At 52.7% G+C, this 57,671-nt stretch carries 57 protein-coding genes and 1 pseudogene (1 of these 58 running past the window's edge); 37 read left to right on the forward strand and 21 right to left on the reverse strand.

Translation table 11 applies throughout. From position 1 onward, the window contains the following. From APU11_RS16460 to APU11_RS16475, 4 genes are all read left to right on the forward strand, one after another. Positions 1-296 (forward strand): 4Fe-4S dicluster domain-containing protein (locus APU11_RS16460; RefSeq protein WP_342669403.1); only part of this gene is annotated, 296 nt, incomplete at its 5' end. Position 297: 1 nt separating this feature from the next. Further along, positions 298-1,161 carry a dimethyl sulfoxide reductase anchor subunit family protein gene (locus tag APU11_RS16465; protein ID WP_058651188.1) on the forward strand — a complete coding sequence of 288 codons (864 nt, stop codon included), beginning with the start codon at positions 298-300 and terminating at the stop codon, positions 1,159-1,161. A gap of 274 nt (positions 1,162-1,435) precedes the next feature. Continuing rightward, entirely contained in the window at positions 1,436-2,584 is a 1,149-nt protein-coding gene (locus APU11_RS16470) for an MFS transporter (protein ID WP_038981312.1), read from the forward strand. Between the two features lie 123 nt (positions 2,585-2,707). Beyond that, positions 2,708-3,235, forward strand: a complete 528-nt coding sequence (locus tag APU11_RS16475) for an anti-virulence regulator CigR family protein (RefSeq protein ID WP_058651189.1) — start codon at positions 2,708-2,710, stop codon at positions 3,233-3,235. Positions 3,236-3,271: 36 nt separating this feature from the next. Here APU11_RS16475 and pflA read toward each other — a convergent pair whose 3' ends face one another. The 4 genes from pflA to ycaO all read right to left on the reverse strand — a co-directional run bounded on the left by pflA (position 3,272) and on the right by ycaO (position 9,569). After that, the gene (gene pflA, locus APU11_RS16480) at positions 3,272-4,012 is read right to left on the reverse strand and encodes a pyruvate formate lyase 1-activating protein (protein WP_014831281.1); all 741 of its coding nucleotides are present in this window, start codon (positions 4,010-4,012) and stop codon (positions 3,272-3,274) included. 198 nt (positions 4,013-4,210) lie between these two features. Beyond that, positions 4,211-6,493, reverse strand: a complete 2,283-nt coding sequence (pflB, locus tag APU11_RS16485) for a formate C-acetyltransferase (RefSeq protein WP_013097311.1) — start codon at positions 6,491-6,493, stop codon at positions 4,211-4,213. A 51-nt stretch (positions 6,494-6,544) separates the two neighbouring features. Beyond that, a complete protein-coding gene (gene focA / locus APU11_RS28115) occupies positions 6,545-7,402 on the reverse strand; it encodes a formate transporter FocA (protein ID WP_013097310.1) in 858 nt (285 codons plus the stop codon). Between the two features lie 406 nt (positions 7,403-7,808). Continuing rightward, positions 7,809-9,569, reverse strand: coding sequence for a 30S ribosomal protein S12 methylthiotransferase accessory factor YcaO (ycaO, locus tag APU11_RS16495; protein WP_038981416.1), 1,761 nt, complete (start codon positions 9,567-9,569; stop codon positions 7,809-7,811). A 127-nt stretch (positions 9,570-9,696) separates the two neighbouring features. Between ycaO and APU11_RS16500 the strand changes: the two genes are divergently transcribed. The 13 genes from APU11_RS16500 (at position 9,697) to APU11_RS16560 (ending at position 24,623) form a co-directional block, all read left to right on the forward strand. Beyond that, positions 9,697-10,389 carry a DUF421 domain-containing protein gene (locus tag APU11_RS16500; protein WP_013097308.1) on the forward strand — a complete coding sequence of 231 codons (693 nt, stop codon included), beginning with the start codon at positions 9,697-9,699 and terminating at the stop codon, positions 10,387-10,389. A 162-nt stretch (positions 10,390-10,551) separates the two neighbouring features. Beyond that, a complete protein-coding gene (gene serC / locus APU11_RS16505) occupies positions 10,552-11,640 on the forward strand; it encodes a 3-phosphoserine/phosphohydroxythreonine transaminase (RefSeq protein WP_028028021.1) in 1,089 nt (362 codons plus the stop codon). A gap of 68 nt (positions 11,641-11,708) precedes the next feature. Then, the gene (gene aroA / locus APU11_RS16510) at positions 11,709-12,992 is read left to right on the forward strand and encodes a 3-phosphoshikimate 1-carboxyvinyltransferase (RefSeq protein ID WP_029882988.1); all 1,284 of its coding nucleotides are present in this window, start codon (positions 11,709-11,711) and stop codon (positions 12,990-12,992) included. Positions 12,993-13,177: 185 nt separating this feature from the next. After that, the gene (gene cmk / locus APU11_RS16515; RefSeq protein WP_013097305.1) at positions 13,178-13,861 is read left to right on the forward strand and encodes a (d)CMP kinase; all 684 of its coding nucleotides are present in this window, start codon (positions 13,178-13,180) and stop codon (positions 13,859-13,861) included. Positions 13,862-13,972: 111 nt separating this feature from the next. After that, complete coding sequence (rpsA, locus tag APU11_RS16520; RefSeq protein WP_008499966.1) at positions 13,973-15,646, forward strand: 30S ribosomal protein S1; 1,674 nt, start codon at positions 13,973-13,975, stop codon at positions 15,644-15,646. 170 nt (positions 15,647-15,816) lie between these two features. After that, positions 15,817-16,104: an integration host factor subunit beta gene (gene ihfB, locus APU11_RS16525; RefSeq protein ID WP_003858233.1), complete on the forward strand. Its 288-nt coding sequence runs from the start codon at positions 15,817-15,819 to the stop codon at positions 16,102-16,104. Between the two features lie 214 nt (positions 16,105-16,318). Further along, positions 16,319-18,583 carry a ComEC family protein gene (locus APU11_RS16530; protein ID WP_058651190.1) on the forward strand — a complete coding sequence of 755 codons (2,265 nt, stop codon included), beginning with the start codon at positions 16,319-16,321 and terminating at the stop codon, positions 18,581-18,583. A 36-nt stretch (positions 18,584-18,619) separates the two neighbouring features. Beyond that, positions 18,620-20,368, forward strand: coding sequence for a lipid A ABC transporter ATP-binding protein/permease MsbA (gene msbA, locus APU11_RS16535; RefSeq protein ID WP_058651191.1), 1,749 nt, complete (start codon positions 18,620-18,622; stop codon positions 20,366-20,368). Further along, complete coding sequence (lpxK, locus tag APU11_RS16540; protein WP_058651192.1) at positions 20,365-21,342, forward strand: tetraacyldisaccharide 4'-kinase; 978 nt, start codon at positions 20,365-20,367, stop codon at positions 21,340-21,342. Before msbA ends, lpxK begins: the two co-directional genes overlap by 4 nt. A 44-nt stretch (positions 21,343-21,386) precedes the next feature. Then, positions 21,387-22,616, forward strand: a complete 1,230-nt coding sequence (locus APU11_RS16545; protein WP_058651193.1) for a winged helix-turn-helix domain-containing protein — start codon at positions 21,387-21,389, stop codon at positions 22,614-22,616. Positions 22,617-22,661: 45 nt separating this feature from the next. Continuing rightward, a complete protein-coding gene (gene ycaR / locus APU11_RS16550) occupies positions 22,662-22,844 on the forward strand; it encodes a protein YcaR (RefSeq protein WP_013097300.1) in 183 nt (60 codons plus the stop codon). Further along, positions 22,841-23,587 carry a 3-deoxy-manno-octulosonate cytidylyltransferase gene (gene kdsB, locus APU11_RS16555; protein ID WP_013097299.1) on the forward strand — a complete coding sequence of 249 codons (747 nt, stop codon included), beginning with the start codon at positions 22,841-22,843 and terminating at the stop codon, positions 23,585-23,587. Before ycaR ends, kdsB begins: the two co-directional genes overlap by 4 nt. Positions 23,588-23,729: 142 nt before the next feature. Next, complete coding sequence (locus APU11_RS16560; protein WP_013097298.1) at positions 23,730-24,623, forward strand: YcbJ family phosphotransferase; 894 nt, start codon at positions 23,730-23,732, stop codon at positions 24,621-24,623. On the opposite strand, the gene elyC is transcribed toward APU11_RS16560, so the two are convergent. Further along, positions 24,600-25,379 carry an envelope biogenesis factor ElyC gene (gene elyC, locus APU11_RS16565; protein ID WP_013097297.1) on the reverse strand — a complete coding sequence of 260 codons (780 nt, stop codon included), beginning with the start codon at positions 25,377-25,379 and terminating at the stop codon, positions 24,600-24,602. The genes APU11_RS16560 and elyC overlap by 24 nt on opposite strands. A 124-nt stretch (positions 25,380-25,503) precedes the next feature. On the opposite strand from elyC, the gene cmoM reads away from it, so the two are divergent. The 7 genes from cmoM to APU11_RS16600 all read left to right on the forward strand — a co-directional run bounded on the left by cmoM (position 25,504) and on the right by APU11_RS16600 (position 36,139). Further along, on the forward strand, positions 25,504-26,283 hold the full coding sequence (gene cmoM / locus APU11_RS16570; RefSeq protein ID WP_013097296.1) for a tRNA uridine 5-oxyacetic acid(34) methyltransferase CmoM: 780 nt from the start codon (positions 25,504-25,506) through the stop codon (positions 26,281-26,283). Positions 26,284-26,286: 3 nt separating this feature from the next. After that, a complete protein-coding gene (gene mukF / locus APU11_RS16575; RefSeq protein WP_013097295.1) occupies positions 26,287-27,609 on the forward strand; it encodes a chromosome partition protein MukF in 1,323 nt (440 codons plus the stop codon). After that, positions 27,590-28,294 carry a chromosome partition protein MukE gene (mukE, locus tag APU11_RS16580; RefSeq protein ID WP_013097294.1) on the forward strand — a complete coding sequence of 235 codons (705 nt, stop codon included), beginning with the start codon at positions 27,590-27,592 and terminating at the stop codon, positions 28,292-28,294. The genes mukF and mukE overlap by 20 nt, the downstream gene beginning before the upstream one ends. Next, a complete protein-coding gene (gene mukB, locus APU11_RS16585) occupies positions 28,294-32,742 on the forward strand; it encodes a chromosome partition protein MukB (RefSeq protein WP_020689707.1) in 4,449 nt (1,482 codons plus the stop codon). Before mukE ends, mukB begins: the two co-directional genes overlap by 1 nt. Before the next feature lie 179 nt (positions 32,743-32,921). Continuing rightward, positions 32,922-34,745 (forward strand): L,D-transpeptidase, encoded by a 1,824-nt coding sequence (gene ldtD, locus APU11_RS16590; RefSeq protein WP_013097291.1) that lies wholly within the window; start codon positions 32,922-32,924, stop codon positions 34,743-34,745. Between the two features lie 174 nt (positions 34,746-34,919). Beyond that, positions 34,920-35,471, forward strand: coding sequence for a YcbK family protein (locus APU11_RS16595; RefSeq protein WP_013097290.1), 552 nt, complete (start codon positions 34,920-34,922; stop codon positions 35,469-35,471). A gap of 20 nt (positions 35,472-35,491) precedes the next feature. Continuing rightward, complete coding sequence (locus APU11_RS16600) at positions 35,492-36,139, forward strand: MBL fold metallo-hydrolase (RefSeq protein WP_013097289.1); 648 nt, start codon at positions 35,492-35,494, stop codon at positions 36,137-36,139. Positions 36,140-36,196: 57 nt separating this feature from the next. Here APU11_RS16600 and APU11_RS16605 read toward each other — a convergent pair whose 3' ends face one another. From APU11_RS16605 to APU11_RS16680, 16 genes and pseudogenes are all read right to left on the reverse strand, one after another. Further along, complete coding sequence (locus APU11_RS16605; protein WP_029882979.1) at positions 36,197-37,387, reverse strand: amino acid aminotransferase; 1,191 nt, start codon at positions 37,385-37,387, stop codon at positions 36,197-36,199. Positions 37,388-37,571: 184 nt separating this feature from the next. After that, positions 37,572-38,662, reverse strand: a pseudogene (locus APU11_RS16610) (porin). Positions 38,663-39,268: 606 nt separating this feature from the next. After that, positions 39,269-40,669 (reverse strand): asparagine--tRNA ligase, encoded by a 1,401-nt coding sequence (gene asnS / locus APU11_RS16615; RefSeq protein WP_029882977.1) that lies wholly within the window; start codon positions 40,667-40,669, stop codon positions 39,269-39,271. A 165-nt stretch (positions 40,670-40,834) separates the two neighbouring features. Next, entirely contained in the window at positions 40,835-42,037 is a 1,203-nt protein-coding gene (gene pncB / locus APU11_RS16620; RefSeq protein WP_029882976.1) for a nicotinate phosphoribosyltransferase, read from the reverse strand. Positions 42,038-42,221: 184 nt separating this feature from the next. Next, on the reverse strand, positions 42,222-43,514 hold the full coding sequence (locus tag APU11_RS16625; RefSeq protein ID WP_058679236.1) for a site-specific integrase: 1,293 nt from the start codon (positions 43,512-43,514) through the stop codon (positions 42,222-42,224). A gap of 44 nt (positions 43,515-43,558) precedes the next feature. Continuing rightward, complete coding sequence (locus APU11_RS16630; protein ID WP_058657756.1) at positions 43,559-43,816, reverse strand: excisionase family protein; 258 nt, start codon at positions 43,814-43,816, stop codon at positions 43,559-43,561. Beyond that, positions 43,800-44,171: a hypothetical protein gene (locus APU11_RS16635; RefSeq protein WP_063926589.1), complete on the reverse strand. Its 372-nt coding sequence runs from the start codon at positions 44,169-44,171 to the stop codon at positions 43,800-43,802. Before APU11_RS16635 ends, APU11_RS16630 begins: the two co-directional genes overlap by 17 nt. A gap of 2 nt (positions 44,172-44,173) precedes the next feature. After that, entirely contained in the window at positions 44,174-44,923 is a 750-nt protein-coding gene (locus APU11_RS16640; protein ID WP_058679238.1) for an ORF6N domain-containing protein, read from the reverse strand. A 45-nt stretch (positions 44,924-44,968) separates the two neighbouring features. Next, the gene (locus tag APU11_RS16645) at positions 44,969-45,796 is read right to left on the reverse strand and encodes an SPFH domain-containing protein (protein ID WP_042889584.1); all 828 of its coding nucleotides are present in this window, start codon (positions 45,794-45,796) and stop codon (positions 44,969-44,971) included. Then, a complete protein-coding gene (locus APU11_RS16650) occupies positions 45,793-45,987 on the reverse strand; it encodes a hypothetical protein (protein ID WP_032635101.1) in 195 nt (64 codons plus the stop codon). Before APU11_RS16650 ends, APU11_RS16645 begins: the two co-directional genes overlap by 4 nt. Then, positions 45,987-46,394, reverse strand: a complete 408-nt coding sequence (locus tag APU11_RS16655) for a hypothetical protein (protein WP_032635102.1) — start codon at positions 46,392-46,394, stop codon at positions 45,987-45,989. Before APU11_RS16655 ends, APU11_RS16650 begins: the two co-directional genes overlap by 1 nt. Before the next feature lie 189 nt (positions 46,395-46,583). Next, on the reverse strand, positions 46,584-46,991 hold the full coding sequence (locus tag APU11_RS16660) for a hypothetical protein (protein ID WP_060578649.1): 408 nt from the start codon (positions 46,989-46,991) through the stop codon (positions 46,584-46,586). Next, entirely contained in the window at positions 46,984-47,208 is a 225-nt protein-coding gene (locus APU11_RS16665; protein ID WP_006811079.1) for a hypothetical protein, read from the reverse strand. The genes APU11_RS16660 and APU11_RS16665 overlap by 8 nt, the downstream gene beginning before the upstream one ends. A 106-nt stretch (positions 47,209-47,314) precedes the next feature. Beyond that, on the reverse strand, positions 47,315-47,701 hold the full coding sequence (locus APU11_RS16670) for a S24 family peptidase (protein ID WP_044158724.1): 387 nt from the start codon (positions 47,699-47,701) through the stop codon (positions 47,315-47,317). A gap of 66 nt (positions 47,702-47,767) precedes the next feature. Then, positions 47,768-48,199 carry a helix-turn-helix domain-containing protein gene (locus APU11_RS16675; RefSeq protein WP_060578650.1) on the reverse strand — a complete coding sequence of 144 codons (432 nt, stop codon included), beginning with the start codon at positions 48,197-48,199 and terminating at the stop codon, positions 47,768-47,770. Positions 48,200-48,374: 175 nt separating this feature from the next. Then, positions 48,375-49,160: a S24 family peptidase gene (locus APU11_RS16680; RefSeq protein ID WP_102135191.1), complete on the reverse strand. Its 786-nt coding sequence runs from the start codon at positions 49,158-49,160 to the stop codon at positions 48,375-48,377. Positions 49,161-49,209: 49 nt separating this feature from the next. Here APU11_RS16680 and APU11_RS27070 point away from each other — a divergent pair, with 49 nt between their 5' ends. The 13 genes from APU11_RS27070 to APU11_RS16735 all read left to right on the forward strand — a co-directional run. Next, entirely contained in the window at positions 49,210-49,440 is a 231-nt protein-coding gene (locus tag APU11_RS27070) for a transcriptional regulator (RefSeq protein WP_072200443.1), read from the forward strand. 78 nt (positions 49,441-49,518) lie between these two features. Next, positions 49,519-50,394 carry a helix-turn-helix domain-containing protein gene (locus APU11_RS27075; protein WP_072200444.1) on the forward strand — a complete coding sequence of 292 codons (876 nt, stop codon included), beginning with the start codon at positions 49,519-49,521 and terminating at the stop codon, positions 50,392-50,394. Positions 50,395-50,409: 15 nt separating this feature from the next. Next, positions 50,410-51,291 carry an ATP-binding protein gene (locus APU11_RS16685; RefSeq protein WP_060578651.1) on the forward strand — a complete coding sequence of 294 codons (882 nt, stop codon included), beginning with the start codon at positions 50,410-50,412 and terminating at the stop codon, positions 51,289-51,291. Then, entirely contained in the window at positions 51,288-52,667 is a 1,380-nt protein-coding gene (locus APU11_RS16690) for a replicative DNA helicase (RefSeq protein ID WP_060578652.1), read from the forward strand. The genes APU11_RS16685 and APU11_RS16690 overlap by 4 nt, the downstream gene beginning before the upstream one ends. Before the next feature lie 27 nt (positions 52,668-52,694). Continuing rightward, complete coding sequence (locus APU11_RS16695) at positions 52,695-53,477, forward strand: antitermination protein (RefSeq protein ID WP_060578653.1); 783 nt, start codon at positions 52,695-52,697, stop codon at positions 53,475-53,477. Positions 53,478-54,126: 649 nt separating this feature from the next. After that, positions 54,127-54,516 (forward strand): phage holin family protein, encoded by a 390-nt coding sequence (locus tag APU11_RS16700; protein WP_060578654.1) that lies wholly within the window; start codon positions 54,127-54,129, stop codon positions 54,514-54,516. Further along, positions 54,506-54,784 carry a phage holin family protein gene (locus APU11_RS16705; protein WP_060578655.1) on the forward strand — a complete coding sequence of 93 codons (279 nt, stop codon included), beginning with the start codon at positions 54,506-54,508 and terminating at the stop codon, positions 54,782-54,784. Before APU11_RS16700 ends, APU11_RS16705 begins: the two co-directional genes overlap by 11 nt. Beyond that, positions 54,784-55,413 (forward strand): glycoside hydrolase family 19 protein, encoded by a 630-nt coding sequence (locus tag APU11_RS16710; protein WP_060578656.1) that lies wholly within the window; start codon positions 54,784-54,786, stop codon positions 55,411-55,413. Before APU11_RS16705 ends, APU11_RS16710 begins: the two co-directional genes overlap by 1 nt. Before the next feature lie 7 nt (positions 55,414-55,420). Further along, positions 55,421-55,696: a hypothetical protein gene (locus APU11_RS16715; RefSeq protein WP_060578657.1), complete on the forward strand. Its 276-nt coding sequence runs from the start codon at positions 55,421-55,423 to the stop codon at positions 55,694-55,696. After that, a complete protein-coding gene (locus APU11_RS28935) occupies positions 55,647-55,838 on the forward strand; it encodes a hypothetical protein (RefSeq protein ID WP_060578658.1) in 192 nt (63 codons plus the stop codon). The genes APU11_RS16715 and APU11_RS28935 overlap by 50 nt, the downstream gene beginning before the upstream one ends. A 28-nt stretch (positions 55,839-55,866) precedes the next feature. Next, the gene (locus APU11_RS16725) at positions 55,867-56,064 is read left to right on the forward strand and encodes a hypothetical protein (protein WP_060578659.1); all 198 of its coding nucleotides are present in this window, start codon (positions 55,867-55,869) and stop codon (positions 56,062-56,064) included. 246 nt (positions 56,065-56,310) lie between these two features. Beyond that, on the forward strand, positions 56,311-56,871 hold the full coding sequence (locus APU11_RS16730; protein ID WP_082646702.1) for an HNH endonuclease signature motif containing protein: 561 nt from the start codon (positions 56,311-56,313) through the stop codon (positions 56,869-56,871). Beyond that, a protein-coding gene (locus tag APU11_RS16735; protein WP_060578661.1) for a glycosyltransferase family 2 protein crosses the window boundary here: on the forward strand, positions 56,871-57,671 show its 5' portion. The gene runs 660 nt beyond the window's last position; the window shows 801 of its 1,461 coding nt (coding positions 1-801); it begins with the start codon at positions 56,871-56,873; its stop codon lies beyond the right edge, outside the window. The genes APU11_RS16730 and APU11_RS16735 overlap by 1 nt, the downstream gene beginning before the upstream one ends.

Here is a 57,671-nt window from a genome sequence, read left to right on the forward strand (position 1 = left end):
CCTGTCCGTACGGTGCGCCGCAGTACAACGCCGCCAAAGGCCACATGACCAAGTGCGACGGCTGCCATGACCGCGTCGCAGAGGGCAAAAAGCCGATTTGCGTGGAGTCCTGTCCGCTGCGCGCGCTGGACTTCGGCCCGATTGACGAGCTGCGTAAAAAACACGGCCAGCTTGCGGCTGTCGCGCCACTGCCGTCCGCGCACTTCACCAAGCCGAGCATTGTGATTAAACCTAACGCCAACAGCCGCCCGACGGGAGATACCACCGGCTATCTGGCAAACCCGAAGGAGGTGTGAGATGGGAAGTGGATGGCATGAATGGCCGCTGATGATCTTCACGGTCTTTGGGCAGTGCGTGGCGGGTGGCTTTATTGTGCTCGCGCTGGCGTTACTGAAAGGCGATTTGAAAGCTGAACAGCAGCAGCGCGTGGTGCTGAGTATGTTTGGTCTGTGGGTGTTGATGGGGATCGGTTTTATTGCCTCTACGCTGCACCTCGGCTCGCCAATGCGCGCGTTCAACTCTCTCAATCGCGTGGGGGCATCCTCACTGAGTAACGAAATTGCCAGCGGGGCGATCTTCTTTGCCGTCGGTGGGCTGGGGTGGCTGCTGGCAGCCCTGAAAAAGCTTCCTGCGGGGCTGCGCAACGTGTGGCTGATCGTGACAATGGTGCTGGGCGTAGTCTTCGTGTGGATGATGGTGCGGGTTTATAACACCATCGATACCGTTCCCACCTGGTATAGCGTCTGGACGCCAATGAGTTTCTTCCTGACGATGTTTATCGGCGGGCCGCTGCTGGGCTACCTGCTGCTGCGCGTGGCGGGTGTGGACGGCTGGGCGATGCGTCTGCTCCCTGCCGTTTCGCTGTTGGCGCTGGTGGTAAGCACGATGGTTGCGCTGATGCAGGGCGCTGAGCTGGCAACCATTCACAGCTCCATTCAGCAGGCCTCAGCCCTGGTGCCAGAGTACGGTTCTCTGATGGCCTGGCGTGTGGTGTTGCTGGCTGTTGCGCTGGTGTGCTGGATTGCCCCTCAGCTTAAAGGTTATCAGCCCGCACTGCCGTTACTGTCAGTGGCCTTTGTGCTGGTGCTGGCAGGGGAGTTGATCGGTCGCGGTGTGTTTTACGGCCTGCATATGACGGTAGGCATGGCTATCGCCAGCTGATTTGATTTTTCGTTATAAAAAGCCGGGACATAGCGCCCGGCTTTTCTTTTTTCCATCATGAAATTTTTCGACTGATGTTTGGTATTAAAAATCCCCTGAAATAAATAAAAACAACCAGATAATTAATATCAGTAGCAGACTTTGCATTAGCAGGATGAGTTTTTTAAATCGACATGGCACATATCGTGCGTGACGCCTGAATCGGTGGATTGACTTTGTTTTTGCCAGTGGCATGATGCGCACGAAATCTGAACTTCCTCACGGTTTTTAATCCATGACCATCTATACCCGGCCAGTGCTCCTGTTGCTCTGTGGCCTGCTTTTGTTGACCCTGGCGATCGCAGTGTTGAATACGCTCGTCCCGCTATGGCTTGCCCATGAAAACTTACCAACCTGGCAGGTGGGTATGGTCAGCTCGTCCTTTTTCACGGGGAACCTGCTGGGCACTCTGATGACGGGGAGCCTGATTAAACGCGTTGGCTTTAACCGCAGCTATTATCTGGCCTCGCTGATTTTCGCTGCCGGCTGTGCCGGGCTGGGCCTGATGGTCGGCTTCTGGAGCTGGATGATCTGGCGCTTTATCGCTGGTGCAGGCTGCGCGATGATTTGGGTCGTGGTGGAAAGTGCGCTGATGTGCAGCGGTACCTCGCGCAACCGGGGACGTCTGCTGGCAGCGTATATGATGGTCTATTACGTGGGAACCGTGCTTGGGCAATTAATGGTCAGCAAACTGCCGACCGACCTGATGAGCGTTCTGCCGTGGGTAACGGGCATGGTCCTGGCGGCGATCCTGCCGCTGCTCTTTACACGCATTGTGAATCAGAACAGTGAGCATCAGGAAGCGACCCACGTCTGGCCGATGCTGAGACTGCGGCAGGCGCGTCTGGGCGTGAACGGCTGCATCATCTCCGGGATTGTTCTGGGGTCGCTTTATGGTCTGATGCCGCTCTACCTGAACCATCAGGGCGTCAGTGATTCCGGGATCGGCTTCTGGATGGCGGTAATGGTCAGCGCGGGCATCGTCGGACAGTGGCCGATTGGCCGTCTGGCAGACCGTTTTGGGCGTCTGCTGGTGTTGCGCGTTCAGGTCTTCGTGGTGATCATGGGTTGCCTTGCCATGCTCAGCAATGCCGCGATGGCGCCAGCGCTGTTTATTCTGGGGGCTGCAGGCTTCACACTTTATCCGGTCGCGATGGCCTGGGCCTGTGAAAAAGTTGAACATCACCAGCTGGTGGCGATGAACCAGGCGCTGTTATTAAGCTATACCATTGGCAGTTTGCTGGGGCCGACATTCACCGCGATGCTGATGCAGAATTATTCCGACAATTTGCTGTTTATCATGATTGCCAGCGTGTCGTTTATTTATCTCTTAATGCTGCTGCGCAAAGCGGGCGAACATCCCACGCCAGTGGCGCATGCCTGATGAATTAAAAGCCAGTCATTGACTGGCTTTTTTGTCCCCATCACATATAAGAATTTTACGCATTGTTTGTTTATCACGCCAGGCGATAATTCAGGTGAGTTCTAACACTAAAAGGCAGCAATCATGGCTACACGTCGTTTAACCACTACCGCACTGGCAGTAGTGTTGTCTTTAACGTTTGCTACAGCACCGGTCATGGCTAACCCTGGAAACGGGAATGGCGGTGGTGGTCACGGTAACAGTGGCGGACAAGGTAATGGCGGTAATCACGGCAACGGGAATTCCGGCAATCATGGCAACGGTAAGTCCGATACCCATGGCAATAAAAAAAGTGGTCAGGACAACCCGGGTAAATCGAATAAAAGCGTTAGCGATGATGTCGATGCCCGCGTGAGCTTCGATCATGCTCGTCATCTGGCATTGAACTATGGATTAACGGGGTATGAATCGCTGCCTCCGGGCATTGCTAAAAACCTCGCACGTGGTAAACCACTGCCTCCAGGTATTGCGAAGAAAACCGTGCCAGCCTCCATGCTGGGCCAGCTCCCTAACTATCCTGGCTATGAATGGCGCGTGGTCGGTGACGATCTGGTCCTGGTTGCGCTGAGTACTGCGATTGTGACTTCCATTATTAATGGTGTCTTTAAATAAAATACAAAAAGGCCCGGTTCTCACCGGGCCTCTTCTTTAATACATGACCTTGTGTCCGTATTGTTCCAGAATACCTTTCACGCGCTCCATCGTCTCTTTCTTCGGCGGCTTAACGCCATCAAGCTTATATTCTTCACCCATCGCCACCCATTTATGTTTACCCAGCTCATGGTAGGGCAGAAGCTCAATTTTCTCGACGTTGCCCATATCGCGGGTAAATTCGCCCAGGCGATGTGCGGAATCATCATCATCAGACCAGCCTGGAACGACGACATAGCGGATCCAGGTTTTGATGCCCTTGGCTGAAATATATTTGGCGAACTCCAGCGTACGGTGGTTGGATACGCCAACCAGGTTCTGGTGGATCTCATCATTCATCTGTTTGAGATCGAGCATGACCAGGTCGGTGACTTCAAGCAATTCATCGATGACCGGATCGTAGCGGCGCACAAACCCGTTCGTGTCGAGGCAGGTGTGTATGCCTTCTTTGTGGCAGGCGCGGAACCAGTCGCGCACAAATTCCGCCTGAAGAATGGCTTCACCACCGGATGCGGTGACGCCCCCGCCGGACGCGTTCATAAAGTGGCGGTAAGTCACCACCTCTTTCATCAGATCTTCAACGGTCACTTCTTTGCCGCCGTGCGTATCCCATGTGTCACGGTTGTGGCAGTACAGGCAGCGCATCAGGCAGCCCTGGAAAAAGGTGATAAAACGGATGCCCGGGCCATCAACAGTGCCACAGGATTCAAAGGAGTGAATGCGACCAATAATTGACATTGCGGTGATATCTCCGAATTTGGCCCATCCCGGGGCCTGTGTTGATGCACAGCTCAAAGGCTATGTCGAGTCTGTTTTGGCTGTTATCCATTCAGTATAGATAGCGGCCAAAAGAGACTGGGGTGGGGAAGAAAAAGGCCCCACTGACGTGGAGCCTTTATTGTACGCTTTTTAACGCGTGATTTCAGTCAATTCCAGTTACATGGACTGAGTGAAAGTACGGGTGATAACGTCCTGCTGCTGTTCTTTAGTCAGGGAGTTAAAGCGTACTGCGTAGCCAGATACACGGATGGTCAGCTGAGGATATTTCTCAGGGTGTTCCATCGCGTCGAGCAGCATTTCACGGTTCATGACGTTCACGTTCAGGTGCTGACCACCTTCGATGGACGCTTCGTGGTGGAAGTAACCATCCATCAGACCCGCGAGGTTGGTTTTACGCACTTCGTCGTCTTTACCCAGCGCGTTTGGCACGATAGAGAAGGTGTAAGAGATACCATCTTTCGCGTAAGCAAACGGCAGTTTTGCAACGGAAGTCAGAGAGGCAACCGCACCTTTCTGGTCACGACCGTGCATTGGGTTAGCACCTGGGCCAAATGGCGCGCCAGCACGACGACCGTCTGGGGTGTTACCGGTTTTCTTACCATACACAACGTTAGAGGTGATGGTCAGAACAGACTGAGTCGGGATAGCGTTACGGTAAGTGGTCAGTTTCTGAATTTTCTTCATGAAACGTTCAACCAGGTCAACCGCCATGTCATCAACGCGAGCGTCGTTGTTACCAAACTGCGGATATTCGCCTTCGATTTCGAAGTCGATAGCCAGACCGTCTTCGTCACGAATTGGTTTAACTTTCGCATATTTGATAGCAGACAGGGAGTCAGCAGCAACGGACAGACCTGCGATACCACACGCCATGGTACGGATAACGTCACGGTCATGCAGCGCCATCAGAGAGGCTTCGTAGCTGTACTTGTCGTGCATGTAGTGGATAACGTTCAGTGCAGTAACGTACTGTTTCGCCAGCCAGTCCATGAAGTGATCCATGCGATCCATGACTTCGTCATAGTTCAGCACATCGCCTTTGATTGGTTCAGACTTAGGACCAACCTGCATTTTCAGTTTTTCATCAACGCCGCCGTTGATAGCGTACAGCATGGTTTTCGCCAGGTTTGCACGCGCACCGAAGAACTGCATTTGTTTACCAACAACCATTGGGCTTACGCAGCATGCGATAGCGTAGTCGTCGTTGTTGAAGTCCGGACGCATCAGGTCATCGTTCTCATACTGTAGAGAAGAGGTGTCGATGGACACTTTAGCGGCGAATTTCTTGAAGTTCAGAGGCAGTTTTTCAGACCACAGAACAGTGATGTTTGGCTCCGGAGAAGGACCCATGGTGTACAGGGTGTTCAGGAAGCGGAAGCTGTTTTTGGTGACCAGAGTACGGCCATCTACGCCCATACCACCGATAGATTCGGTTGCCCAGATTGGGTCACCAGAGAACAGTTCATCATACTCTGGGGTACGCAGGAAGCGAACCATACGCAGTTTCATGACCAGGTGGTCAATCATTTCCTGAGCGTCTTGCTCGGTGATTTTACCTGCTTTCAGGTCACGTTCGATGTACGCGTCCAGGAAGGTGGATACACGACCGAAGGACATTGCTGCACCGTTCTGAGACTTAACTGCGGCCAGGTAGCCGAAGTAGGTCCACTGGATAGCTTCCTGAGCGTTAGTTGCAGGACCAGAGATATCGCAGCCATATTTAGCAGCCATCTCTTTGATCTGACCCAGCGCACGGTGCTGTTCAGCGATCTCTTCACGCAGACGGATAGTCGCTTCCAGGTTTACGCCGTTTTCCAGATCGGACTGCAGGGAAACGAACTGCGCGTATTTGTCTTTCATCAGGAAGTCGATACCGTACAGCGCAACGCGACGGTAGTCACCGATGATACGGCCACGGCCGTAGGCATCTGGCAGACCAGTCAGAACACCGGATTTACGGCAGTTCAGAATGTCTTTGGTGTAAACATCGAATACACCCTGGTTGTGGGTTTTACGGTATTCGGTGAAGATTTTTTTCAGCATTGGGTCCAGCTCGCGGTTGTACGCTTTGCAGGAACCTTCAACCATTTTGATACCACCGAACGGGATGATCGCACGTTTCAGTGGTGCTTCAGTCTGCAGACCAACGATTTTCTCAAGGGCTTTGTTGATGTAACCAGCATCGTGAGAAGTGATGGTGGAAGCAACGGAGGTGTCAAAATCAACTGGCGCGTGAGTGCGGTTTTCCAGTTTTACGCCTTCCATTACGCTGTCCCACAGCTTGGTGGTCGCTTCAGTTGCGCCAGCCAGGAAGGATTCGTCACCTTCATACGGGGTATAGTTTTTCTGAATGAAGTCACGTACGTTTACTTCATTCTGCCAGTCACCTTTTGCAAAACCTTCCCAGGCTGTGGCTAACTTTTCATTAAGCTCGGACATGTAACACCTACCTTCTTAAGTGGATTTTTTATTTACTGCCTGAGATAACCATCAATGATGATCGTCGCCACGCAGGTAAATGACCCAGTATGTCAACCCAACTAACAGACCCCCACCGATAATGTTCCCGATAGTGACAGGGATCAGGTTATCAGTAATGAAATTCATAATAGTCAGGTGAGAGAAACTTTCCGGGGTTGAACCAACTGCAGTCCAGAACTCCGGGCTCGCAAAGTTGCGGATTACAATACCCATTGGGATCATAAACATGTTCGCGATACTGTGCTCGAAGCCGCTGGCAACAAACATCGCAACCGGCAGAACCATAATCATGGCTTTGTCCATCAGGCTACGGCCGGAGTAACTCATCCATACCGCCAGACAGACCATCAGGTTCGCGAGGATGCCAAGTGCAACCGCTTCGATAAATGTGTGGTGCATTTTGTGGTCCGCGGTCTGCAGGACGTTCAGTCCCCAGCCACCGTTGGCGGTCATATACTCGCCAGAGAGCCACATCAACAAAACAAAGAGCAGACAGCCAATCAGGTTACCAACATAGACGTTAAGCCAGTTGCGCGCCAGTTGACCCCAGGTAATTCTTCCGCTGGCTTTTGCTACGACAATCAGCACCGTTGAGGTGAAGAGGTCGGCGCCGCAGATAACGCACAGAATCAGACCCAGTGAGAAGCAAATGCCGCCAATCAGTTTGGCCATGCCGTAAGGCATCGCGGCAGTACCGGTGGTGGCAGTGATGTAGAAGACGAACGCGATAGAGATGAACACACCAGCCGTGATCGCCAGATAGAACGTCTTCATCGGGTGTTTCGTTGCTTTATAGACACCTGCTTCTTCGGCCACTTTGGCCATCGCAGCAGGGAGTAAAAGATCAAAAGGGTTGTCAGCTTTCACACTAACTCTCTCTTTATTAAGTCGGCGACGAGATACTAACAAAGCATTATAGAAGAGAAATTGATATAGATCATATCTCGCCTGGCTTATAGGCCCGCAGTGTGTATGGTTTTACGACAAATGCGGTGTAAGTTTTTGATTATCCGTATAAAAATAAATTTTAAAAGTTATGAAAAGAGTTGAATTTTTTCGGTCGGCCACCTCTGAAACAGTTAATTAATATGGAGTATTTGCCATAAAAAGTAACAGTAAAGCCCAGGTAAATATTATTATATTTACCCATATTTAACTTTATTATTACATTCACCGTTCATTGCCGAAAAAAATAAAAAACGGGGCAATGAAATTGCCCCGTAATATAGCCCAGACGATTAAATACGCCTACTGCTGATAATGTTATATGCGCTTATTTTGACCAGTAAGCGGCTTTTGCTTTCTGCAGTTTTTCATAGGCCTTCAACAGCGACTGATGCGCAGGGAAGGCTTTCAGATCGCTGTCGACCGCCTGCAGTCCGTAGAATGGCGCTTCGCCGCTCAGGGCCGCGCTGGCGGCTTCTACCGCCTCGGCTCCGTACATGCGCACGAAGGCATTAAGGTACTGCAGTGGCTCACGATCCTCTTCCTGCGCAAGAAGCAGGAGGGTTTGCAGGCAGCGGTAGTAGTTGGTGCGCTCGGCAGAGAACACTGACTGGTTGAATTCCATGGTCCACTCGGTCCAGGCCAGGGCCTGATCCAGATCGCCGCCAGCCAGCGCCAGCATCGCTTTCAGCTCGCCGATGCGCAGGGTATACCAGCCGTTGTCTTTACCGGTAGCCAGACCCAGCAGTTCACGTACGCGCGTGAAGTCATCATGGCCTTCGTCGTCCAGCTGGGCGATCAGGTTCAGATAATCCTCTTTTTCCCACTCGCTGCCCGGCAGGGCCAGCAGCGTTTCACGCAGGTGCGCACCCATGCTGTTGTTTGCCAGCCACAGATCTTCAGCCGGATAGATATCGGACATGCCCGGCACCAGAATACGGCAGGCGTAAACACCCAGGTGTTCGTAGTCAGCAATGTAGACTTCTTTATCTTCCGCGTTGAAGATGGCCATCAGGGTAGCGAACTCTTCTTCGGTCGTACCGGCAAAGCTCCAGTCGACGAATGGATAGTCTGCGTCCTGCTTGAACATATCCCAGGAGATCAAACCGCTGGAGTCGATGAAGTGGGTTTCGAGGTTGGTATGCTCGGCCACTTCTTCGTCGTCAAAGGTTGGTGGAGTAAATACATCGAGATCTTTCAGGCTACGGCCCTGCAGCAACTCGGTGACGGTACGCTCCAGCGCCACGCCAAAGTCAGGATGCGCGCCGAAGGAGGCGAAGCAGGTGCCGTTCGTCGGGTTAAACAGCACAACGCAGATAACCGGGTATTTACCGCCCAGCGAGCCATCATACGCAAAGATAGGGAAGCCTTCTGCCTCCAGCTTAGCAATGGATTCCACCACGCCCGGATAGCGCGCCAGCACGTCGGCCGGAATTTCAGGCAGACTGATGGATTCAGCAATGATGCGGTTTTTAATGTGGCGCTCAAACACTTCTGACAGCCCCTGCACACGCGCTTCATTGCGGGTATTACCGGCGGACATGCCGTTAGAGACATACAGGTTACCGACAATGTTCATCGGGATGTACACGGTCTGTTCATCAGACTGACGGGTGAACGGCAGGGCGCAGATCCCACGCTCTTCATTACCCGACTGCAGATCGATCAGCATGCTGGCGGTCAGTTCATTTTCCGGATCGTAGAACGCACGCAGACGCGCATCCAGAATGCCTTCCGGCAGTTCATCGTCTTCGGTCAGCGGGAACCATTTTTCATTGGGATAGTGAACGAACGGGCCGTTAGCGATGGTTTCACCCAGCCAGAAATCGGCGAAGAAGTAGTTGGTCGACAGACGTTCAAAATACTCACCCAGCGCAGAAGCCAGCGCCGCTTTTTTCGTCGCGCCTTTACCGTTGGTAAAGCACAGTGCACAGTCTTTATCGCGAATATGCACGGACCAGACGTGAGGCACTGGATTAAGCCAGGAGGCTTCTTCGATATTAAAGCCCAGGTCGGTCAGTTTCTGCTGGAAGCGAGCGATGGAATCTTCCAGGGCGGCGTCTTTGCCGGGGATAAACGTTTGAGTCATGGCGTTCACTTTTATCGTACGTAAAGCGCGCAATGATACGGGTTTTGCGTGACGGGTGCTATCTCCGGCGAAAATAAAAGACTGGGCTATGCTTACTGTCAGTAACTGACTGTTAAGGCATAAAAAAATGAAAGCATTCGATCTGCAAAGGATGGCGTTTGATAAAGTCCCACCTGAATTTTTAGGCGAAGTGGCGCTGCGTAGTCTGTATACCTTCGTCCTGGTCTTCCTGTTTCTTAAAATCACCGGTCGGCGTGGCGTACGGCAGATGTCGCTGTTTGAGGTGCTGATCATTCTGACGCTGGGTTCAGCGGCGGGGGATGTCGCTTTTTACGATGATGTGCCAATGGTGCCGGTGTTTATTGTCTTCGTCACGCTGGCGCTGCTTTACCGGCTGGTCATGTGGCTGATGTCGAAAAGCGAAAAGCTGGAAGACATGCTTGAAGGGAAACCCGTCGTTATCGTTGAGAACGGACAGCTGGCCTGGGAAAATGTCCAAAGCGCCAATATGACCGAATTTGAGTTCTTTATGGAGCTGCGGCTGAACAGCGTGGAGCAGCTTGGGCAAGTGCGTCTGGCGATAATGGAAACGAATGGGCAAATCAGCGTGTATTACTATCCTGACGACGAGGTTAAGCCAGGGCTCTGTATTCTGCCGGATATGTTGATCGAGCGGTTTAAAACGGTACCGGAATCCGGCGAATATGCCTGTGTAAGATGTAGCCATGTCGTTGCCATGCACGTGGGCGATCATCAATTATGTCCCCGCTGTACAAATCCGGAATGGTCGAAGGTTAGCCGGGCCAAACGCCTTGTCTGACAGCCATTTTGTCGGTTTTGTGACAGCGAGGCGACAGATTGTATTGTGTGACGAAGGGCACATTTCACCGGTCATAAGTTTTAGACATTGCGGCGCGTGTCACTGAATGATAAAACCGATATCCACAGTTATAACTTATTGCTTTTAGCGTGGTGAGGGGAAATGGCTCAAGTCTTTAATTTCAGTTCAGGTCCGGCAATGTTACCGGCAGACGTGCTTAAACAGGCTCAACAGGAACTTTGTGACTGGAACGGTCTGGGTACGTCGGTGATGGAAATCAGCCACCGAGGTAAAGAGTTTATTCAGGTGGCGGAAGAGGCAGAAAAGGATTTTCGCGATCTGCTGAACATTCCCTCGAACTACAAAGTATTGTTCTGCCACGGTGGTGGACGCGGCCAGTTTGCTGGCGTACCGCTGAATATTCTGGGTGACAAAACCACGGCAGACTATGTAGACGCTGGCTACTGGGCTGCCAGCGCGGTGAAGGAGGCGCACAAGTATTGCACGCCAAACGTCATCGACGCCAAAGTGACCGTTGATGGCCTGCGTGCCGTTAAGCCAATGAGCGAGTGGCAGCTCTCTGACAACGCTGCGTATCTGCACTACTGCCCGAACGAAACCATTGACGGGATTGCCATCGACGAGACGCCGAACTTCGGTAAAGACGTGGTGGTTGCCGCTGACTTCTCCTCCACCATTCTCTCTGCGCCGATTGACGTCAGCCGCTACGGTGTCATCTATGCGGGTGCGCAGAAAAATATCGGCCCTGCAGGCCTGACTATCGTCATCGTACGTGACGATCTGCTGGGTAAAGCGCATAAATCCTGCCCGTCGATTCTTGATTACACTGTGCTGAACGATAACGACTCCATGTTCAACACCCCACCGACGTTTGCCTGGTATCTCTCCGGCCTGGTCTTTAAATGGCTGAAGCAAAACGGCGGCGTGGCGCAGATGGACAAGATCAATCAGCAGAAAGCTGAACTGCTGTACGGCGTCATTGATAAGAGTGATTTCTATCGTAACGATGTGGCGAAAGCCAACCGTTCCCGCATGAACGTGCCGTTCCAGCTGGCGGACAGCAACCTGGATAAAGTTTTCCTGGAAGAGTCCTTCGCCGCAGGTCTGCATGCGCTGAAAGGTCACCGTGTGGTAGGCGGCATGCGCGCCTCCATCTATAACGCCATGCCGCTGGAAGGCGTTAAAGCCCTGACCGATTTCATGATTGACTTCGAACGTCGCCACGGTTGATTACGCTGTTTTCACCCCCGTAGCCCTGCTGCAGGGTTTTTATTATGTTGAGTTGAGAGTTGAGTTTCATGGAATCCCTGACGTTACAACCTATCGCGCGGGTAGATGGCACCATCAATCTGCCTGGTTCAAAAAGTGTCTCGAACCGCGCTCTGCTGCTGGCAGCTCTGGCAAACGGCACCACCGTCCTCACGAACCTGCTGGACAGCGATGACGTGCGCCATATGCTCAATGCGCTGAAAGCGTTGGGAGTTCACTACACGCTGTCTGACGACCGTACCCGCTGTGAAGTGACGGGGAACGGCGGTGCGCTACGTTCAGCCGAGGAACTGGAGCTGTTTCTGGGTAACGCGGGAACCGCCATGCGCCCACTGGCGGCAGCTCTGTGCCTGGGCAGCAACAATATTGTTCTGACCGGCGAGCCGCGCATGAAAGAGCGTCCGATCGGTCATCTGGTGGATGCCCTTCGTCAGGGCGGTGCCCAGATTGACTATCTGGAGCAAGAAAATTACCCACCACTGCGCCTTCGCGGTGGCTTTACCGGCGGCAACGTCGAGGTGGACGGCAGCGTCTCCAGCCAGTTCCTGACGGCACTGCTGATGACTGCACCGCTGGCACCGCAGGATACGGTCATCACCATCAAGGGCGACCTGGTGTCTAAGCCGTACATTGATATCACCCTGCATCTGATGAAAACCTTCGGTGTGGAGGTGGAAAACCACGCGTATCAGCGCTTCGTGGTTCGCGGTGCGCAGCAGTATCAGTCTCCGGGTAACTATCTGGTTGAAGGTGACGCCTCATCTGCGTCTTACTTCCTGGCGGCAGGTGCTATTAAAGGCGGTACGGTGAAAGTGACCGGTATTGGCCGTAACAGCGTGCAGGGCGATATTCGTTTTGCTGATGTGCTGGAGAAAATGGGTGCGGTAGTGACCTGGGGGGAGGATTTCATCGCCTGTACACGTGGTGAACTCAACGCCATCGATATGGACATGAACCACATTCCTGACGCGGCAATGACCATTGCCACCGCTGCGCTCTTTGCAAAAGGCACCACGACGCTGCGTAACATCTACAACTGGCGCGTAAAAGAGACTGACCGTCTGTTCGCGATGGCCACCGAGTTGCGTAAAGTGGGTGCCGAAGTGGAAGAGGGCGAAGACTACATTCGCGTAACGCCTCCGGCAAAACTGCAGTTCGCGGAAATCGGAACTTACAACGATCACCGTATGGCGATGTGCTTCTCGCTGGTGGCGTTGTCCGATACACCTGTCACGATCCTCGATCCGAAATGTACGGCGAAAACCTTCCCGGACTATTTCGAACAGCTGGCCCGCATCAGTACATTAGCCTGATGACAAGATGCCGCATCACCCGATGCGGCATTTCCTTACGTTTTCTGACGTTTGTTCCCGCACATTTCTTCTACACTCTGCTTCATTAATTCCGTAATTTGCACGCAAAGGTAACAGTTGCGCACGTTGGCGCGTATAATGCGCGGCGTTCATGTTAACGGTATGCCTTTATTAAGGAGAAAAAGATGACGGCAGTTGCCCCGGTAATCACCATTGATGGGCCTAGTGGCGCAGGGAAAGGAACTCTGTGCAAGGCGATGGCGGAAGCATTGCAATGGCATCTTTTAGATTCGGGAGCTATCTATCGCGTGCTGGCGCTGGCAGCGCTGCATCACCATGTGGATGTTGCGTCTGAAGAGGCGCTGGTTCCGCTGGCTGCGCATCTGGATGTGCGTTTTGTCTCGACCGATGGCAACCTCGAAGTGATCCTGGAAGGGGAAGATGTGAGCGGCGAAATTCGTACTCAGGAGGTTGCTAACGCGGCCTCTCAGGTGGCGGCTTTCCCGCGCGTTCGTGAGGCCTTGTTACGCCGTCAGCGTGCTTTCCGTGAAGCACCCGGCCTGATCGCTGACGGGCGAGATATGGGGACGGTGGTATTCCCTGATGCGCCAGTGAAAATTTTCCTTGACGCCTCCTCGGAAGAACGGGCTCAACGCCGCATGCTTCAGTTGCAGGAGAAGGGGTTTAGTGTTAACTTTGATCGCCTTTTATCCGAGATAAAAGAGCGCGATGACCGCGACCGTAACCGCGCCGTCGCCCCACTTGTTCCTGCAGAAGATGCATTAGTTCTGGATTCCACCAGTTTAACTATTGAGCAAGTGATTGAAAAAGCGCTACAATATGCGCGCCAAAAACTGGCACTCGCGTAATTGCGACCGATTTAGCAGTACCCCCGCTGCAATGGATTGACGGCGGGTATGTGAAACAACCCCATCCGGCACGGAGCCAGGTGGACGTTAATATTAACCTGAAGATTAAACATGACTGAATCTTTTGCTCAACTGTTTGAAGAATCCTTAAAAGAAATCGAAACCCGTCCGGGTTCCATCGTTCGCGGTGTTGTTGTTGCTATCGACAAAGACGTAGTACTGGTTGACGCCGGTCTGAAATCTGAGTCCGCCATTCCGGCAGAGCAGTTCAAAAACGCCCAGGGCGAGCTGGAAATCCAGGTAGGTGACGAAGTTGACGTTGCTCTGGACGCAGTAGAAGACGGCTTCGGCGAAACCCTGCTGTCTCGTGAAAAAGCTAAACGTCACGAAGCATGGATCACGCTGGAGAAAGCTTACGAAGAAGCTGAAACTGTGGTCGGTGTTATCAACGGCAAAGTTAAAGGTGGCTTCACTGTTGAGCTGAATGGTATTCGTGCGTTCCTGCCAGGTTCTCTGGTAGACGTTCGTCCAGTCCGTGACACCCTGCACCTCGAAGGCAAAGAGCTTGAGTTCAAAGTAATCAAGCTGGACCAGAAGCGTAACAACGTTGTTGTTTCCCGTCGTGCCGTTATCGAATCCGAAAACAGCGCAGAACGCGATCAGCTGCTGGAAAACCTGCAGGAAGGCATGGAAGTCAAAGGTATCGTTAAGAACCTCACTGACTACGGCGCATTCGTTGACCTGGGCGGCGTTGATGGCCTGCTGCACATCACCGACATGGCGTGGAAACGCGTTAAGCACCCAAGCGAAATCGTGAACGTGGGCGACGAAATCACTGTTAAAGTGCTGAAGTTCGACCGCGAGCGTACTCGTGTATCCCTCGGCCTGAAACAGCTGGGCGAAGATCCATGGGTAGCTATCGCTAAGCGTTACCCAGAAGGTACCAAACTGACTGGCCGCGTGACCAACCTGACTGACTACGGCTGCTTCGTTGAAATCGAAGAAGGCGTTGAAGGTCTGGTACACGTTTCCGAAATGGACTGGACCAACAAAAACATCCACCCATCCAAAGTTGTTAACGTTGGTGACGTAGTGGAAGTTATGGTTCTGGATATCGACGAAGAACGTCGTCGTATCTCCCTGGGCCTGAAGCAGTGCAAAAACAACCCATGGCAGCAGTTCGCGGAAACCCACAACAAGGGCGACCGTGTTGAAGGTAAAATCAAGTCTATCACTGACTTCGGTATCTTCATCGGCCTGGACGGCGGCATCGACGGCCTGGTTCACCTGTCTGACATCTCCTGGAACGTTGCAGGCGAAGAAGCAGTTCGTGAATACAAAAAAGGCGACGAAATCGCAGCAGTTGTTCTGCAGGTTGACGCAGAGCGTGAGCGTATCTCTCTGGGCGTTAAACAGCTCGCAGAAGATCCGTTCAACAACTGGGTTGCACTGAACAAGAAAGGCGCAATCGTAAACGGTAAAGTGACTGCAGTTGACGCTAAAGGCGCAACCGTAGAACTGGCTGACGGCGTTGAAGGTTACCTGCGCGCTTCTGAAGCTTCACGTGACCGCGTTGAAGATGCCACTCTGGTTCTGAACGTTGGCGACGATGTTGAAGCTAAGTTCACCGGTGTTGACCGTAAGAACCGTGCAATCAGCCTGTCTGTTCGTGCGAAAGACGAAGCTGACGAGAAAGATGCAATCGCTACTGTTAACAAACAGGAAGATGCAAACTTCTCTAACAACGCAATGGCTGAAGCTTTCAAAGCAGCTAAAGGCGAGTAATATCAAGTCCTCAGCATCCTTTGAGCGGTAACGCATTTATCGCGCGAAGGATGAGGAGCAAACTTGACAGATTGCAGGATTCGTCCTGTAATCAATAACAAAGGGCGGCTACGGCCGCCCTTGTTTAATGAGCTGTTCAGCTAATTGGTTTGAAAGGAACCGGAGGAATCATGACCAAGTCAGAATTGATTGAAAGACTTGCCAGTCAGCAACCGCATATCCCAGCTAAAGCAGTGGAAGATGCCGTAAAAGAGATGCTGGAGCATATGGCCACCACTCTTGCCCAGGGCGAGCGCATTGAAATCCGCGGTTTCGGTAGTTTTTCTCTGCACTATCGTGCTCCACGTACCGGGCGTAACCCGAAGACTGGTGATAAAGTCGAGCTGGAAGGTAAGTACGTTCCACACTTTAAGCCGGGTAAAGAACTGCGCGATCGCGCCAATATTTACGGCAACTGAGTTTAGCCATCTGGTTAAACTGGGTTCAAAAGAAAGCACCTCCGGGTGCTTTTTTTGTACTTATCGTTTTTATTCTGAAGCTGTGCCGCAATCCCCGTGTCGTTTTCTGCAAACCGACAAAAACAGTGCAGCGTGCGCTGTAACCTGCATTTTATTCAACTGACGCCTCTCTCCCTCTTCTTACATACTGCCGCCCTGAAACAGGGAGGTCGTAATGGGAATTCCCACACTAAGTCTGTGCGCCATTCTGGCGATAGTGCCGCTACTCTGGTTACCAGAACTACCTGCACGGCATACTGTATGGACCATGGTTGCCGGTGGGTTGGTGCTGGGCTTACAGCGAAGCTTCAGTCTGAAGTGTATCGGTATGGGGTTGTTATTTTGCGCGTGGGGCATTCTGGCTGCGCAGGAAAGCGTCTGGCCGATGCAGCATTTAACCACCGGTGCAGTCAAGGCTGAGGTAGAGATCACCGCCACCGATGGCGCAACAGTCCATCAGGGGAAAATCGTTGCACTTAATGGCAAACGCTGGTGGGCATCGACGGGCATCGTGCTGTATGGCAATTACCTGCCGCAAAAGGCCTGCGCGGGTCAGCGCTGGGCCATGACGCTCAGGCTCAGGCCTGTACACGGTGAACTGAACGACGGGGGATATGATCCTCAACGAAATGCTTTTGCCCGGCATCAAACGTTAAGCGGACGTTTTACGCGGGCAGAAATTATTGATGAACGCTGCAGCTTGCGTGCCCGCTATCTGTCATCGCTGCACGACACGCTTTCAGCCTATCGTTGGGGAGCGGTGATCCTGGGGCTGGGGATGGGCGAGCGCCTGGATGTGCCCCGGGAAATAAAAACACTGATGCGTGAAACCGGCACGTCGCATCTGATGGCTATCTCGGGTTTGCACATCGCGCTGGCGGCTTCCATCGTCTGGTTGCTTGCCAGGGGTATTCAGTTTTTATTGCCGTGTCAGTGGATCCGCTGGCAGATGCCACTGCTTGCGGGACTGTTTTTTGCGGCCTTCTACGCATGGCTAACGGGTTTGCAGCCGCCAGCATTACGCACGGTCATCGCGCTTGCGGTGCTGGCCGCTCTGCGGATCGGCGCGCGTCAGTGGTCTGCATGGCAGGTCTGGTGTAGCTGTATTGCAGCGATACTCATCGTTGATCCGCTGGCGGTGCTTTCTCAAAGCCTGGCGTTGTCAGCGTTTGCTGTCGCGGCCTTGATTTTCTGGTATCAGTGGCTGCCACTCCCCAGCTGGCGCTGGACTCGCCGGGTGCGACCCCTGATAAATTTACTCTATCTGCAGGTTGGGATGTTGCTGCTGCTCCTGCCTTTGCAGGTGTTGATGTTCCATGGCTTCAGCGTCTCTTCGCTGGTGGCCAATCTCTTTGCCGTTCCGCTGGTGACCTTTATCTCGGTTCCGCTGATCCTGCTCGGTATGCTACTGCACCTGCTCCCGCTGGTCCCCCTGGAGACTGGCGTATGGTTTGCGGCAGATAAGTCCCTGGCCGGTTTGTTCTGGCTGCTGCAGCGTCTGCCTGATGGCTGGCAGGACGTCGATGAGCGCTGGCAGTACCTGACATTGCTGCCCTGGCTGGCCATTATCGGCTGGCGCTTTCGCTCCTGGAAAAGCATGCCGGCGGTGTGTCTGACAGGAACTGTCGTGCTGGCATCCCCATTCATGCAAACGGCGAAAACCGATAGCTGGACGTTGCATATGCTGGATGTGGGGCAGGGGCTATCAATGGTTATTGAGCGGCAGGGTAAAGCGCTTCTATACGACACCGGTCCCGGCTGGCCTGGGGGAGACAGTGCGCAGCAGTTGATCATTCCGTGGTTACGCTGGCATCACCTGCAACCAGATGGCGTTATTCTCAGTCACGAGCACCTGGACCATGCTGGTGGTCTGGCATCGCTGCAGGCGGCATGGCCAGACTTGTGGGTACGAAGCCCGCTGGGGTGGGCGCAGCATCTTCCCTGCTTTCGCGGGCAGCAGTGGAAATGGCAGGGGTTAACATTCACCGTCCACTGGCCACCGGCTGGATCCACTGCCCAGGGTAACAATCGCTCCTGCGTGGTTAAAATTGATGACGGTGAGCAGAGTGTTTTGCTGACAGGGGACATTGAAGCGCAAGCGGAACAGGCTATGCTTAGCCATTACTGGCGTTATCTGACGTCAACGGTGATACAGGTGCCGCACCATGGCAGTAATACCTCCTCATCGTTGCCGCTGGTACAACGGGTGGGAGGCGAAATCGCGCTGGATTCTGCGGCCCGTTACAATGCGTGGCGATTCCCGTCAGTGAAGGTGGTGAAGCGTTATCGAAAAGAGGGCTATGTCTGGCACGATACCCCTCATTCGGGCCAAATATCGGTGACGTTTTCGCAACATGCCTGGCAAATCCGACGGTTGCGGGAGCAATATTTACCGCGTTGGTATCATCAGTGGTTTGGCGCGCCCGTCGATAACGGGTAGAATATGCGGCTATTTCAACAGATGCTGGTTTTTTGAATGCATAACGACAAAGATCTCTCCACGTGGCAAACCTTCCGCCGACTCTGGCCGATGATTGCACCTTTTAAAGCAGGTTTAATCGTGGCGGGTATAGCGTTAGTTCTCAACGCAGCCAGCGATACTTTTATGTTATCGCTCCTCAAACCGTTACTGGATGACGGTTTTGGTAAAACGGATCGCTCAGTGTTGCTATGGATGCCTCTGGTGGTGATCGGACTGATGATCTTACGCGGTATCACCAGCTATATTTCCAGTTATTGCATCTCCTGGGTGTCAGGAAAAGTGGTCATGACAATGCGCCGTCGGCTGTTCAGCCACATGATGGGCATGCCGGTGGCCTTCTTTGACAAACAATCGACAGGTACGTTGTTGTCACGTATCACCTATGACTCAGAACAGGTGGCATCCTCTTCCTCCAGCGCACTGATTACCGTTGTGCGTGAAGGTGCGTCAATTATCGGTCTGTTCGTGATGATGTTCTATTACAGCTGGCAGCTGTCGCTGATCCTCATCGTGCTGGCTCCGGTTGTTTCTGTCGCGATCCGCGTCGTCTCAAAGCGTTTTCGCAATATCAGTAAGAATATGCAGAATACGATGGGGCAGGTGACCACCAGCGCTGAACAGATGCTGAAAGGACATAAAGAGGTGTTGATTTTCGGCGGGCAGGAGGTCGAAACAAAACGCTTCGATAAAGTCAGCAACAAAATGCGTCTGCAGGGGATGAAAATGGTCTCGGCCTCTTCAATCTCTGATCCCATTATTCAGCTGATTGCCTCTCTGGCTCTGGCATTCGTCCTGTATGCGGCAAGCTTCCCGAGCGTAATGGAAACGCTGACGGCGGGAACCATCACCGTTGTGTTCTCTTCCATGATTGCGCTGATGCGTCCGCTGAAGTCGCTGACCAACGTTAACGCCCAGTTCCAGCGCGGGATGGCAGCATGCCAGACGCTGTTCAGCATCCTGGATTCTGAGCAAGAGAAAGACGAAGGTACTCGCGTCATTGAGCGCGCAAAGGGCGATGTCGAATTCCGCAACGTGACCTTCACTTACCCTGGCCGTGAAGTTCCAGCATTACGTAACATCAACCTGACCATTCCGGCAGGCAAAACCGTTGCGCTGGTCGGCCGTTCCGGTTCGGGTAAATCGACGATTGCCAGCCTGATTACCCGTTTCTACGACATCGATCAGGGTGAAATTCTGTTAGACGGTCACGACCTGCGGGAATACACCCTGCAGTCGCTGCGTAACCAGGTTGCGCTGGTGTCTCAGAACGTGCATCTGTTCAACGATACTGTTGCGAACAATATTGCCTATGCGCGCACTGAAGAGTACAGCCGCGAGCAGATTGAAGAAGCCGCTCGCATGGCCTATGCCATGGACTTTATTAACAAGATGGACAACGGCCTGGATACCATCATCGGTGAGAATGGAGTTCTGCTCTCCGGTGGTCAACGCCAGCGTATCGCCATCGCCCGTGCACTGCTGCGTAACAGCCCTATTCTGATCCTTGACGAAGCAACCTCTGCTTTGGATACAGAATCTGAACGTGCAATTCAGTCTGCGCTGGATGAACTGCAAAAGAACCGTACATCACTGGTGATTGCACACCGCCTGTCAACGATTGAACAGGCTGACGAAATCGTTGTTGTGGAGGATGGGATCATTGTAGAACGCGGTAGCCATACCGATTTACTGGCACAGCGTGGTGTTTACGCTCAGCTCCATAAGATGCAGTTCGGCGAATGATTGCCCGCATCTGGTCCGGTGAGTCCCCGCTGTGGCTGCTGCTTCTGCCGCTCTCCTGCCTGTATGGTTTGGTGAGCGGCATTATCCGTCTGCTTTACCGTCTGGGGCTAAAGCGGGCGTGGCGTGCGCCAGTGCCGGTTGTCGTGGTGGGCAACCTCACGGCAGGGGGGAACGGTAAAACCCCTGTGGTCATCTGGCTGGTTGAGCAACTGCAAAAGCGCGGTATCCGCCCCGGCGTGGTGTCGCGAGGTTACGGCGGAAAAGCGGCGCACTATCCACTGCTCCTGACGCCGGACACGACGACCGCCGAGGCGGGGGATGAGCCGGTATTGATTTATCAGCGCACTGGCGCGCCTGTCGCAGTCTCTCCGGTGCGTAGTGATGCTGTTCAGGCGTTGCTTGCCGAACACGACGTGCAAATAATTATTACCGATGACGGTCTGCAGCATTACGCGCTGGCGCGTGATAAAGAGATTGTGGTCATTGATGGCGTCCGCCGTTTTGGCAACGGCTGGTGGCTGCCTGCAGGCCCCATGCGTGAACGCGCTTCGCGCCTGAAGTCCGTGGATGCGGTGATTGTCAACGGCGGTGTGGCACAGCCGGGGGAGATCCCGATGCAACTCCAGCCAGGCATGGCAATTAACCTGTTGACCGGTGAACGACAGGCCGTTTCCCGGCTACCCGCGCTGGTCGCGATGGCAGGTATTGGTCATCCTCCGCGTTTCTTCGCAACGCTGGAACAGTGTGGTGCCCGCCTTGATAAACGTGTTCCGCTGGCCGATCACCAGGCGCTGGTGGCGGAGCAGGTAGACGCGTTGACAACATCCGGTCAGACATTAATCATGACCGAAAAAGATGCGGTGAAATGCCGCGCTTTTGCGAAAGAAAACTGGTGGTATCTGCCGGTTGACGCTGAACTCAGCGGCGAGCAGCCGGAACACTTGCTCCAGGAACTGATTGCGTTGGTGCATTAAGAGCTTACGCGGTTCTGGTGGCGCTTTGACTGACAGGAAAACGCATGTCTTTACCGCAACTCTCGCTTTCAGCCGCACGTAACTTGCACCTTGCTGCGCAAGGACTTCTTAAAAAGTCCCGTCGCCGCGCGCAGCCTGCCGATATCCTCACTACCGTGCAACGCATGTCGTTGTTGCAAATCGACACCATCAACATTGTGGCTCGTAGCCCCTACCTGGTGCTGTTCAGCCGGCTGGGCAATTATCCGCCTCAGTGGCTCGATGATGCGCTCAGCAAGGGAGAGCTGATGGAATACTGGGCACATGAAGCCTGTTTCCTGCCCCGCAGCGATTTTGCCCTGGTTCGCCATCGTATGCTTGCCCCGGAAAAAATGGGCTGGAAATACCGGCAGGCGTGGATGCACGAGCATGCGGCTGAAATTGAGCAGCTCATTGCCCATATCGCGGAAAAGGGGCCAGTACGTTCCGCGGATTTTGAACATCCACGAAAAGGGGCAAGCGGCTGGTGGGAATGGAAACCGCACAAGCGTCATCTCGAAGGGTTGTTTACATCAGGCAAGGTGATGGTAGTCGAGCGGCGTAATTTTCAACGGGTGTACGACCTGACGCAGCGGGTGATGCCTCACTGGGACGACGAGCGCGACCTGCTCACACAGGAGGCAGCCGAAGCCATCATGCTTGAAAACAGCGCCCGCAGTCTGGGTATTTTCCGTCCGCAATGGCTGGCCGATTATTACCGTCTCCGACAGCCCACGCTGAAACCGTTGCTGGATAATTGGCAGCGCGAGCAGCGGGTTATCCCGGTCTCTGTAGAGAGGTTGGGCGAAATGTGGCTGCATGCGGATTTACTCCCGCTGCTGCCACAAGCTGAAGCAGGTAAACTTCAGGCAACCCATAGCGCGGTGCTGTCACCTTTTGATCCGGTGGTCTGGGACAGAAAACGGGCCGAGCAGCTGTTTGATTTCAGCTACCGGCTGGAGTGCTACACTCCCGCGCCAAAGCGCCAGTACGGTTACTTTGTTTTGCCCCTGCTGCACAAAGGTCAACTGGTAGGGCGCATGGATGCCAAAATGCACCGTAAAACCGGCACGCTAGAGGTCATTGCGCTGTATCTGGAAGAGGGCGTCAGGATAACCGCGACCCTGGAAAAAGGGTTAACATCCGCCATCAATGATTTCGCCTGCTGGCAGAAGGCCTGCGAAGTGACGCTGGGCCGCGTGCCTGACGGGCTTTTTACATCCTGTCGAAGTGGCTGGGAAACAGGCACGCCCTGAAAAGGGAATGTGATAAGCTTTAGCGATTACCCATACGGAGGAACTATGGATCACCGTTTACTTGAAATTATTGCCTGCCCGGTGTGCAACGGCAAACTCTACTATAGCCAGGACAAACAAGAGCTGATTTGCAAACCGGACAGCCTGGCTTTCCCGCTGCGTGACGGTATTCCGGTACTGCTGGAAAACGAAGCCCGTTCCCTGGTGGCTGAAGAGAGCAAACCATGAGCTTTGTCGTCATTATTCCTGCCCGTTACGCCTCAACGCGTCTGCCGGGTAAGCCGCTGGTAGATATCAACGGCAAGCCAATGATTGTGCATGTCCTTGAACGCGCCCGTGAGTCCGGCGCTGACCGTATTATCGTGGCCACCGATCATCCTGATGTTGCGCGTGCGGTTGAAGCCGCAGGCGGGGAAGTGTGCATGACCCGCGCCGATCACCAGTCTGGTACTGAACGTCTGGCTGAAGTGGTTGAGAAATGCGCATTCAGCGACGATACGGTAATCGTTAACGTGCAGGGCGACGAACCGATGATCCCGGCGGCGATTATTCGTCAGGTGGCGGAAAACCTGGCGCAGCGTCAGGTTGGCATGGCAACTCTCGCGGTACCTATCCACCACGCGGAAGAAGCGTTCAACCCGAACGCGGTGAAGGTTGTGACGGATGCGGAGGGCTATGCGCTTTATTTCTCCCGTGCCACCATCCCGTGGGATCGCGATCGCTTTGCGGTGTCCAAAGAGACCATTGGCGATACCTTCCTGCGCCATATTGGCATCTACGGCTATCGCGCGGGCTTTATTCGCCGCTATGTAACCTGGACACCGAGTCCGCTGGAGCATATTGAAATGCTGGAACAGCTTCGTGTGCTCTGGTATGGCGAAAAGATCCACGTTGCCGTCGCCGAAGAGGTGCCTGGTACAGGCGTAGACACCCCAGAAGATCTTGAGCGCGTTCGCGCTGAATTGCGTTAATCCTTGCGGCATCCCTCTTTTGGGAGGGATGCACTCCGCCGTTTATTTTCTCTTATCTTTTCCATAATTGATCTCCGCAGGGTGACATCTGCGTCCTGCGCGCTCATTATAAAAGCAGTAGTCTTAATGGGGGTAATCTCATATGGAACAGCTGCGTGCCGAACTGAGTCACCTGCTTGGCGAGAAGTTAAGCCGGGTGGAATGTGTAAGTGAAAAGGCAGATACCGCGCTCTGGTCGTTGTACGACAGTCAGGGAAACCCAATGCCGCTGATGGCCCGAAGCTTTACCTCGCCGGGTGTGGCCAGGCAGCTTGCCTGGAAAATTTCAATGCTCGCGCGGCAAGGAACCGTGCGTATGCCGACGGTTTACGGGGTGATGACGCATGAAGAGCACCCCGGTCCGGATGTTCTGCTGATTGAGCGTTTACGCGGAGTATCCGTTGAAGCCCCGGCGCGTACACCGGAGCGCTGGGAACAGCTGAAAGACCAGATTGTGGAGGCTCTGCTGGCCTGGCACCGGCAGGATAGCCGTGGCCTTGTGGGACCCGTCGACAGCACTCAGGAAAATCTCTGGCCGCTGTGGTATCGCCAGCGGGTGGAGGTGCTGTGGGGAACGCTTAATCAGTTCAACAACACCGGCTTGACCATGCAGGATAAACGTATCCTGTTCCGCACCCGGGAGTGTTTACCGGCGCTGTTTGAGGGCTTTAACGACAACTGCGTGTTGATACACGGTAATTTTACCCTGCGTAGCATGCTTAAAGATTCTCGTAGCGATCAGCTTCTGGCGATGCTGGGGCCAGGGGTCATGCTCTGGGCTCCGCGCGAGTATGACCTGTTCAGGCTCAGCGATAGCGCGGCCGCTGAAGGCTTGCTGTGGCACTATCTGCAGCGCGCGCCCGTTGCGGAGGCGTTTCTCTGGCGGCGCTGGCTTTATTTATTGTGGGATGAAGTGGCGCAGCTGGTGAATACCGGACGTTTCAACCGCGCCAACTTTGACCTTGCGACAAAATCACTCCTGCCCTGGCTCGCCTGAGGAGCCTTTCAGCCACTGCCAGATGCGTCCCAGCGTCTCATAGCCGACGCGATCGCTATGCATCAACCACATTGGGGACGGGATCACCCGTTCCCATGGGTTGAGCGGGGCGTTAATGGCCATCTGGTTCGCCGGCGCGGGAAGCGGGTGCAGACCTTGTTTTTCGAAGAAAATCATTGCCCTTGGCAGATGCGAAGCAGACGTCACCAGTAAGAACGGAACATCGCCAATAGCCTGTTTCACCGCGGCGGCTTCTTCTTCGGTATCTTTCGGACTATCCAGCGTGATAATAGCGGAGCGCGGCACGCCGAGGGATTCCGCCACCCTGGCGCCGGCTTCAGCCGTGCTGACCGGGTTGGTTTTGGCTGGCGCGCCAGTGAAGATCATTTTCGATCCCGGATTAGCCAGCCACAGGCGAATACCTTCGTTCAGGCGCGGCAGACTGTTATTGATCAGGTTAGAGCTGGGGGCCCAGTTTGGATCCCAGGTATACCCGCCGCCCAACACCACGATGTACTCCACTTTCTGGTTTCCCTGCCAGGTTGGGTAGGTGTTTTCGATGGGACGTAACAGTTTGTCTGCGACAGGTTGCAGGCTCAGCAGCAGCAGTACCAGCCAGCCGAAGGTGATCAGCGTTTTGCCACTTTTCTGAAAGCGACTAAACCACACCAGCCCCAGCCCCAGCGCGATGATGAGCAGCAGTAGCGGAAGGGGAAGCATCATGCCTCCAATGTATTTCTTCAGGGTAAAAAGCATCCTTTTTGGTTCCTTTTTTAACCATATAGCAGGCGAATACCCGTGATATTACACCAGAGAGGTTCATTCTCCGCGCGGGTGTGACAAAATAGCGGTTTTGCAGTTAGCGAGTGGAACTCTCCCAATGCGGGATCGCAATTTTGATGACATCGCGGAAAAGTTTTCGCGCAACATATACGGCACCACAAAAGGGCAGTTACGTCAGACGATCCTCTGGCAGGATCTGGACACCATTCTGGCCACGTATGGCGGTCAAACGTTGCGCGTGCTTGACGCCGGAGGCGGTGAAGGGCAGACGGCCATAAAAATGGCTGAGCGCGGTCATCACGTCACACTTTGCGATCTTTCTGCTGAGATGGTTGCGCGTGCCACGCGTGCAGCAGAGGAGAAAGGTGTGAGCGACAACATGCATTTTGTACAATGCGCCGCTCAGGACATCGCACAGCATTTGGAAACCCAGGTTGATCTGATATTGTTTCATGCGGTGCTGGAATGGGTAGCCGATCCGTTAAGCGTGTTACAAACCCTGTGGTCGATGCTACGCCCGGGCGGTACGCTGTCGCTGATGTTCTACAATGCTAACGGCTTCCTGATGCACAACATGGTTGCGGGCAACTTCGACTATGTTCAGGTCGGAATGCCGAAAAAGAAAAAGCGCACGCTTTCCCCGGACTATCCGCGCGATCCCCAGCAGGTTTACGGCTGGCTGGAAGAGATTGGCTGGCAGATAACCGGGAAGACGGGCGTCAGGGTGTTTCATGATTATCTGCGTGAAAAACACAAACAGCGTGACTGTTTTGACACCTTAACAGAATTAGAAACGCGGTATTGCCGTCAGGAACCGTTTATCAGTCTTGGCCGCTATATTCACGTCACCGCGCACAAGCCGCAGATGCAAGGATAACCTATGAGTGAATTTTCCCAGACAGTCCCCGAACTGGTTGCCTGGGCCAGGAAAAATGATTTCTCCATCTCGCTGCCGGTAGACAGACTCTCTTTCCTGCTGGCGGTTGCCACGCTGAACGGCGAACGGCTCGATGGCGAAATGAGCGAGGGTGAACTGGTGGATGCGTTCCGCCATGTGAGTGATGCGTTTGAGCAAACCAGCGAAACCATTAGCGTGCGTGCCAACAACGCAATCAACGATATGGTGCGTCAACGTCTGCTGAACCGCTTTACCAGCGAGCAGGCGGAAGGTAACGCCATTTATCGACTGACGCCACTGGGCATCGGCATTACCGATTACTACATCCGCCAGCGTGAGTTTTCCACGCTGCGTCTTTCCATGCAGCTCTCGATTGTGGCGGGTGAACTCAAGCGTGCAGCCGATGCCGCGGATGAAAACGGTGATGAATTCCACTGGCACCGCAACGTCTACGCGCCGCTGAAATATTCGGTAGCGGAGATTTTTGACAGTATCGATCTGACCCAGCGTCTGATGGACGAACAGCAGCAGCAGGTGAAAGATGATATCGCGCAGCTGCTGAATAAAGACTGGCGTGCGGCCATCTCCAGCTGTGAACTGCTGCTGTCGGAAACTTCCGGCACGCTGCGTGAACTGCAGGATACGCTGGAGGCCGCAGGCGATAAGCTCCAGGCCAACCTACTGCGCATTCAGGATGCGACTATGGCACATGACGATCTGCATTTTATCGACCGTCTGGTCTTTGATTTGCAGAGCAAGCTCGATCGCATCATTAGCTGGGGCCAGCAATCGATTGACCTGTGGATCGGTTACGATCGTCATGTACATAAATTTATCCGTACCGCTATCGATATGGATAAAAACCGCGTCTTTGCTCAGCGTCTGCGTCAGTCTGTTCAAACCTACTTCGATGCGCCGTGGGCGCTAACCTACGCCAATGCCGATCGTCTGCTCGATATGCGTGACGAAGAGATGGCGCTGCGTGATGAAGAGGTAACCGGTGAGCTGCCACCGGATCTGGAATACGAAGAATTTAACGAAATTCGTGAGCAACTTGCGGCCATGATCGAAGAACAGCTCGCTGTCTACAAAACCAGACAGGTACCGCTGGATCTTGGTCTCGTGGTGCGCGACTATCTGGCGCAATATCCTCGCGCGCGCCACTTCGACGTTGCCCGCATTGTGGTAGACCAGGCGGTTCGCCTGGGTATCGCGCAAGCAGATTTCACCGGACTGCCGCCGAAGTGGCAGCCGATTAACGATTACGGAGCCAAGGTACAGGCGCATGTCATTGACAAATATTGAACAAGTGATGCCATTAAAGCTGGCACAGGCGCTGGCGAATCCGTTATTTCCGGCGCTGGACAGCCAGCTGCGTGCCGGTCGTCATATTGGCCTCGACGAGCTGGATAATCACGCCTTTTTGATGGACTTCCAGGAGTATCTGGAAGAGTTTTACGCACGCTATAACGTTGAGCTTATCCGCGCGCCGGAAGGTTTCTTCTACCTGCGTCCGCGTTCCACCACGCTTATTCCGCGCTCCGTGCTTTCCGAGCTGGATATGATGGTCGGCAAAATTCTGTGCTACCTCTACCTCAGCCCGGAACGTCTGGCAAATGAAGGGATCTTCACCCAGCAGGAGCTTTACGATGAGCTGTTGACGCTGGCCGACGAAAGCAAGCTGCTGAAGCTTGTGAACAACCGTTCAACGGGGTCGGATCTCGATCGTCAGAAATTGCAGGAAAAAGTTCGCTCTTCTCTGAACCGTCTGCGTCGTCTGGGGATGGTCTGGTTTATGGGCCACGACAGCAGCAAATTCCGCATTACGGAATCTGTTTTCCGCTTCGGTGCCGACGTGCGTGCGGGCGACGACGCGCGTGAAGCGCAGCTTCGTATGATCCGCGACGGTGAGGCGATGCCGGTGGAAAACCATTTGCAGCTCAATGACGAGCCTGAAGACAATCAGCCGGATAGCGGGGAGGAAGAGTAATGATTGAACGCGGTAAATTTCGCTCACTAACGCTGATTAACTGGAACGGTTTCTTTGCCCGAACCTTTGATCTCGATGAGCTGGTGACAACGCTCTCCGGCGGTAACGGTGCGGGTAAATCCACCACCATGGCGGCCTTTGTGACGGCGCTGATCCCTGATTTGACGCTGCTGCACTTCCGTAACACCACCGAAGCGGGCGCGACAAGCGGCTCCCGCGATAAAGGCCTGCACGGTAAGCTCAAAGCTGGCGTCTGTTATTCGGTGCTGGATGTGATCAACTCCCGTCACCAGCGTGTGGTGGTGGGCGTGCGTCTGCAGCAGGTCGCCGGTCGCGATCGAAAAGTGGATATCAAGCCGTTCGCGATTCAGGGCCTGCCAACCTCAATGCAGCCAACGGCGCTGCTGACGGAAACGCTCAATGAGCGCCAGGCGCGCGTACTCACGCTGCAGGAGCTGAAAGACAAGCTCGAAGCTATCGAAGGCGTGCAGTTCAAGCAGTTCAACTCAATTACCGATTACCACTCCCTGATGTTCGATCTGGGCGTGGTGGCGCGTCGTCTGCGTACCGCATCCGACCGCAGCAAATATTACCGTCTGATTGAAGCCTCCCTGTACGGCGGGATCTCCAGCGCCATTACCCGCTCCCTGCGCGACTACCTGTTGCCGGAAAACAGCGGCGTGCGTAAGGCCTTCCAGGACATGGAAGCCGCGCTGCGTGAAAACCGCATGACGCTGGAAGCGATTCGCGTTACCCAGTCTGACCGCGATCTGTTTAAACACCTGATCAGTGAAGCCACCAACTATGTGGCGGCGGACTATATGCGTCACGCCAACGAGCGCCGCGTGCATCTCGATCAGGCATTAGAGTACCGCCGCGAGCTGTTCACCTCCCGTAAACAGCTGGTGGCCGAGCAGTATAAGCACGTTGAAATGGCCCGTGAACTGGGCGAACACAACGGGGCTGAAGGCGATCTGGAAGCCGATTATCAGGCCGCCAGCGATCATCTGAACCTGGTTCAGACCGCGCTGCGCCAGCAGGAAAAAATCGAGCGCTACGAAGCCGATCTCGATGAACTGCAAATTCGTCTCGAAGAGCAAAACGAAGTGGTGGCCGAAGCTGCCGACATGCAGGAAGAGAACGAAGCGCGTGCCGAAGCCGCCGAACTGGAAGTGGATGAACTGAAAAGCCAGCTCGCCGATTACCAGCAGGCGCTTGACGTGCAGCAGACGCGAGCGATTCAGTACAACCAGGCCCTGCAGGCATTGCAGCGTGCGAAAGAGCTATGCCATCTGCCTGACCTGACGCCGGACAGCGCCGATGAATGGCTGGACACCTTCCAGGCGAAAGAGCAGGAAGCCACGGAAAAATTGCTCTCCCTGGAACAGAAAATGAGCGTCGCGCAGACCGCGCACAGCCAGTTTGAACAAGCTTATCAGCTGGTGGTGGCGATTAACGGCCCGCTGGCGCGAAACGAAGCGTGGGACGTAGCTCGCGAGTTGCTGCGAGACGGCGTCAATCAGCGTCATCTGGCCGAGCAGGTGCAACCGCTGCGTATGCGTCTGAACGAGCTGGAACAGCGTCTGCGCGAGCAGCAGGAGGCCGAGCGTCTGCTGGCCGAGTTCTGTAAGCGTCAGGGTAAACATTACGATATTGACGATCTCGAGGCTCTGCATCAGGAGCTTGAAGCCCGTATCGCCGCCCTTTCCGATACGGTATCCAGCGCCAGCGAACAGCGTATGACGCTGCGTCAGGAGCTGGAGCAGCTCCAGTCCCGCTCGCAGACGCTGTTGCAACGCGCACCCGTCTGGCTGGCGGCGCAAAGCAGCCTGAACCAGCTCAGCGAACAGTGCGGTGAAACGTTCGAATCCAGCCAGGAAGTGACCGAATATCTGCAACAGCTGCTGGAGCGCGAGCGCGAGGCGATTGTTGAGCGTGATGAAGTTGGCGCGCGCAAGCGCGAGGTTGACGAAGAGATTGAACGCTTAAGCCAGCCGGGCGGTGCGGAAGATGCCCGCCTGAATACGCTGGCGGAGCGTTTCGGTGGCGTACTGCTGTCAGAAATTTATGATGACGTGGGTCTGGACGATGCGCCGTACTTCTCCGCGCTGTATGGCCCGTCGCGTAACGCGATTGTGGTGCCGGATCTGTCTCTGATTGCCGAACAGCTCGAAGGGCTGGAAGATTGCCCGGAAGATCTCTATCTGATCGAAGGGGATCCGCAGTCGTTCGATGACAGCGTGTTCAGCGTTGACGAGCTGGAAAAAGCGGTAGTGGTGAAAATCGCTGACCGTCAGTGGCGTTACTCGCGCTTCCCGGAACTTCCTCTGTTTGGCCGCGCCGCGCGTGAAAGCCGTATTGAGAGCCTGCACGCTGAGCGTGAAACGCTGTCTGAACGTTTTGCGACGCTGTCGTTTGACGTGCAGAAAACCCAGCGCCTGCATCAGGCATTTAGCCGCTTTATCGGTAGCCATCTGGGAGTGGCCTTTGAGGCTGACCCGGAAGCGGAAATTCGCAAGCTCAACACCCGCCGTGGCGAGCTTGAGCGCGCGATTGCCAGCCATGAAAATGACAACCAGCAGAGCCGCGTTCAGTTTGAACAGGCGAAAGAGGGCGTTGCTGCCCTGAACCGCATTCTGCCGCGTCTGAATCTGCTGGCGGACGATACGCTGGCTGACCGTGTGGATGAAATCCAGGAACGTCTGGATGAAGCGCAGGAGGCTGCGCGCTTCGTGCAGCAACACGGTAATCAGCTGGCGAAGCTGGAGCCGGTCGTTTCGGTGCTTCAGAGCGATCCAGAGCAGTTTGAGCAGCTAAAAGAAGATTATGCCTGGTCCCAGCAGGTGCAGCGTGAAGCACGCCAGCAGGCGTTTGCCCTGACGGAAGTGGTGCAGCGTCGCGCTCACTTCGGCTACTCTGACTCGGCGGAAATGCTGAGCGGTAACAGCGATCTGAACGAGAAATTACGCCAGCGCCTTGAGCAGGCTGAAGCGGAACGTACGCGTGCCCGTGAAGCGATGCGTAGCCACGCGGCCCAGTTGAACCAGTACAACCAGGTTCTGGCCTCGCTAAAAAGCTCCTTTGATACCAAGAAAGAGCTGTTAAACGATCTGCAAAAAGAGCTGCAGGACATCGGCGTCCGTGCCGACAGCGGGGCAGAAGAGCGGGCGCGTGTTCGTCGTGATGAGCTGCATGCCCAGCTGAGCAATAACCGTGCGCGTCGTAATCAGCTGGAAAAAGCGCTGACCTTCTGTGAAGCGGAGATGGATAACCTGACCCGCCGCCTGCGCAAGCTGGAGCGCGACTATCACGAAATGCGCGAGCAGGTGGTATCTGCGAAGGCAGGCTGGTGCGCGGTGATGCGCATGGTGAAAGACAATAATGTTGAACGCCGTCTGCATCGTCGTGAACTGGCGTACCTCTCTGCGGATGAACTGCGATCCATGTCGGATAAGGCGTTGGGTGCGCTGCGTCTGGCGGTGGCCGATAACGAACATCTGCGCGATGTGCTGCGTATGTCTGAAGATCCGAAGCGTCCTGAGCGTAAAATTCAGTTCTTCGTGGCGGTATACCAGCATCTGCGTGAGCGTATTCGTCAGGACATCATCCGTACCGACGATCCGGTCGAAGCCATTGAACAGATGGAAATTGAACTGGGGCGCCTGACGGAAGAGCTGACCTCCCGTGAGCAGAAGCTGGCTATCAGCTCCCGTAGCGTGGCGAACATCATCCGCAAGACCATTCAGCGCGAGCAGAACCGTATTCGCCAGCTGAACCAGGGTCTGCAGAGCGTATCGTTTGGTCAGGTGAACAGCGTACGTCTGAATGTAAACGTCCGTGAAGCGCACTCTACGCTGCTGGATGTGCTCTCTGAGCAGCATGAACAGCATCAGGATCTGTTTAACAGCAACCGTCTGACCTTCTCTGAAGCGCTGGCGAAGCTGTATCAGCGTCTGAATCCGCAGATTGATATGGGGCAACGTACGCCGCAAACCATCGGTGAAGAGCTGCTGGATTACCGTAACTACCTGGAGATGGAAGTTGAGGTTAACCGTGGTTCAGACGGCTGGCTGCGTGCGGAATCCGGGGCACTGTCGACCGGTGAAGCTATCGGTACCGGGATGTCGATTCTGGTGATGGTGGTGCAGAGCTGGGAAGATGAAGCGCGTCGTCTGCGCGGCAAAGATATTTCCCCATGCCGTCTGCTGTTCCTTGATGAGGCAGCGCGTCTGGATGCCCGCTCCATCGCCACGCTGTTTGAGCTCTGCGAACGTCTGGATATGCAGCTCATCATTGCGGCACCGGAAAATATTAGTCCGGAAAAAGGCACAACCTATAAACTGGTGCGTAAAGTGTTCCAGAACAGCGAGCACGTTCATGTTGTAGGCCTGCGTGGCTTTGCTCCGCAGCCGCCGGAGTCCTTACCGGGCACAGCAGACGCCTCCTGAGGCGTGTTGTTACAAAGTGCGGCGCATTAGCGCCGCTTTTTTTTACGCTTAACTTATGCTTACGGCTGCGTTATCTTTAAACTTCTTTACATAAGGTAAGGCAACTGCGTTTGTGCCTTCCTATAATGAATAAAAGCCCCAGTGTGATGGGCATGTCGTGAGAAAACAGGGGGCAAGGGATGTTGCTAAAGAAAAATCGTGGTCATCAGCTGTCAGCGTTGAGTTTGTGTCTGGCGGTGATGTTTGCTCCACTGTTAAGCGCTCAGGCCGATGAGCCTGAAGTTGTACCGTCAGACAGTTCCGCGACGATGGGTGCGCAGCCGACGTCGCTGTCACAACCGCTGGATCAATCTCCGGCGACGGCCATTTTAGCGGGTATCAGACCGCTACCCGAAGGTATCGACACCGGCGCGCTCCGCCAGCAGCTTCTAACCGGGCTTCCAGCAGGATACACGCCTGCCTACATTAACCAGCTTACGCTGCTTTATGCCGCGCGTGATATGAAGCCGATGTGGGAAAACCGGGACGCCGTGCGCGCTTTTCAGCAGCAGCTGGCGGAAGTCGCCATTGCAGGTTTTCAGCCGCAATTCACCACCTGGGTTGAGCTTCTGACCGATCCGGCCGTTACCGGTCAGGCGCGTGACGTGGTGCTGTCTGATGCCATGATGGGCTACCTCCAGTTCGTGGCGGGCATTCCGGTCAATGGCAACCGCTGGTTATACAGTCAAAAACCGTACAAGCTGGCGACGCCGGCGCTGTCGGTCATTAACCAGTGGCAACTGGCGCTGGACAACGGTGACCTGCCGCGCTTTATCGCAAGCCTGGCGCCTGCCCATCCGCAGTATGCCACCATGCATCAGTCGCTGCTTGAGCTAGTTGCCGATTCCCGCCCGTGGCCTCAGGTGCGTGGCACAACCACGCTTCGTCCGGGACAGTGGAGCAGCGATGTCCCGGCGATCCGCGAAATTATGAAACGCTCCGGCATTCTCGAAAGCGGTCCTAAGATTGCGCTGCCCGGCGACGATACGCAAAGCGCGGTCGTCAGCCCGTCGGCCCCGGTAAAAGAGAAAAAGGCTGTTGCACAGAGCAACAAACCCGCCGCCTACGATCGCGAACTGGTCGCGGCGGTTAAGCAGTTCCAGGCCGCGCAGGGGCTGGGCGCAGACGGGGTGATCGGTCCATCCACCCGCGACTGGCTGAACGTCTCGCCTGCCCAGCGTGCTGGGGTGCTGGCGCTGAATATCCAGCGTTTACGTCTGCTGCCGGGAACACTGTCGACCGGGATTATGGTGAATATTCCAGCGTATTCGCTGGTTTATTATCAGAACGGTAGCGAAGTGCTGGCGTCGCGTGTGATTGTCGGACGTCCTGACCGTAAAACGCCGATGATGAGCAGTGCCCTGAATAACGTGGTGGTAAACCCGCCGTGGAACGTGCCACCGACGCTGGCGCGCAAGGATATTCTGCCTAAGGTCTGGAACGATCCTGGCTATCTGGAGCGTCATAACTATACGGTGATCCGCGGCTGGAACAGCAAAGAGACGATCGATCCGTGGATGGTTGACTGGTCAACAATTACGCCGTCGAACCTGCCATTCCGTTTCCAGCAGGCACCGGGTGCGCATAACTCGCTGGGGCGCTATAAATTCAACATGCCAAGTTCGGACGCTATCTATCTGCATGATACGCCGAACCATAACCTGTTCCAGAAAGATGCCCGCGCGCTCAGCTCAGGCTGCGTTCGTGTGAATAAGGCATCGGAACTGGCGAATATGCTGTTGCAGGATGCGGGCTGGAACGACACGCGGATTTCCGATGCCCTCAAGCAGGGGGACACCCGTTACGTTAACATTCGACACAATATACCGGTCAATCTTTACTATCTGACGGCGTTTGTTGGTGAAGATGGACGTACACAGTATCGTACAGATATTTACAATTATGATCTCACGGCGCGATCCGGCGCACAAATTTTGCCAAAAGCTGAACAATTAATCAGGTAAATGAAGCAGTTCGGGAAAATAGGTTGTCGTAAGTTAGGGCAAATACGTGGCGATATGGCTGGAAGCCGCGTGTTTGCTGGGGTTGGGTGCCTTGACGTCGTCGGCTTTGCCAGTTAAGGTGCCCTTCGTGCGCTAAGCATATTACGATTTCTTTGACCTGTAGACCTGATTATCATGGACAAATTTGACGCTAATCGCCGCAAACTGCTGGCGTTAGGTGGCGTTGCGCTCGGCGCAGCGGCCATCCTGCCGACGCCAGCATTTGCCACCCTCTCGACACCTCGTCCGCGTATTTTAACGCTCAACAATCTGCATACTGGTGAGTCGCTAAAAGCGGAATTCTTCGATGGCAGAGGCTATATTCAGGATGAATTAGCAAGACTTAACCATTTTTTCCGTGATTTCCGCGCGAATAAAGTAAAAGCCATCGACCCAGGATTATTTGACCAGTTGTTCCGCCTTCAGGGCCTGCTGGGTACCAGCAAGCCGGTGCAACTCATTTCGGGTTATCGTTCCATTGATACCAATAATGAATTGCGCGCCCGCAGCCGTGGGGTAGCGAAAAAAAGCTATCACACCAGGGGACAGGCAATGGATTTCCATATTGAAGGCGTTTCGTTAGCCAATATTCGCAAAGCTGCGTTATCTATGCGCGCAGGTGGTGTAGGATATTACCCAAGTAGTAACTTTGTGCATATTGATACCGGTCCAGTTCGGCACTGGTAATAACGAAACACAGGAGCAGTATGAACTATCGTATTATTCCGGTTACGGCGTTCTCCCAGAATTGTTCATTGATCTGGTGTGAGCAAACCAAACTGGCCGCGCTTGTCGATCCCGGCGGTGACGCTGAGAAGATCAAACAGGAAGTTGCAGAAAGCGGTGTGACGCTGATGCAGATTTTACTGACGCATGGTCACCTTGACCATGTCGGCGCAGCGGCGGAGCTGGCACAGCACTATGGAGTGCCGGTGATCGGTCCGGAAAAAGAAGATGAGTTCTGGCTGCAGGGTTTGCCAGCCCAAAGCCGCATGTTTGGCCTCGATGAGTGTCAGCCATTGACGCCCGATCGCTGGTTAAACGAAGGAGAGCGTGTGAACGTAGGGAATGTGACTTTACAGGTGTTGCATTGTCCTGGGCATACGCCAGGCCATATTGTCTTCTTTGATGACCAGTCCCGTCTGCTGATTTCCGGCGATGTGATCTTCAAAGGTGGCGTAGGACGCAGCGATTTCCCGCGTGGCGACCACGGACAGCTGATCCAGTCGATTAAACAGAAGTTATTGCCACTGGGTGATGACGTGACGTTTATCCCTGGACACGGCCCGATGTCGACGCTGGGCTACGAGCGGGTGCATAACCCCTTCCTTCAGGATGAAATGCCTGTCTGGTAAATCCGGATAATAAAAAAAGCCTGCATAGTGCAGGCTTTTTTGTGGGCGCTAATTACATTACAGTACGGCGACAATCGCTTCGCACAGTGGCGCCATGTTGTCAGGGGTCATACCTGCAACGTTCACGCGGCCAGAGGCCACGGCGTACACGCCAAACTCTTCACGCAGACGCAGAACCTGTTCTTTGGTCAGGCCACTGAAAGAGAACATACCGTTCTGCTTAGTAATAAAGCTGAAATCACGGTCTGCACCTTTCTCTGCCAGGGTGTTCACAAACAGCAGGCGCATGCGCTGAATACGCTGACGCATATCGTTGAGCTCTTGCTCCCAAATCGCGCGGAGCGCATCGTTGCTCAGGATGGTGGCAACGACAGAGGCACCGTGTGCTGGTGGGTTAGAGTAGTTAGCGCGGATAACTGATTTCATCTGGCTGAACGCACGATCGGCAGTCTCTTCGTTTGCTGCGACCAGCGTGCAGGCACCAACACGCTCATTGTACAGGCCAAAGTTCTTAGAGTAGGAGCTAGCAACGATCAGTTCCTGATGGACGGCTGCGAAAGCGCGCAGACCTTCAGCGTCTTCTTCCAGACCACGGGCGAAGCCCTGGTAAGCGAAGTCAAACAGCGGCAGCCAGCCTTTTTCGACAGACAGTTTCGCCAGTTGTTCCCACTGTTCAAGCGTCGGATCAATGCCGGTTGGGTTGTGGCAGCAGCCGTGGAACAGTACCACGTCGCCCGCCTGGGCTTCACTCAGGCTCGCCAGCAGACCGTCGAAGTCCAGAGCATGGTTTGCGGCGTCGTAGTAGGCATATTCGCGCACTTCCAGACCCGCAGAGTTAAAGACGCTCTTATGGTTCGGCCAGCTTGGGTTGCTTACCCATACGCGCTTAACAGCGGTATTTTTTGCAAGGAAATCCGCCGCCACGCGCAGTGCGCCGGTACCGCCAGGCGTTTGTGCTGTGCGCGCGCGTTTGTCGCTCACAATTGTACTACCTTTACCGAACAGCAGCTCCTGCGTGCAACGACCAAACTCAGGGATACCATCAATACCGAGGTAGTTCTTGGTGGTTTCATTTTCCAGCAGATACTGCTCAGCTTTTTTTACGCTGGTCAGTACCGGGGTTTTGCCGGTTTCATCTTTATATACACCAATACCCAGGTTGATTTTGCCAGGGCGGTCGTCGGCACGAAACAGATCGGCCAGGCCCAGAATAGGGTCGGCAGGAGCGGCGGTAATGTTCTCAAACATGACGAAGTTCCATTGTGATTACAGAAGTGAAATCCGCTATCAGGTTAACGGTAGATTTACAAAATGCCAACCGTTTGCGACGAAAAGCGTGCGGCTTTTCAAAAGTCGCCATTATTTTCTGTCAGGCATAAAAAAACAGGGCCGAAGCCCTGTTCATTAAGCATATAACAAAGTGGTGTACTGATTAGAACTGGTAAGTTACAGCCATTGCAACCTGGTCGTCTTTACCGTTCACGATACCCACGCTACGAGAATAGTCGGTGTCGTCGATCAGGTTCAGCTGGTAGTCAACATAGATGTTGAAGTTTTTGTTGAAGTAGTAAGTCGCACCGAGTTCAACAAATTTCTGCAGGTCAGCATCGCCGCCCGCGAAGGTGCCGCGCTGAGCCAGGTTTTTACCTTTAGACTGAACGTAGGACACGGATGGACGCAGACCGAAGTCGAACTGGTACTGAGCGATAACTTCGAAGTTCTGAGTTTTGTTTGCGAATGAACCGTCTTCTTCACGGGTCATGTTGCGGGTTTCAGCGTAGGTGGTTGCCAGGTAGATGTTGTTCGCGTCGTACTTAGCACCAACAGCCCATGCTTCCGCTTTTTCTCGCCTTTACCGTCAGCGGTCTGCAGGTTAGTACGGTCAGAGTTGCTGTATGCGCCGATCAGGCCGAAACCTTCGCCGAATTCATAACCAACAGAGGTACCAAAACCGTCACCATTAGCGGTTCTAACGTCGGTACGATCGTTTTTACCCTGATACTGCAGGCCCAGGCTCAGACCATCAACCAGACCGAAGAAGTCAGAGTTACGATAGGTCAGAACGCCAGTGGTACGGCCGGTCATGAAGTTATCAGAGTAGTTAGCCCAGGTCATACCTGAGTAGGATGGCGCCATATCGGTGTAAGATTCTACATCGTAAACGATACCGTAGTTACGGCCGTAGTCGATGGAACCTGCATCACCAGCTTTCAGGCCAGCGAACGCCAGACGGGTACGCTGAGTCTGGCTGCTTTCTGGCTGGCTTGCCAGAGCACGGTATTCCCACTGGCCGTAACCGGTCAGTTGGTCATTGATTTGGGTTTCGCCTTTGAAACCGATCTGAGCATAGGTCGCATCGCTGCTGTCTGTGTTGTCACCGGAGGTCACGAAATCGTGCTCACCAACCACTTTCCCGTACAGATCCAGTTTGTTGCCGTTTTTGTTATAGATTTCTGCAGCGTTAGCTGCACCGGCTACCAGCAGGGCAGGGATTACCACTGCCAGAATATTGCGCTTCATCATTATTTATTACCCTCATTGGTTTTTTTATGACACTCGCCACTGCCGCCAATAAATTCCGTCAATAAATATTTCCGGAACTATTGATGAGAGTTTGGTGTCTTTATGTATCTGTCAGGCATCTTTCCATTCATAGAACCGTTTCGCTAGCCTGAAAGTGCTACAGTTTTCAAGATTGAGTAACAAAAAGAAATTATATGTAACTAAATGTGTATTTTTCGGAACTTTGTGAACCACCTCAAATTTCAGAAAGACCTGGCGAATTAAACGGCAGGAAGATTCCTATATATATGAATTCCTTATAATTAATTTAGATAAAGGCTATTCGTATATGCGCACCTTCAACGACTCATTTTTTCTTATGACCTCCAAAAGGACTTCTGGATGGCTGTGATTTTGGTTGAAATTTGTGCTATTGCTTGAGGATTAAATAATCGCAATAAAAATAGGGTTTATTTTTTGTTCGTAGATATTTCGTGGAAACAAAACGTAACAACTAGTGGTTGTGACGGGGTCAAAGTTGAAAGGTGCTTACTTTACGCTGACGAAAATTGACAGAGCAGAATAAAATAATGGCCAGCAAATGCTGGCCATTATGATTTTGGTTACTTAGAAGCTGGCATTACGCGGCGTACGTGGGAACGGAATAACGTCACGTACGTTCTGAACACCTGTGACGTAGGCGATCAGACGTTCGAAGCCCAGACCAAAGCCTGAGTGTGGCACTGTACCGTAACGGCGCAGATCGCGATACCAGCTGTAATCCGCCGGATTGAGCCCCATCTCTTGCATGCGCGCATCCAGCACGTCCAGACGCTCTTCACGCTGGGAACCACCGATAATTTCACCAATGCCCGGCGCCAGTACGTCCATTGCGGCAACGGTTTTACCGTCTTCGTTAAGGCGCATATAGAACGCCTTAATGTCTTTCGGGTAGTTTTTCACAACAACCGGTGCTTTAAAGTGCTTCTCAGCCAGGTAACGCTCATGCTCGGAAGAGAGATCCACGCCCCAGTAAACCGGGTTCTCAAACTTCTCACCGCATTTCTCGAGAATAGCGACCGCATCGGTGTAATCCACCTGGGCAAAGTCGGAGGAAACAAAGCGCTCCAGACGTGCAATCGCTTCGTTATCGACACGCTCAGCGAAGAATTTCATGTCATCAGCACGTTCTTCCAGTACCGCTTTGAAGACGTACTTGAGCATGGCTTCCGCCAGGCCAGCGACATCGTTCAGATCTGCGAAAGCCACTTCAGGCTCCAGCATCCAGAATTCTGCCAGGTGACGGCTGGTGTTGGAGTTTTCCGCGCGGAAGGTTGGGCCGAAGGTATAGATTTTAGACAGCGCACAGGCGTAGGTTTCGCCGTTGAGCTGGCCGGATACCGTCAGGAAGGCTTCTTTACCAAAGAAGTCTTTGTCAAAGTCCACTTTACCTTCTGGCGTGCGCGGCAGGTTTTCCAGATCCAGCGTAGAAACGCGGAACATCTCGCCAGCGCCTTCGGTATCAGAGGCGGTGATCAGCGGGGTAGATACCCAGAAATAACCCTGCTCATCGAAGAAGCGATGCAGTGCCTGCGCCAGCGTGTGGCGGACACGGGCCACCGCACCAATCAGGTTGGTGCGTGGACGCAGGTGAGCCACTTCACGCAGATATTCGATGCTGTGACGTTTTGCGGCCATCGGGTAGGTATCAGGATCTTCAACCCAGCCAGTTACTTCAACGGCAGTGGCCTGAATTTCGAAACTCTGACCCTGACCCGGTGATGCGACAACCACGCCGGTAACAATTACGGAACAACCGGTTGTCAGGTGCAGAACGTCATCATTGTAATTGGGCAGAGAATTATTAATGACGGCCTGTACAGGATCAAAGCAGGAACCGTCATAGACGGCAAGGAAGGAGATGCCAGCTTTAGAATCTCGGCGGGTACGCACCCATCCGCGCACGGTGACTTCTAGGTCTTCGGCGACACGGCCCTGGAGTACGTCGGCTACAGGCACAACGCTCATAATATTCTCTCTGTTAATAGTCGGAAAAAATAAACACTTGTCCACCCAAATGGGGGGATATCTATGTTACCTGCCATCCGCTATCAGACAAGTAAATTTCGCAGTCAAAAGAGAAGAATTAAGAAATAAATAAGAAGTAGGGAGCCATTTGGCTCCCTTAAGCGCTTAACTGGCTTTTTTGACCTGAGGGAGATCGAAAGCTTTGCGTAACGCGCGGACAAACGCTTTATCATGACAGATGGTTTTACCCGGGCTATCGGAGAGCTTGGCTACCGGCTTGCCGTTACATTCCACCAGTTTTATCACGATATTCAGCGGTTTTACCTGAGGGATGTCGCAGGTTAAACGGGTGCCAATCCCGAAGCTCAGGTTCACTCGGGTACTGAAATGGCGATAGAGTTCAACCGCTTTCGCGAGATCGAGGTTGTCGGAGAAGACCAGCACCTTGCTCATCGGGTCGATGCCGAGTTTTTCGTAATGCGCTATCGCCTTCTCACCCCATTCAACCGGATCCCCGGAGTCATGACGTAACCCCTGGTAACGCTCAGCGAACTCAGGGCCGAAATCACGCAGGAACGCATCCATCGTGATACAGTCGGTCAGGGCGATGCCGAGTTGATTCGGATACTCGTCAAGCCACGCGGCCAGTGCGGCGCGTTGGCTGTTGGCCAGATCTGGACTGATCTGCTGATGCGCCTGGAACCATTCATGCGCCTGGGTACCCATGGGTGTCAGGTTCAGACGACGTGCCAGATCGTAATTACTGGTGCCCACGAACCACGACTCTTGCTGCAGACGCTGAACAATGGCCTGCTGAACGTCGCGGGAGAAACGGCGACGCGTGCCAAAGTCCATAAGACGGAAGCGGGACATATCCAACCCATCCGTCAGGGTGGCAAACCCTGCGAGTTTGTTTTCCAGCGCGGCCAGTGCCTGAGTCACCCCGGTTTCCGGCGAACGGTAGCGGTGAGCCAGCTCGCTGATCACAGCCAGCAGCGGAACTTCCCACATGATCACTTCACGCCATGGGCCTTCAAGGCGAATATCCAGCTTGCCGTTATCATTCGTGACGGTGACCTGCTCTGGCTTATAACGGAAGTCGCGCAGCCAGTTCAGATAGTCCGCTTTAAAGAAAGGCAGGCCGGAAAGCCACTGGTATTCGTCGTCCTGTAACGTCAGATGCTGCATAGCATCGACCTGTTCACGAATGGAATCTGCGTAGATACCGAGCAAGTCGTCGCCACGGCAGCGGAATTCCGCCGCAACATCAACATCATAGTAATGGTGGAAAACGGCTTGCTGCATGTGCAGTTTATACGCGTCGGTATCCAGCAACGTATGCAGAACAGGAGAAGCGAATCGAGTCATAGGTGCGCAGTAGCATCCTCTCACAGGAGCGTTTAGTACAATAAACAACTCCGGAGTATACCTTGTTTAGTGATTTATTGAACCCCGATCACAACATAAGCGCTCTTTATGGTCGAGGGCATTTTGTGCCCCGTGTTATACAAATGTAGCTATATGACTGCTAACCACTTGAATTTACAGATTACTACTGTGCTACTACCATGCTTTGGGGCAGTGATGGGGCAAAGCGTGAAAGCGCCTGGTTGAGCAGGGAAACCTGTTCGGTACTCTTCTCTGACATCCACTTTCCATACACCTTGTAAACCATCTGTGCATCGGTATGTCCCATCTGAGTTGCTATAAAGTTTGGGTTTGCCCCAGCTGATAATGACCAGCACGCATAAGTATGTCGTGACTGGTAGGCGTTGCGGTACCGTATTCCGGCGCGCTTGATTATCGGGGCCCAAATTTTATTAATCGAATTAACCGCGTAGTGATATCCTCTACGAGGCCCATGCTTGACGCATTGAGGACTGAAAACGAAAGTGCAGGGGTGTATGACTGACTGGCCATATTCCCGCAATTTCACTTCAATCTCATACTGCCGGCCAAGGCGCGTCAGCTGGGCCTGATTCCTCAGGGCATCAATAGCTGGTTGAATGAGATAAATCACCCTGTCAGTGCCTGCGTCGGTTTTTGGCAGGGTGAACTCATTCGTCTGGGTAAGGTTGCGTTTCACTGTGATGGTTCCGGCATGCAGATCGATATCTTCCCACGCTAGACCGCACAACTCCCCATGCCTCATTCCAGTATAGACTGCCAGCGACCAGAGATTTCTCATCTGCTGGTGGCCGCAAGCCTGGATAAACCGGATAAACTCTTCTGTCGTGAGTGGATCTGGTTCACCTTTCGCTTTTTTGAGGCGGTTAATTCCGCTAAACGGGTTTTCCTTTGCGTAACCGTTATCCGCTCCGAACTGGAAGATCTCGGCCATCAGCATCATGTAATTATTCACGGTCGAAGACTTCCTGCCTTTAACCTGTGTCCGGTGATCCTTCTTCATTACATGAAAACCCGTCAGCAACTCCTTTCTCACGTACAGCAAATCCTCAGTGGTCACCGCAGAAACCATTTTGTTTTCGCCGATGCGCGGAAGCATGTTTTTTATGATGGATTCGTACCGACTCATAGTGTTAGAGCTGATTTCCATCCTCTTCAGCTCAGACCACTTTTCGGTAAGCTCCAGCACAGTAATTTCCTTTCTATCCTGACCGAACCGGGCAAGGTTCGGTGAGTTTGGGAATTTTTCCGCATAGTTAAAATTCCCCATCCTTATCGCAAAACAAACTGAAGAACGAAGCTCGCCGGCTATCTTGCGATTTTTGGCAGTATCAGGGACACCGAGGTTTTCCCTGACTCGCTTGCCTTTATATACAAACCAGATGCGAAGTGAACCGCCGTGGTTTTCGACGCCTGTCGGGTATGATGCATTAGCCATTAATCCCTCCTGACGTCCAGGAGCGTTGACGAGTGTACTGCTTTTCATGCTGTCTTCGCACCTGGTTGATTTTTTTTCTGAGCCTCGATCCACTGATCAACGGCTTTTCTGTTGTACATGCATTCGCTCGAAGGCTTTGGATTGCCATCGGGTGAGATGTGCAGGTACTCGCGGCCAAGCATCCAGGATTCTTTTCTGGCTCGGGTGATGGTTCCGGGCTTAAGCCCGGTAACCGCAATCAGAACCTTTTCGCTAACCCAGTCATTCGGCACCAGAAGAATAATTTCAGCACTGGTTTGCATGGTTCTCCTCCACTTTTTCTTTAGCCAGGCGAACGCACCGCGCGAAAGAAGAGGGCGTTACAATTTCGCGAAGAGCCTGAACCAGAAAATCATTGTGCTGCTGGTGCAGCTGCAGGTTGCGTTCCTTCTCCTCATGGCGCAGGACAGCCAGACGAGCTGTGATGATGCGGCGCTTACCTTTGATCACCCGTAGCGCGTTTTCTGCCTTTTTCCGCCATGCGCTCCAGTCACTGCAGCTGTTCGATCTCGCCAGCTGCTCTTCAATGCTGAGCTGCGCTTCTTCTGCGTTAACGAGCTGCTGCAGGCATTCGCTGATTGTGTTCAGATTGTCTGTCTCGACGTAGAATTTGTGCATTATTAACCCTCCCACCCAATCGCCTGGAACAGACCCATTTTAGGGTGATACCAGCGGGTGCCGCGCGGTTCAGCCTCTGACATCATCTGGCGAAACGCGGTCATGAATGGCTCCAGTTCGACGATAGCCCTACGTGACAAAAGCCCGTCTGGAGTCATAAATTCGTGCGTGTCTGTCGGGATGCGGTAGGCATTGACCAAATTCCGGCACTTCGCGTCACTCATTCCGCTTTTGGCTACCACCTGGCGGTAACCGACATATCCGGCGCGCATGGTGCCGCGCTTGATGTTCTCCACCGCTTCGGTGACCGTTTCGATCTGCTCTTCAACATGATTCAGGCGTTTTTGCTGGCGAACGGCATCGGCGGCCATAGCGGCGATCATTTCGATTTCAGTCAATGGTTGTGGTTGCTGATGACGGAAATAACCACTTACCAACTCGCGTTGTACTTTCCAGGCCAGATCATCATTAAATGGTTTCGTCAGCATCAGGTACCCTGATTCGAAGAGGACAATTCCTGATGGCGCAAATTTCGAAAAAACTCCAACGGGAAGGTCCGTACGTATAGTGTCTGCACCTAATTCTTCATAATCCTCACCGCGAACAAAGCGGTCTTTATTGCGATTAAATGCTGCACGGGCGGTGCCTTCTGGTCGCTGGTGGACTTCATCAATCATCGCCAGCGTCACAACGCGCTGACCGCGATATTCGACTGCCGGCAGCCGTTTGTTATTGATCGTTACTGTGTTCATGCTCGATATCCTTCTGAGTGCCCGGCTTTACGCCGGGCTGGTGAATCACTTAACCTGGATAAATGGAGTATTGGCGCCGCTGGTCATGTACTGGGGCAGAGTGCCGTTCCATTTGTTGATGGCCTCCAGTTGAAGCACTTCAGGGTTTTCGCGCATGGCCTGCCCACGAATCTGGATAGACTTCGCTTCCGCTTCCGCCAACTTCAGCTTTGCGTCTGCCTGGCCATCCGCTTCAGCGCGCAGCATGTTTGCTTCGGCTTCACGCTGTTTCACCTCCTGCTCGCGCTGCAGGGTCTTCTGGTTGGCGGTGACTTTGGCGTTAATGCTGTCGATAACTGTCGGCGGGTACTCAGGACGGCCGACGTAAGAAAGGCTGATAACCTGGATTCCTACCGGCCCCATGTCGGACTGGATCTCTTTCAGAGCGTTTTCAAGCAGCTCAGCTTTCCCGCCGTCAATGAACTTATCGGTACTCATGCGGCTTGCGAGACGATTAAGGGCATCGGCAATCTTCTGGCGCAGATCGGTATCGGTGATGTCGTCCACACCTTTGCGATAGGTCTGGAAGACCGTCGTCACTTTGGTTGGATCAACTTTATAGGCGACACCAATGTGATAGCCGATCGTAGTGCCGTCACTCATCTGGAAATTGAATGCGTCGTCGTAGGTTTTCATCTGTTTGAAGGTTGGGAAGATGTAGACCTCTGTGTTCCAGCCGGTCCAATAGCGGCCTACTCCAACCACTTCTCCGACACCTTTGTCGTCTCCCAGCTTATTCACCTTGATACCCACGTTGCCGGGCTCGACACGATCGCAACCTACAAGACCGATGGCAGAGAGCGCGATAATTGAAGCCATAATTGCTTTTTTCATTTCTTTTCCTTAGTTACGGTTACAACAAGACCCTTACAAATGGCGTAGATGCACGGCGGGGTCATGATCGCCAGGGCAAAACCGGATAACACTGCTGTGGTGTCCTTCATCGAAATGAGGATCGGAACGAAAAGGCCATAAACGCTGGCGACAATTACCAGCGAGAGAACAACGCGTAAGTAAGCAATCATCAGCGCAGCCCCTCTGGTTTACAGGCCTGCAGTTCTGCCTGCTCTCTCACGAATCGGTCATGCATGGCGTCCCACTTTCCGAGCCACTTACGTGCTTCGCGCTTACGCTCCAGAATTCGGCGAATGCGCCGCATGCATCGGTTATGTGCAAAGAGATATTGCTGTGTGTGCTGGCCCATGCGGTTGACGAGCACACCATTGCTGAAAACAGGTTCGTCTGGTTCGTTGGTGTTCAAACCGGCACGATGAAAAGTTTTGGTTACCATGTAGTGAGCAAGGTTACTGATCGCTGCGCTCCTGCTGAGGAAACGGCGCGAGTAGCCGTGTCGAGATACGACGTAAACGGGCTGCAGCTCCTTGGCAAAGGCGCTGTCAATTGAGGTGGTGCTGATGCGTTTATCGTTCATTTCCGGTCCTTAACTTTGCTGTATCGTTCGTGACTCATGACTTCCCAGTTCTTGCCGCCATCGCGGGACAGCAGCCGCCATCGGTGATTAACCTTGAGGCTCAAATTACCGGAGCCGTGCATACGGCAGGGGTGAATGCGCCTTGTTCTGAACTGGCTTAAAACGTGTGCTGCTTTGAGGTGAACCCACTCAGGAATTCGTATCGCTGTAAGTGCCATCAGATCCCCCCATTTCATGACCCTCCGTTTTCGGAGCCTCCACTTTTTGTTTTTTGACGAACTCGACCAGCTCAGAAATGAGCTCGTCGATTAACTCCTTTCCGCTATCCGTAAGGAATTCACCGCTGCCATTTACATCAACAGCGCCGCTGTAAATTCCCATGATGGCTTTTACACCATCGACATTTCCGTACTCACTGAACGCAAGCCTTTCGAATTTTCGTAATAATCCATCGAGAAGAATCTCTGTTAACTCGACCGTGTTAATACCGCCTTTATTGAGCTTTATAACAAGGCAGTTACTGCCCGTTTTACGCTGGTGGCGTAATAACGCTGCCTTTAAAATTCGGCGGCGATATGTCTCGATTAATTTATCCATTGCGGCGAGCCTCCTCCTCTAAGCTCATAACAATTTCCTCTTCTTTTTCGGTCCAATCATGAATTTCGCCAGCAATGTCATAAACAAGAGAGCAAATAGTTTTAAGTTGGAAATGGTCCAGTTTGTCGTGATATTCAAATAATGTTTGCGATAAACCAGCCAGTTGCTCGGCTTTGATGTTCACAACCTGAATGTCTTGCCTTTTTAATAAGCTCATAATTACCGACCATATGCTTTTTTAAGATAAAGACGAGCGATTACCTCGTAATCGCAGGCCGCATAAAGGCATGCTGTTCTATATGCCGATTTATCAATGATGAAAGTCATACGAAGCGCCTCACAGCCAAAGAAGCCACCACCCGACCGTGAATTTTGATTTCTTTCTGTTCATCGGTATTAAGGGTGAAAGTTTCGTAATGATGGTTATCAGAAATGATTTTTAATGAGCCATCAGCTAATGGCTCGATTCTCTTAATGAAAAGGCATGGGCGACCAAAAGCATCCATTGTGTAAACATAAATGCCAGAGGTAAGCGCATGTCCACCGCAATCAACGAAAGCCACAACCTCACATGGTTCGATGGTCGGCTGCATGGAGTAACCTTCCATCCGGCAGCTTTGAACGCGGTTACCAAAGTCATTAATGTTGTCAGATCCGAACAGCATTTGAGGCGTTTTAATCGGCTGATTAATTGCGACGGAATTTTGCATTTTCATTTCCTAAGGGTGAGTTTGTCCCCACCAAGAAAGGTGTTAATTAAATAATGTTAATTAATTTTAAATTTTGTCGGCTTGCTTGCAGATGGTTTCTTGCAAGTCGTCTAATTTTTCATAAACGATAGTTAGTGTACCGATAGACGACAATTCCGGAGGCATGCAATCCATAGCGTTAGATAAAGCCATTCTGCAATTGCCAATATCAGCAGACCATGAGTTAAGTTGATTGGACGTTATAATACTTGTTGGTTCTGTAAATTCACCGCACTGCTCGTTTCCTGAAATGAGCCACAGAACATCAGAATGAAGAATGTTAGCCAATTGGATTAACTGGTCAGCAAAAGGAACAGTTTTTTCCGTTTCCAAGTTGTTAATGGTTTCGGTTGTTAAACCAAGATGATCAGCCAAAAAATCCTGAGAGAGTCGAAGCGAAGATCTTTGATTTAATATTCTTTTGCCGATGGTTTTGGCTACGGTGATTTGAGTATTCATTTCATTGGCTCCATTGTTTGCCGATGAATGAACTTTATCTCAAAGATAAATTTTGGTAAATATCTTTTTGATAAATTATGATAAATTAATAGTTATGCCTTTGATATATATGGTAAATTATTTTGTGCAGGGCATAAAAAAACCAGCCGAAGCTGGTTTTTTATATGTATGAGTCTCAACCCAAACGGTTGTATGACATTTGCCATCTACCGACAACTAAGCCCTGAATGTGAAACTCGCTTTGATCAGTTTCAGATACAAACCATTTTTCGTAAGTTGAATTATCGCTGATGACTACCAGCTTGTCCTTAAGCAGCTGTAAGCGTTTGATATGAAAGTTGTCACCATAAACGAACGCATAAATCCCATCACCTATCAACCGGTTTACCGTAACGTCTATAACGACAAGATCCCCAGGGAAAATAGTCCCGAGCATGCTATCTCCGACAACCGTGCAGATTTTCAGGGAGGTAGGGCTACGCCCACCAAACATCCTTTTAGCTTCCTCTGGATCAAGTTCAATCGATTTAACTATTTCAGGATAGTCCATGTTCATCCTGCCACTTCCGCAACTGAACTCAGTGTCCATCACCTCAATTCGGTATTGTTGCTGATTTTTTGTCAGTGGATTTATGAAAAAGTTAGGCTTGGTACCAGATGCATCAACATCTGCTCTCTTTGAATCCATCCAGCCATGGGGCAGGCCCATACTTGACTCAATTCTCCTAGCTATTATGTCGCCAATGTTACGAGAGGCGTTAGAGCCAGATAACTGACTCAGTTGAGAAGGGGGTATACCAATTTTTTCAGCAATTTGTGCCTTGGTATAACCTTCCACGATGTACTCACCAATCAACCTGTTTAGGTTCTGGCGTCGAATGTTTTTTATGTCCATGACCAAATACTCCCACTTTTTAGCAATATGATAAATACCCAATTTGATAAATTTATCTTGCCTCATAGTTATCGTAAAGATAAACTTTACCAAAATGATAAATTGAGGTGTGGGTATGGAAAACGAACTTCTTTCCTGGCGTCGTGCTTCCACTAAAGAAGAGTGGCACGCTTTGGCAGTTAAGAGCGGTACATCAACAGGATATTTGAATCTTATTGCCTACGGATACAGAAATGCGTCACCAAAACTTGCAACTTCTATTGAAGCAGCAAGTAGAACTTTTGTGGGTAAAAAACCCCTCAAGCGAGAAATGCTTGTTTTCCCACGTCCGGGCAATGAGGTGTGACATGTCACGGCATTATTGCGTCAGCGAACCTTTACTGGTGGCTGAATTCAGTAACGAAAATGAGTTGGCGGGTGTCGCATGAGCATGGAACTGATGGTTAAAGCAATGAAGGTCAAGGTGGGAAATCCACTGCGTAAGCTCGTGCTACTGAAGCTTGCAGATAACGCTAGTGACCATGGCGAGTGCTGGCCAAGCTATCAACATATCGCCGATCAGTGCGAAATCAGTAAGCGATCTGTGATGATTCACATTGATGCTTTATGTGAATGCGGCCTGGTAAAAAAAGAACTTCGCCCAGGTCCAAAAGGTAACTCAAGTAATGTATATCGGCTTGATTTCAGTAGTGCAGGAGATTCACTAGGGGGTAGTGCAAATAGTTCACTACCTGGTGCAGGAGATTCACCCCATAGTGCAGGAGATTCACTAGGGGGTAGTGCAAATAGTTCACTACCTGGTGCAGGAGATTCACCCCATAGTGCAGGAGATTCACTAGGGGGTAGTGCAGGAGCTGCACCCAGAATCAGTCACTCTTTTGAACCAGTCAATGAATCAGTCATAGAACCTAAATATAACGGTTCATCTGACAACGATTCTGAAAATCGCTCTTCCAAGGGAAACTATTCCAACGAGTTCGAGCAGGCATGGCAGGCATACCCAAAACGTGCTGGTGGTAATTCCAAGGCCGCTGCCTGGAAAGCCTGGAAAGCTCGAATTAAAGACGGTGTTACCACTGAGGCAATGCTGGCTGGCGTAAACCGTTATGCCGGTTATGTCCGTGCTACAGGTAGTGCTGGAACACAGTACGTGAAACAGGCGGCGACTTTCTTTGGTCCCGATCGGCATTTCGAAGAGGCATGGCAGGCACCGTCTGGCCCAACAAACGGAAGGTCTGGAGGTTTGCCGGTGTCCGGGTTCAGTGAGCAAGATTATGGCCAGTCAGACTGCAACTGGTAAGCAGGAGAAATCACAATGCTGAGTATCAAACAACGTGAAGAAAGGGAAGCTCTGGTGGCGAAACGTGAAGGGCTTAGTGAAGAACTGGCTTTCGCTGTAGAGCATAAAAAACCGTGGCAATGGGGAAGCTGGGAGTCAGGCGAAGTCAGCACCTCCACCTGCGAGAAGCATGGCGATTTTGAGCGTATTACCCTCATTGGAAAAGCGTATCGTGGCGTTGAAAATGTTAAGCACTCCCAGTGCCCGGAGTGTGTGAAAGCGGAACTTGCTGACATTGAAGCCAGTCTGCGCGCATTACGAGTAGCCGACCTGATAGACAATGCCGGGATTGCACGACGGTTCGAAGCATGTGAATTCGATAACTACCAGGCCATCAATCAGGATGCCGCCAAAAATCTCGCGGCTTGTCAGCGTTATGCCAGCAGCTGGCCTGAGCGACTTAATGCCGGTACCGGGCTTGTTATGACCGGCAATTGCGGCACCGGCAAAAACCACCTGGCAGTGGCTATGGCAAAGAGCATCATCCGCGATCACCTTGCGAATGTGGAAATCACCGATGTCATGCGCCTCACCCGAGCGGTAAAAAGCACATGGCGCCACAATGCCGAAATGACCGAGGAAGACGTCATTGAACGCTTTGCTTCACTGGATCTGCTGATTATCGACGAAGTTGGTGTTCAGTTCGGCAGCCCGACTGAAATGACCATCCTGCAGGAAATTATCAATGCTCGGTACGAAAGCATTTTGCCAACCATCCTGATCAGCAATCTCACATTTGACCAGCTGAAAGAGACTATTGGTGAGCGAATCGTGGACCGGGTTACAGATGGTGGCCGCAACCGTCTGGCATTTGGCTGGGGAAGTTTCCGTGCCATCGCGTCAGGAGTTGTAGCATGACTCCTGTCTGGAAAAATGAAGATCTGGAAGGTGCGGTGATCGGCGCAATTTTTCTGCGTGGAGCCGACCCTGAGGTACTGGATATTCTTTCCAGGGTGCCGGCCACCGCTTTCTCGGTACCGCAGTATCGGGAAATATATACTGGGATCTGCCGTCAGGCGCGTGGAGCTGGCGTTATTGACCCTGTACTTCTCTGCGAAAGCATGCCAAAGCACAGCGCAATCATTCTGGACTCGAGCCGTATCGCATGGGCGAAGTCTGCGCTTGTGTCCTACGTTTCCACGCTGGAGCGTAATGCAGCTGTTCGCGATGCCGAAGCCGTGATTGAAAGGGCGCTGGCAGATATCCGGAGTGCTCACAATGGTGATGCGGCTTTATCGGCATTCAGGGCCGCACAGAATAGCATTGCCGCAATTACTCTCGAAGAAAAGACCGTTCAGCCAGTTCATATTGACGACATTCTCCCCGCTGTATTGGATCGGGTAGATGCGCGCAACCGTGGGCTTGAAGAAGCCAGAAGCCTCATGACAGGTATCGAAGAACTGGACGCAAAGACTGGCGGCATTGAACCAACAGATCTGGTGTTTATCGCTGCGCGCCCGTCGATGGGAAAAACTGAGTTGGCGCTCGATATCATCGACAAAGTTTCTGAACAAGGCCGTGGTGTCCTGTTCTTCAGCATGGAAATGCCAAACATCCAGATCGGTGAGCGCATGGTATCCGCTGCTGGGGGAATGTCGGTTTCACGTCTGAAAAGAGCTGCTGATTTCGATGATGAAGACTGGGCGAGGCTGACTGATGGTGTCGGTCGACTTACAGGGCGCAGTATCTGGATGGTTGATTCTACCGATCTGACCGTTGATCAGATCCAGCAGATATCTACCCGCCTGCAAATGGCGCATCCGGAAATAGCGCTGGTGGTCGTGGATTACCTGGCACTCATCAAAATTGAAAGCACTGCACGATATGACCTTGCCGTCGGTGAGGTGTCAAAAGGACTCAAGCGTCTGGCTAAATCCAATAAAACTCCGGTCCTTGCCCTGAGCCAGCTTTCTCGTGGCGTTGAGTCGAGACCCAACAAACGACCGATGAACTCAGACCTCAAAAACTCGGGTGAGATTGAGGCTGATGCTGATCTGATCATGATGCTATACCGAGATGAAGTTTATAACCCTGAGTCGCCAGCGAAGGGGATCGCGGAAATTAACGTGACCAAACAGCGCAACGGTGAATTGGGTACGATCTACCGTCGATTCTATAACGGGCACTTCCTGCCAATTGACCAGGAGTTAGCAAAGCAGCGTTCGGCGCCACAGCAGAAAGCTCAGACCAGACGTTACTCAAAAGAAAGGCATTCCAGCAATGCAGACTATTAAAAACATCAAAGCAACGAGGGCAACTTTATGAAACTGGAAGCGGCACTTAAACATTTTAGCCCTCAGGGAATGCAGATCAGCGACGACGTGAAGGGAACTTCTCCGGACCGCCTAACAGGAACAGATGTAATGGCGGCGATTGGTACCACCAGCAGCCGTGCGCGCTTCGGCCTGGCGGCGTTCTTCGGTAAAGCGGGAATCAGCAAAACAGATGAACAGCTCGCAGTTCAGGCGCTGGCTCGTTACGCGATGGAAACGGCACCAAAGAATGTTCGCAAAGCAGCTGGCGGGCAGTTCGGATGGTGTATGCAGATGTTGGCACAGTTTGCCTTTGCTGATTACTCGCGTTCGGCGGCTACCAGCGTGACATGTCACAGTTGCAGCGGGACCGGGTTTATCTCCGGGAATGAGGATGTGGTTAAACATCCTGGTATTTTCGACGCCGACGGTGCCGAAGTGGTGGCCCCGAAGATTAAAAATGAGCTGGTGAATAGGGTTTGCGGAACATGCGGAGGAAAGAAAGTGATCCTTGCCCGGTGCAGATGCGGCGGTAAAGGCGAAGTGTTGGACCGCAAAGCGACCAAAGAACGTGGCGCACCGGTTTTCAAAACCTGTGAACGTTGCTCTGGTAATGGCTTCTCTGCTATCTCCTCGGCGACGGTACACCGTGCCATTCTGAAGCGTCTCCCGGATCTCCATCAGTCCTCATGGTCACGCAACTGGAAACCCTTTTTTGAAATGCTGGTGGACACTCTGCGCCAGGGGGAGCGTCACGCGGCGGTAGAATTTGAGAAGGCAACAACTTATTAATATGATCGGAGCAAATAGCGACACTTTTTTGCACGTTAGTGTTGACTTTGCATAAAACTGTCCTGTATGCTTCTAATCGTGGAAGATACCGTCCAAACGAAATCAAACATTGAAACCCTGCTTCGGCGGGGTTTTTGCTTTTCTAAGGCTGCCATCGGGTGGCCTTTTTTGTTTCCCATCCTTCTGAGAGGTATCGCGAAAGGTAATCATTGACTGTGGGAATGAATGGGACGTATTTTATTTGCATGGTGAATCCTTTCTAAGCGAAAGGGCGTTCCAGTCAACTGCTATCTGCAGGTATGCGCGCGACTTTACTGGCTGGAGTAGAGTCACCGGGAGGCACCCGGCACCATGACAACAACAATACAGTTTCAAATTCCTTGAGAGCCTGCCGTAAAAAGCAGGCCTTTTTTTATGAATTTGCAAACTGCTGCTACGCTTGAAATGTGTGTTGAAGGTAACTGCCTGATGGTTCTCCTGAACCGTTGTGAATCAGCCCGATACTGTCTCACTCTGGTCAGTTAGCAAAACCCACGACTACCTACCTTACTTACTAATAGTCACTCATTAGCCCGCCTTCAAAAGCGGGCTTTTTTTATCTCCCCTCAATTTTTCTGAGAGGATTCACAGCAATAACAGAGGGGGCGTAATGTCCGATCCATTAACCGGTACCGGAGCACTTCTGGGCGGCGGCCTGCTTGGATCAGTCCTGTATGGTTTCTTTACTCATACAGATTTCGGCGTGGTATTCGGGGCGTTCGGTGGTGCGGTGTTCTATGTTGCTACGGCGGCAAACCTGACACGTGCCCGCCTGGCTGCATATTTCCTGACTTCGTTCATCGTTGGGGTGCTGGGGGCCGGGTTTGTTGGTTCGTGGCTAAATGCTGCATCACGATATGAAAAACCGCTGGATGCACTCGGAGCAGTGATTCTGTCTGCTCTGTGCATAAAAATCCTAACTTTTCTTAATAACCAGGACCTGAACAGCCTGTTCGGCTTTTTCTCGCGCTTACGCGGAGGAGGGGGTAATGGCAGGTGAGCTGACAGCATTCATTAATGCGTTTATCTGCGCGGTAATCGTCGTCGTATTGATGTTTTACCAGCGCCACGGTGCCCGGCATCGTCCTTTCGTTTCGTTCCTGGCATATGTGACCGTGCTGGTTTATGCCGCGATCCCTTTGCAGTATATCTTCGGCCTGTACCACGACTCGCACTGGCTGGTGGTGCTGGCAAACCTCCTGCTATGCGCAGCTGTTATGAAGGTCCGGGGAAATCTGGCTCGTCTGGTTGATCATCTGAGGTACTAATGAACCAAACACAATTTCAGAGGGCGGCTGGTATCAGCGCCGGGTTAGCTGCGCGCTGGTTTCCGCATATCGACGCCGCTATGAAGGAATACGGCATCACCGCACCGCTTGATCAGGCCATGTTTATTGCCCAGATGGGGCATGAAAGCACCAGATTTACCCGGCTGGTGGAAAACCTGAATTACGCGGCTGAAAACCTGGTGCCGACGTTCGGCAGCCACCGCATCACTCCACAGCAGGCCGCCGCACTTGGCAGAACAGCAACGCAACCGGCAAACCAGAAAGCGATCGCCAATCTGGTATATGGCGGTGAGTGGGGCAAAAAGAACCTAGGCAACCAGGTTGCTGGTGATGGGTGGAAATATCGCGGTCGCGGCCTGAAGCAAATCACCGGGCTCAGCAATTACCGCAACTGTGGCCACGCGCTGAAGTTGGACCTTGTAACCCAGCCTGAATTGCTGGAACAGGATGAATATGCTGCGCGCTCCGCTGCATGGTTCTACGTCTCGCACGGATGCCTGCTCCATTCCGGCGACGTGGAGCGCGTCACGCTGCTTATCAATGGCGGACGTAACGGGCTGGATAAACGCCGCGCGCTGTTTAACCTGGCGAAATCTGTGCTGGTGTGAGGTCACTATGGGGTTTGAAACTTTAATTGGTATTGCTGCAGCAGTCATTGCCGCCATCGCTGGCGCTTTCGGCCTGGGCCATATTCGCGGCTCAAGCAAAGCGGAAGCGAAAGCAGACCTGCAGCGCACCGAAGAAAAGGCCGCAGCCACTGAAGCAGTAGCCGAACGCCGGGTAGAAGCAACGAAAGAGGCCAGCAATGTACAGCAGACTGTTAACCGCATGCCTGATGACGATGTTGATCGCGAGCTGCGCGAAAACTTCACCCGCCCCGGTGGTGGTTGATACGGGCTGTCTGTGGACCCGGATTATCTACGTGACAAACCACGATGTTGACGTCTTGGATAAGCAGACGAAGAAAGACATCCTGGCGCATAACAAAGCATGGCAGGCGAACTGCCAGAAAGAAACCAGAGCCTCGCAATAGCGGGGCCTTTAATTACTGAGGAAAGAGCATGACTGTAGTTCTCACAGCTAAGCAAATCGAAGACCTGGCTAATTTCGCAAAAGAAGACGGCGCGCCTCAATACACCATCACCACGGGGACAATCCCGGAGTTAGAAGCAGATGATGGTGAAATTATTCCTGAATATTCTGGTCTGATCGCGTATTCAGATTCACTTGAGCGTGGCGTGTTACAACTCGACGATTAAGTGGCCATTACAAAGCTCACCTGCTGGTGGGCTTGATAATGGTTATCCCCACAAGCGGATAAGGCAGCCATTATCCCCTGCAAGGTATAAAACGGCCTCGCACCCGCGGGGTTTTTTAATGCGCATCGCACGCGCACATCCTACTCAGAACCTTTCAGGATGACCCTTGAGGAACCGGCTGGCGTCGGAGCCTTCTGAGGGCTGGATCTCCTGTGCGACAAGGTTCATCACTAAAAGGTAACTCCGATGAGCGGACTTGTTAGAAATGCAGGAAAAACCTGTTCCGTTAATTCATGTGAACGGTCAGCGCATTGCAAAGGCATGTGCCAGATGCATTATCTGCGACTCTATAAAACTGGCTCCCTCGAAGCAAAATCACCACTCGATAGATTGAGCAGCAAGTATATGGTTGATGATTCAACCGGATGCTGGAACTGGCTTGCATATATAAATCCAGACGGATATGGAATGTTTAAACACAAAGGGATGATGACCCTGGCTCACAAAGCCAGTTATGAGCTATTGGTCAAGAATGTTCCTGATGGCTTTGAACTTGATCACCTCTGCCATAACCGAAAGTGTGTTAATCCAAAACACCTCAGGGTGGTTACACACACAGTAAACGTCTGGAACCGAATAAAGCCGGTGAGTTCCACTGGGGTAATGGGCGTATCTATCAGGGAAAGCGGAAAGTACAGGGCAACACTTACGCGAAACGGCGATGTCATTTTTCGAAAGGAATTTGGGACATTATCCGAAGCAACGGCTGCGGTTGAAAAAGCACGATACGAATTTGAGGGGAAATAATGGACGTCATTGTTGATGGGGTTCCTTATGTCCGCGCCGATAGCGTTTCTCACAATAAAATTGGGATCGCGATAACTACGTATAACAGACCGCAGGTACTTGCAAATTCACTTGAGCAACATCGTAAACATTTACCTGCCGGCGCTGTGGTATTCGTCATTGATGACGGGTCCAACCCTCCAGCAAAAGTGCCGGATTGGTGCAAGTTAATCCGGCACGATAAGTCACTTGGGATTGTCGCATCTAAAAATGCCAGCCTTGAATGCCTTATGGACTCAGGATGCGAACATTTATTTTTGTGGGATGACGATGCGTATGCCATCGCCGATAACTGGCATCTTCCCTACATCGAATCACCCGAGCCGCACCTGGCTTACCAGTTTCTCGATCTGGCAGGGACGAATAAGCTGAAGGATATGGCGGTCCTGTACCGGGATGATAAGCACATCGCTTACACCGGGCAGCGTGGCGTGATGCTGTACTACTACCGCAGTGCCATCGAGAAGGTTGGCGGATTCGATCCGGTTTATGGTCGCGGCATGTACGAGCACAGCGACCTCGCCTTGCGCATCCATAACGCAGGACTGACTACGTGGGCTTACGCTGATGTCCTCGGTTCAGAAAAGCTGATTCATTCCCTTGATGAGCATGAAGCCGTAGAGCGTTCGGTACCGAAACCAGATCGACAGGCGCTGGTAGAACGTAACGTTAAAATCCATAACGAACGGCGCGATGCCGGGTTTACCGGTTACGTGGATTATCGGCGGCAGCGCGACGTGGTTATCACTACGTTACTGACC

Origin of the sequence: Enterobacter sp. 50793107, assembly GCF_001463365.1 — a bacterium.
Classification (GTDB): Bacteria; Pseudomonadota; Gammaproteobacteria; order Enterobacterales; family Enterobacteriaceae; genus Enterobacter; species Enterobacter cloacae.

Coding starts and splice junctions, on each gene's coding strand:
- APU11_RS16465 (WP_058651188.1), top strand. CDS start 298: ATGGGAAGTGGATGGCATGAATGGCCGCTGATGATCTTCACGGTCTTT.
- APU11_RS16470 (WP_038981312.1), top strand. CDS start 1,436: ATGACCATCTATACCCGGCCAGTGCTCCTGTTGCTCTGTGGCCTGCTT.
- APU11_RS16475 (WP_058651189.1), top strand. CDS start 2,708: ATGGCTACACGTCGTTTAACCACTACCGCACTGGCAGTAGTGTTGTCT.
- pflA (WP_014831281.1), bottom strand. CDS start 4,012: ATGTCAATTATTGGTCGCATTCACTCCTTTGAATCCTGTGGCACTGTT.
- pflB (WP_013097311.1), bottom strand. CDS start 6,493: ATGTCCGAGCTTAATGAAAAGTTAGCCACAGCCTGGGAAGGTTTTGCA.
- ycaO (WP_038981416.1), bottom strand. CDS start 9,569: ATGACTCAAACGTTTATCCCCGGCAAAGACGCCGCCCTGGAAGATTCC.
- APU11_RS16500 (WP_013097308.1), top strand. CDS start 9,697: ATGAAAGCATTCGATCTGCAAAGGATGGCGTTTGATAAAGTCCCACCT.
- serC (WP_028028021.1), top strand. CDS start 10,552: ATGGCTCAAGTCTTTAATTTCAGTTCAGGTCCGGCAATGTTACCGGCA.
- aroA (WP_029882988.1), top strand. CDS start 11,709: ATGGAATCCCTGACGTTACAACCTATCGCGCGGGTAGATGGCACCATC.
- cmk (WP_013097305.1), top strand. CDS start 13,178: ATGACGGCAGTTGCCCCGGTAATCACCATTGATGGGCCTAGTGGCGCA.
- rpsA (WP_008499966.1), top strand. CDS start 13,973: ATGACTGAATCTTTTGCTCAACTGTTTGAAGAATCCTTAAAAGAAATC.
- ihfB (WP_003858233.1), top strand. CDS start 15,817: ATGACCAAGTCAGAATTGATTGAAAGACTTGCCAGTCAGCAACCGCAT.
- APU11_RS16530 (WP_058651190.1), top strand. CDS start 16,319: ATGGGAATTCCCACACTAAGTCTGTGCGCCATTCTGGCGATAGTGCCG.
- msbA (WP_058651191.1), top strand. CDS start 18,620: ATGCATAACGACAAAGATCTCTCCACGTGGCAAACCTTCCGCCGACTC.
- lpxK (WP_058651192.1), top strand. CDS start 20,365: ATGATTGCCCGCATCTGGTCCGGTGAGTCCCCGCTGTGGCTGCTGCTT.
- APU11_RS16545 (WP_058651193.1), top strand. CDS start 21,387: ATGTCTTTACCGCAACTCTCGCTTTCAGCCGCACGTAACTTGCACCTT.
- ycaR (WP_013097300.1), top strand. CDS start 22,662: ATGGATCACCGTTTACTTGAAATTATTGCCTGCCCGGTGTGCAACGGC.
- kdsB (WP_013097299.1), top strand. CDS start 22,841: ATGAGCTTTGTCGTCATTATTCCTGCCCGTTACGCCTCAACGCGTCTG.
- APU11_RS16560 (WP_013097298.1), top strand. CDS start 23,730: ATGGAACAGCTGCGTGCCGAACTGAGTCACCTGCTTGGCGAGAAGTTA.
- elyC (WP_013097297.1), bottom strand. CDS start 25,379: ATGCTTTTTACCCTGAAGAAATACATTGGAGGCATGATGCTTCCCCTT.
- cmoM (WP_013097296.1), top strand. CDS start 25,504: ATGCGGGATCGCAATTTTGATGACATCGCGGAAAAGTTTTCGCGCAAC.
- mukF (WP_013097295.1), top strand. CDS start 26,287: ATGAGTGAATTTTCCCAGACAGTCCCCGAACTGGTTGCCTGGGCCAGG.
- mukE (WP_013097294.1), top strand. CDS start 27,590: ATGTCATTGACAAATATTGAACAAGTGATGCCATTAAAGCTGGCACAG.
- mukB (WP_020689707.1), top strand. CDS start 28,294: ATGATTGAACGCGGTAAATTTCGCTCACTAACGCTGATTAACTGGAAC.
- ldtD (WP_013097291.1), top strand. CDS start 32,922: ATGTTGCTAAAGAAAAATCGTGGTCATCAGCTGTCAGCGTTGAGTTTG.
- APU11_RS16595 (WP_013097290.1), top strand. CDS start 34,920: ATGGACAAATTTGACGCTAATCGCCGCAAACTGCTGGCGTTAGGTGGC.
- APU11_RS16600 (WP_013097289.1), top strand. CDS start 35,492: ATGAACTATCGTATTATTCCGGTTACGGCGTTCTCCCAGAATTGTTCA.
- APU11_RS16605 (WP_029882979.1), bottom strand. CDS start 37,387: ATGTTTGAGAACATTACCGCCGCTCCTGCCGACCCTATTCTGGGCCTG.
- asnS (WP_029882977.1), bottom strand. CDS start 40,669: ATGAGCGTTGTGCCTGTAGCCGACGTACTCCAGGGCCGTGTCGCCGAA.
- pncB (WP_029882976.1), bottom strand. CDS start 42,037: ATGACTCGATTCGCTTCTCCTGTTCTGCATACGTTGCTGGATACCGAC.
- APU11_RS16625 (WP_058679236.1), bottom strand. CDS start 43,514: ATGGCTAATGCATCATACCCGACAGGCGTCGAAAACCACGGCGGTTCA.
- APU11_RS16630 (WP_058657756.1), bottom strand. CDS start 43,816: ATGCAAACCAGTGCTGAAATTATTCTTCTGGTGCCGAATGACTGGGTT.
- APU11_RS16635 (WP_063926589.1), bottom strand. CDS start 44,171: ATGCACAAATTCTACGTCGAGACAGACAATCTGAACACAATCAGCGAA.
- APU11_RS16640 (WP_058679238.1), bottom strand. CDS start 44,923: ATGAACACAGTAACGATCAATAACAAACGGCTGCCGGCAGTCGAATAT.
- APU11_RS16645 (WP_042889584.1), bottom strand. CDS start 45,796: ATGAAAAAAGCAATTATGGCTTCAATTATCGCGCTCTCTGCCATCGGT.
- APU11_RS16650 (WP_032635101.1), bottom strand. CDS start 45,987: ATGATTGCTTACTTACGCGTTGTTCTCTCGCTGGTAATTGTCGCCAGC.
- APU11_RS16655 (WP_032635102.1), bottom strand. CDS start 46,394: ATGAACGATAAACGCATCAGCACCACCTCAATTGACAGCGCCTTTGCC.
- APU11_RS16660 (WP_060578649.1), bottom strand. CDS start 46,991: ATGGATAAATTAATCGAGACATATCGCCGCCGAATTTTAAAGGCAGCG.
- APU11_RS16665 (WP_006811079.1), bottom strand. CDS start 47,208: ATGAGCTTATTAAAAAGGCAAGACATTCAGGTTGTGAACATCAAAGCC.
- APU11_RS16670 (WP_044158724.1), bottom strand. CDS start 47,701: ATGCAAAATTCCGTCGCAATTAATCAGCCGATTAAAACGCCTCAAATG.
- APU11_RS16675 (WP_060578650.1), bottom strand. CDS start 48,199: ATGAATACTCAAATCACCGTAGCCAAAACCATCGGCAAAAGAATATTA.
- APU11_RS16680 (WP_102135191.1), bottom strand. CDS start 49,160: ATGAGGCAAGATAAATTTATCAAATTGGGTATTTATCATATTGCTAAA.
- APU11_RS27070 (WP_072200443.1), top strand. CDS start 49,210: ATGGAAAACGAACTTCTTTCCTGGCGTCGTGCTTCCACTAAAGAAGAG.
- APU11_RS27075 (WP_072200444.1), top strand. CDS start 49,519: ATGAGCATGGAACTGATGGTTAAAGCAATGAAGGTCAAGGTGGGAAAT.
- APU11_RS16685 (WP_060578651.1), top strand. CDS start 50,410: ATGCTGAGTATCAAACAACGTGAAGAAAGGGAAGCTCTGGTGGCGAAA.
- APU11_RS16690 (WP_060578652.1), top strand. CDS start 51,288: ATGACTCCTGTCTGGAAAAATGAAGATCTGGAAGGTGCGGTGATCGGC.
- APU11_RS16695 (WP_060578653.1), top strand. CDS start 52,695: ATGAAACTGGAAGCGGCACTTAAACATTTTAGCCCTCAGGGAATGCAG.
- APU11_RS16700 (WP_060578654.1), top strand. CDS start 54,127: ATGTCCGATCCATTAACCGGTACCGGAGCACTTCTGGGCGGCGGCCTG.
- APU11_RS16705 (WP_060578655.1), top strand. CDS start 54,506: ATGGCAGGTGAGCTGACAGCATTCATTAATGCGTTTATCTGCGCGGTA.
- APU11_RS16710 (WP_060578656.1), top strand. CDS start 54,784: ATGAACCAAACACAATTTCAGAGGGCGGCTGGTATCAGCGCCGGGTTA.
- APU11_RS16715 (WP_060578657.1), top strand. CDS start 55,421: ATGGGGTTTGAAACTTTAATTGGTATTGCTGCAGCAGTCATTGCCGCC.
- APU11_RS28935 (WP_060578658.1), top strand. CDS start 55,647: ATGTTGATCGCGAGCTGCGCGAAAACTTCACCCGCCCCGGTGGTGGTT.
- APU11_RS16725 (WP_060578659.1), top strand. CDS start 55,867: ATGACTGTAGTTCTCACAGCTAAGCAAATCGAAGACCTGGCTAATTTC.
- APU11_RS16730 (WP_082646702.1), top strand. CDS start 56,311: ATGAGCGGACTTGTTAGAAATGCAGGAAAAACCTGTTCCGTTAATTCA.